The organism is Veillonella sp. VA141, assembly GCF_003992175.1.
GTDB lineage: Bacteria > Bacillota > Negativicutes > Veillonellales > Veillonellaceae > F0422.
Genome location: NZ_RQVM01000004.1, coordinates 57672 through 115342 on the forward strand (window position 1 = coordinate 57672; position 57671 = coordinate 115342).

Annotated in this window: 54 protein-coding genes, 1 tRNA gene and 1 pseudogene (2 of these 56 cut by a window edge); 51 read left to right on the forward strand and 5 right to left on the reverse strand. The window is 39.8% G+C overall.

All coding sequences use genetic code 11. The features are described 5' to 3' along the window. The 5 genes in view from atpH to atpC are tightly spaced (at most 22 nt apart) and all read left to right on the forward strand, a layout consistent with a single transcriptional unit that may run on beyond the window. Positions 1-329 carry the 3' portion of an ATP synthase F1 subunit delta gene (atpH, locus tag EO112_RS05385; protein ID WP_009353260.1) on the forward strand. It extends 238 nt beyond the left edge of the window, so only the last 329 of its 567 coding nucleotides appear in the window; its start codon lies beyond the left edge, outside the window; its stop codon occupies positions 327-329. Positions 330-331: 2 nt separating this feature from the next. Further along, the gene (gene atpA, locus EO112_RS05390) at positions 332-1867 is read left to right on the forward strand and encodes a F0F1 ATP synthase subunit alpha (protein ID WP_009353315.1); all 1536 of its coding nucleotides are present in this window, start codon (positions 332-334) and stop codon (positions 1865-1867) included. Positions 1868-1870: 3 nt separating this feature from the next. Beyond that, positions 1871-2725, forward strand: coding sequence for an ATP synthase F1 subunit gamma (atpG, locus tag EO112_RS05395; RefSeq protein ID WP_009353387.1), 855 nt, complete (start codon positions 1871-1873; stop codon positions 2723-2725). 22 nt (positions 2726-2747) lie between these two features. Then, entirely contained in the window at positions 2748-4166 is a 1419-nt protein-coding gene (gene atpD / locus EO112_RS05400) for a F0F1 ATP synthase subunit beta (RefSeq protein ID WP_009353331.1), read from the forward strand. Between the two features lie 3 nt (positions 4167-4169). Beyond that, positions 4170-4427: an ATP synthase F1 subunit epsilon gene (atpC, locus tag EO112_RS05405; protein ID WP_127163329.1), complete on the forward strand. Its 258-nt coding sequence runs from the start codon at positions 4170-4172 to the stop codon at positions 4425-4427. 71 nt (positions 4428-4498) lie between these two features. Here atpC and EO112_RS05410 read toward each other — a convergent pair whose 3' ends face one another. Further along, positions 4499-5665, reverse strand: coding sequence for a pyridoxal phosphate-dependent aminotransferase (locus EO112_RS05410; protein ID WP_127163425.1), 1167 nt, complete (start codon positions 5663-5665; stop codon positions 4499-4501). 379 nt (positions 5666-6044) lie between these two features. Between EO112_RS05410 and EO112_RS05415 the strand changes: the two genes are divergently transcribed. From EO112_RS05415 to EO112_RS05475, 13 genes are all read left to right on the forward strand, one after another. Then, positions 6045-7157 (forward strand): RuBisCO large subunit C-terminal-like domain-containing protein, encoded by a 1113-nt coding sequence (locus EO112_RS05415; protein ID WP_127163331.1) that lies wholly within the window; start codon positions 6045-6047, stop codon positions 7155-7157. A gap of 5 nt (positions 7158-7162) precedes the next feature. Beyond that, positions 7163-7975 (forward strand): MBL fold metallo-hydrolase, encoded by an 813-nt coding sequence (locus tag EO112_RS05420; RefSeq protein ID WP_127163333.1) that lies wholly within the window; start codon positions 7163-7165, stop codon positions 7973-7975. 47 nt (positions 7976-8022) lie between these two features. Next, positions 8023-8502 carry a 23S rRNA (pseudouridine(1915)-N(3))-methyltransferase RlmH gene (gene rlmH, locus EO112_RS05425; RefSeq protein ID WP_127010969.1) on the forward strand — a complete coding sequence of 160 codons (480 nt, stop codon included), beginning with the start codon at positions 8023-8025 and terminating at the stop codon, positions 8500-8502. A 14-nt stretch (positions 8503-8516) separates the two neighbouring features. Next, the gene (locus tag EO112_RS05430; protein WP_127010968.1) at positions 8517-9416 is read left to right on the forward strand and encodes a hypothetical protein; all 900 of its coding nucleotides are present in this window, start codon (positions 8517-8519) and stop codon (positions 9414-9416) included. Positions 9417-9428: 12 nt separating this feature from the next. Then, on the forward strand, positions 9429-9890 hold the full coding sequence (locus EO112_RS05435) for a CBS domain-containing protein (RefSeq protein ID WP_009353341.1): 462 nt from the start codon (positions 9429-9431) through the stop codon (positions 9888-9890). 99 nt (positions 9891-9989) lie between these two features. Next, positions 9990-11318 carry a trigger factor gene (gene tig, locus EO112_RS05440; RefSeq protein WP_009353430.1) on the forward strand — a complete coding sequence of 443 codons (1329 nt, stop codon included), beginning with the start codon at positions 9990-9992 and terminating at the stop codon, positions 11316-11318. A 40-nt stretch (positions 11319-11358) separates the two neighbouring features. Continuing rightward, the gene (clpP, locus tag EO112_RS05445; protein WP_197413483.1) at positions 11359-11952 is read left to right on the forward strand and encodes an ATP-dependent Clp endopeptidase proteolytic subunit ClpP; all 594 of its coding nucleotides are present in this window, start codon (positions 11359-11361) and stop codon (positions 11950-11952) included. 12 nt (positions 11953-11964) lie between these two features. Then, positions 11965-13188 (forward strand): ATP-dependent Clp protease ATP-binding subunit ClpX, encoded by a 1224-nt coding sequence (clpX, locus tag EO112_RS05450; RefSeq protein WP_127163335.1) that lies wholly within the window; start codon positions 11965-11967, stop codon positions 13186-13188. Between the two features lie 91 nt (positions 13189-13279). Beyond that, the gene (gene lon / locus EO112_RS05455; RefSeq protein WP_127163337.1) at positions 13280-15589 is read left to right on the forward strand and encodes an endopeptidase La; all 2310 of its coding nucleotides are present in this window, start codon (positions 13280-13282) and stop codon (positions 15587-15589) included. After that, positions 15586-16278 carry a ribosome biogenesis GTP-binding protein YihA/YsxC gene (gene yihA / locus EO112_RS05460; protein WP_009353280.1) on the forward strand — a complete coding sequence of 231 codons (693 nt, stop codon included), beginning with the start codon at positions 15586-15588 and terminating at the stop codon, positions 16276-16278. The genes lon and yihA overlap by 4 nt, the downstream gene beginning before the upstream one ends. Further along, positions 16275-17246 carry a polyprenyl synthetase family protein gene (locus EO112_RS05465; RefSeq protein ID WP_127010966.1) on the forward strand — a complete coding sequence of 324 codons (972 nt, stop codon included), beginning with the start codon at positions 16275-16277 and terminating at the stop codon, positions 17244-17246. The genes yihA and EO112_RS05465 overlap by 4 nt, the downstream gene beginning before the upstream one ends. A 1-nt stretch (position 17247) precedes the next feature. Next, positions 17248-18102 (forward strand): twin-arginine translocase subunit TatC, encoded by an 855-nt coding sequence (gene tatC / locus EO112_RS05470; protein ID WP_062401520.1) that lies wholly within the window; start codon positions 17248-17250, stop codon positions 18100-18102. Between the two features lie 77 nt (positions 18103-18179). Then, positions 18180-18827 carry a PepSY domain-containing protein gene (locus EO112_RS05475; protein WP_127010965.1) on the forward strand — a complete coding sequence of 216 codons (648 nt, stop codon included), beginning with the start codon at positions 18180-18182 and terminating at the stop codon, positions 18825-18827. A 45-nt stretch (positions 18828-18872) separates the two neighbouring features. Here EO112_RS05475 and queC read toward each other — a convergent pair whose 3' ends face one another. Next, positions 18873-19556, reverse strand: a complete 684-nt coding sequence (gene queC, locus EO112_RS05480; protein ID WP_127010964.1) for a 7-cyano-7-deazaguanine synthase QueC — start codon at positions 19554-19556, stop codon at positions 18873-18875. A 102-nt stretch (positions 19557-19658) separates the two neighbouring features. On the opposite strand from queC, the gene trmB reads away from it, so the two are divergent. Genes trmB through uraA form a run of 3 tightly spaced genes read left to right on the forward strand, consistent with a single transcriptional unit; the run spans position 19659 to position 23037 of the window. After that, complete coding sequence (gene trmB / locus EO112_RS05485) at positions 19659-20333, forward strand: tRNA (guanosine(46)-N7)-methyltransferase TrmB (RefSeq protein WP_009353360.1); 675 nt, start codon at positions 19659-19661, stop codon at positions 20331-20333. Continuing rightward, a complete protein-coding gene (locus EO112_RS05490; RefSeq protein ID WP_009353268.1) occupies positions 20320-21723 on the forward strand; it encodes an FtsW/RodA/SpoVE family cell cycle protein in 1404 nt (467 codons plus the stop codon). The genes trmB and EO112_RS05490 overlap by 14 nt, the downstream gene beginning before the upstream one ends. Before the next feature lie 36 nt (positions 21724-21759). Then, the gene (gene uraA / locus EO112_RS05495) at positions 21760-23037 is read left to right on the forward strand and encodes a uracil permease (protein ID WP_127010962.1); all 1278 of its coding nucleotides are present in this window, start codon (positions 21760-21762) and stop codon (positions 23035-23037) included. Between the two features lie 437 nt (positions 23038-23474). On the opposite strand, the gene EO112_RS05500 is transcribed toward uraA, so the two are convergent. Continuing rightward, positions 23475-23563: transfer RNA gene (locus tag EO112_RS05500), tRNA-Ser, on the reverse strand. Between the two features lie 289 nt (positions 23564-23852). On the opposite strand from EO112_RS05500, the gene EO112_RS05505 reads away from it, so the two are divergent. The 5 genes from EO112_RS05505 to EO112_RS05525 all read left to right on the forward strand — a co-directional run bounded on the left by EO112_RS05505 (position 23853) and on the right by EO112_RS05525 (position 28172). After that, positions 23853-25061: an MFS transporter gene (locus EO112_RS05505; RefSeq protein WP_062401530.1), complete on the forward strand. Its 1209-nt coding sequence runs from the start codon at positions 23853-23855 to the stop codon at positions 25059-25061. Positions 25062-25291: 230 nt separating this feature from the next. Next, a complete protein-coding gene (locus EO112_RS05510) occupies positions 25292-25738 on the forward strand; it encodes a universal stress protein (protein WP_009353425.1) in 447 nt (148 codons plus the stop codon). 52 nt (positions 25739-25790) lie between these two features. Continuing rightward, entirely contained in the window at positions 25791-27218 is a 1428-nt protein-coding gene (locus tag EO112_RS05515) for a DUF2157 domain-containing protein (protein WP_062401532.1), read from the forward strand. Next, on the forward strand, positions 27215-27841 hold the full coding sequence (locus EO112_RS05520; RefSeq protein WP_062401534.1) for a hypothetical protein: 627 nt from the start codon (positions 27215-27217) through the stop codon (positions 27839-27841). Before EO112_RS05515 ends, EO112_RS05520 begins: the two co-directional genes overlap by 4 nt. A gap of 34 nt (positions 27842-27875) precedes the next feature. Continuing rightward, the gene (locus tag EO112_RS05525; protein ID WP_009353411.1) at positions 27876-28172 is read left to right on the forward strand and encodes a metalloregulator ArsR/SmtB family transcription factor; all 297 of its coding nucleotides are present in this window, start codon (positions 27876-27878) and stop codon (positions 28170-28172) included. A 247-nt stretch (positions 28173-28419) separates the two neighbouring features. Here the strand turns inward: EO112_RS05525 and EO112_RS05530 are convergent, their stop codons facing one another. Further along, positions 28420-29400: an AEC family transporter gene (locus tag EO112_RS05530; RefSeq protein WP_062401536.1), complete on the reverse strand. Its 981-nt coding sequence runs from the start codon at positions 29398-29400 to the stop codon at positions 28420-28422. A gap of 148 nt (positions 29401-29548) precedes the next feature. On the opposite strand from EO112_RS05530, the gene modA reads away from it, so the two are divergent. The 25 genes and pseudogenes from modA to EO112_RS05650 all read left to right on the forward strand — a co-directional run bounded on the left by modA (position 29549) and on the right by EO112_RS05650 (position 57050). Next, a complete protein-coding gene (gene modA / locus EO112_RS05535; protein WP_062401537.1) occupies positions 29549-30340 on the forward strand; it encodes a molybdate ABC transporter substrate-binding protein in 792 nt (263 codons plus the stop codon). Further along, positions 30337-30996 (forward strand): molybdate ABC transporter permease subunit, encoded by a 660-nt coding sequence (gene modB, locus EO112_RS05540; RefSeq protein ID WP_127163340.1) that lies wholly within the window; start codon positions 30337-30339, stop codon positions 30994-30996. The genes modA and modB overlap by 4 nt, the downstream gene beginning before the upstream one ends. Before the next feature lie 9 nt (positions 30997-31005). Next, the gene (locus EO112_RS05545; protein ID WP_127163342.1) at positions 31006-31629 is read left to right on the forward strand and encodes an ATP-binding cassette domain-containing protein; all 624 of its coding nucleotides are present in this window, start codon (positions 31006-31008) and stop codon (positions 31627-31629) included. Positions 31630-32083: 454 nt separating this feature from the next. Beyond that, on the forward strand, positions 32084-33916 hold the full coding sequence (gene glmS / locus EO112_RS05550) for a glutamine--fructose-6-phosphate transaminase (isomerizing) (RefSeq protein WP_126940417.1): 1833 nt from the start codon (positions 32084-32086) through the stop codon (positions 33914-33916). Positions 33917-33924: 8 nt separating this feature from the next. Further along, positions 33925-34911 (forward strand): tryptophan--tRNA ligase, encoded by a 987-nt coding sequence (trpS, locus tag EO112_RS05555; protein WP_127163344.1) that lies wholly within the window; start codon positions 33925-33927, stop codon positions 34909-34911. Between the two features lie 177 nt (positions 34912-35088). Further along, positions 35089-35589, forward strand: coding sequence for a hypothetical protein (locus EO112_RS05560; RefSeq protein ID WP_127163346.1), 501 nt, complete (start codon positions 35089-35091; stop codon positions 35587-35589). 92 nt (positions 35590-35681) lie between these two features. Then, the gene (locus EO112_RS05565) at positions 35682-35975 is read left to right on the forward strand and encodes a hypothetical protein (RefSeq protein WP_127163348.1); all 294 of its coding nucleotides are present in this window, start codon (positions 35682-35684) and stop codon (positions 35973-35975) included. 103 nt (positions 35976-36078) lie between these two features. Beyond that, positions 36079-36378: a hypothetical protein gene (locus tag EO112_RS05570; RefSeq protein WP_127163350.1), complete on the forward strand. Its 300-nt coding sequence runs from the start codon at positions 36079-36081 to the stop codon at positions 36376-36378. 215 nt (positions 36379-36593) lie between these two features. Then, positions 36594-37415, forward strand: coding sequence for an amino acid ABC transporter substrate-binding protein (locus EO112_RS05575; RefSeq protein WP_127163352.1), 822 nt, complete (start codon positions 36594-36596; stop codon positions 37413-37415). A gap of 2 nt (positions 37416-37417) precedes the next feature. Further along, complete coding sequence (locus tag EO112_RS05580; RefSeq protein WP_206168569.1) at positions 37418-38077, forward strand: amino acid ABC transporter permease; 660 nt, start codon at positions 37418-37420, stop codon at positions 38075-38077. Between the two features lie 9 nt (positions 38078-38086). Then, positions 38087-38854 (forward strand): amino acid ABC transporter ATP-binding protein, encoded by a 768-nt coding sequence (locus EO112_RS05585; RefSeq protein ID WP_127163354.1) that lies wholly within the window; start codon positions 38087-38089, stop codon positions 38852-38854. A gap of 504 nt (positions 38855-39358) precedes the next feature. After that, positions 39359-40084: pseudogene (gene rph, locus EO112_RS08365) on the forward strand (ribonuclease PH); the annotation flags it as partial. Beyond that, positions 40076-40696, forward strand: a complete 621-nt coding sequence (locus EO112_RS08370; RefSeq protein ID WP_240629352.1) for an XTP/dITP diphosphatase — start codon at positions 40076-40078, stop codon at positions 40694-40696. The pseudogene rph and the gene EO112_RS08370, both read left to right, overlap by 9 nt. 99 nt (positions 40697-40795) lie before the next feature. Further along, positions 40796-41584 carry an adenosylmethionine decarboxylase gene (gene speD / locus EO112_RS05595; protein ID WP_009353328.1) on the forward strand — a complete coding sequence of 263 codons (789 nt, stop codon included), beginning with the start codon at positions 40796-40798 and terminating at the stop codon, positions 41582-41584. Positions 41585-41595: 11 nt separating this feature from the next. Next, on the forward strand, positions 41596-42783 hold the full coding sequence (locus tag EO112_RS05600) for an NADP-dependent malic enzyme (RefSeq protein ID WP_009353334.1): 1188 nt from the start codon (positions 41596-41598) through the stop codon (positions 42781-42783). Between the two features lie 210 nt (positions 42784-42993). Then, complete coding sequence (locus EO112_RS05605; protein ID WP_126940411.1) at positions 42994-43662, forward strand: helix-turn-helix transcriptional regulator; 669 nt, start codon at positions 42994-42996, stop codon at positions 43660-43662. Continuing rightward, the gene (gene dpaL / locus EO112_RS05610) at positions 43640-44848 is read left to right on the forward strand and encodes a diaminopropionate ammonia-lyase (protein ID WP_009353385.1); all 1209 of its coding nucleotides are present in this window, start codon (positions 43640-43642) and stop codon (positions 44846-44848) included. Before EO112_RS05605 ends, dpaL begins: the two co-directional genes overlap by 23 nt. A gap of 76 nt (positions 44849-44924) precedes the next feature. After that, complete coding sequence (locus EO112_RS05615) at positions 44925-46232, forward strand: YgeY family selenium metabolism-linked hydrolase (RefSeq protein ID WP_062401573.1); 1308 nt, start codon at positions 44925-44927, stop codon at positions 46230-46232. A gap of 46 nt (positions 46233-46278) precedes the next feature. Further along, a complete protein-coding gene (ygeW, locus tag EO112_RS05620) occupies positions 46279-47472 on the forward strand; it encodes a knotted carbamoyltransferase YgeW (protein ID WP_009353272.1) in 1194 nt (397 codons plus the stop codon). Positions 47473-47558: 86 nt separating this feature from the next. Further along, positions 47559-48494, forward strand: coding sequence for a carbamate kinase (gene arcC, locus EO112_RS05625; protein ID WP_009353343.1), 936 nt, complete (start codon positions 47559-47561; stop codon positions 48492-48494). Positions 48495-48541: 47 nt separating this feature from the next. Beyond that, a complete protein-coding gene (gene ssnA, locus EO112_RS05630) occupies positions 48542-49870 on the forward strand; it encodes a putative aminohydrolase SsnA (protein ID WP_127163356.1) in 1329 nt (442 codons plus the stop codon). Between the two features lie 26 nt (positions 49871-49896). Continuing rightward, on the forward strand, positions 49897-51597 hold the full coding sequence (locus EO112_RS05635) for a hypothetical protein (RefSeq protein ID WP_062401580.1): 1701 nt from the start codon (positions 49897-49899) through the stop codon (positions 51595-51597). A 31-nt stretch (positions 51598-51628) separates the two neighbouring features. After that, positions 51629-52930, forward strand: coding sequence for a dihydropyrimidinase (gene hydA / locus EO112_RS05640; protein ID WP_240629350.1), 1302 nt, complete (start codon positions 51629-51631; stop codon positions 52928-52930). Between the two features lie 18 nt (positions 52931-52948). Next, positions 52949-55498: a selenium-dependent xanthine dehydrogenase gene (xdh, locus tag EO112_RS05645; protein WP_126940408.1), complete on the forward strand. Its 2550-nt coding sequence runs from the start codon at positions 52949-52951 to the stop codon at positions 55496-55498. 151 nt (positions 55499-55649) lie between these two features. Continuing rightward, the gene (locus EO112_RS05650) at positions 55650-57050 is read left to right on the forward strand and encodes a nucleobase:cation symporter-2 family protein (RefSeq protein ID WP_009353298.1); all 1401 of its coding nucleotides are present in this window, start codon (positions 55650-55652) and stop codon (positions 57048-57050) included. Positions 57051-57182: 132 nt separating this feature from the next. On the opposite strand, the gene EO112_RS05655 is transcribed toward EO112_RS05650, so the two are convergent. After that, positions 57183-57671, reverse strand: partial view of an aminotransferase class V-fold PLP-dependent enzyme gene (locus tag EO112_RS05655; RefSeq protein ID WP_127163361.1) — the end only. It continues 675 nt past the right edge of the window; only the last 489 of its 1164 coding nucleotides appear in the window; the start codon falls outside the window, past its right edge — the gene reads right to left on this strand; it ends in the stop codon at positions 57183-57185.

Consider the following 57671-nt stretch of genomic DNA (forward strand, 5'->3'; position numbering starts at 1 on the left):
TTATGGTGGACCGCCGTCGCAGTCCCTATATCATGGAAACAGCTCGTGCTTACGTAAAACGCTCCCGTGAAAGTCGCGGTATTTTGGAAGCGAAAGTAACGGTTATAGAACCACTTTCAGAGGCAATGCGGGAAAAAGTATTGCGTAAGTTACAAGAGATTACTGGCAAAGAATGTGTCATCGAAGAACATGTGGATCCATCCATCTTAGGTGGCATGGTCATTCAAGTGGGAGACACTCGGATTGATGGAAGTATGGCTAGACGATTGGAAGAATTAAAAAAATCATTGCTTAATGCAAGTACCAATAAGATTGGGGTGAATGGTTAATTATGAAAATGACGCCTGAAGAAATTACTGCCATTATTAAACAGCAGATTCAGGACTATAATGTTGAATTAAACGTAGATGACGTAGGAACTGTTCTGGAAGTAGGGGACGGTATTGCGCATATCTACGGTCTTGAAAAAGCCATGGCTGGCGAATTGTTAGAGTTACCTCATGGCGTATATGGCATGGTACTCAATTTAGAACAAGATAATGTAGGCGCCGTTCTCCTAGGTAATGACTTCTTAATTAAAGAAGGCGATGAAGTGCGCCGTACAGGCCGCATCATGCAGGTTCCTGTAGGAGATGGCTTAATTGGTCGTGTTGTGAATGCCCTTGGTCAACCTATCGATGGTAAAGGTGAAATTGTGGCAGAAACATATCGTCCTGTAGAATACCCAGCACCTGGTATTGCAGATCGTAAATCTGTATTTGAGCCAATGCAAACTGGTTTGAAAGCCATTGATGCGATGGTACCAATCGGTCGTGGTCAACGGGAGTTGATCATCGGTGACCGTGGTACTGGTAAAACAGCGATTGCTATTGATACGATCTTGAACCAAAAAGGACAAGATGTGATTTGTATCTATGTAGCAATTGGTCAAAAAGAATCTACTGTAGCTCGTGTAGTACAAAAATTAGAAGAAGCAGGGGCTATGGACTATACGATCGTTGTGTCTGCTGGTGCTTCTGAAGGGGCTCCTATGCAGTACTTAGCACCATATTCTGGGGTAGCTATGGGCGAACATTTCATGTACCAAGGTAAACATGTACTTTGCGTATATGATGATTTAACAAAACAAGCTGCTGCCTATCGTGCGATGAGTTTGTTGTTACGTCGTCCTCCAGGACGTGAAGCGTACCCTGGTGACGTGTTCTACTTACACTCTCGTTTATTGGAACGTTCGGCAAAAGTATCTGATGAATTGGGTGGCGGATCTATTACAGCTTTACCAATTATCGAAACACAAGCAGGTGACGTATCTGCCTATATCCCAACGAACGTAATCTCCATCACTGATGGACAAATTTTCTTGGGTACAGATATGTTCTACTCTGGTGTTCGTCCAGCAGTTGACGTAGGCTTATCCGTATCTCGTGTAGGTGGTAGTGCGCAAATTAAAGCGATGAAACAAGTAGCTGGTAAATTGCGCTTGGAATTGGCACAATATCGTGAATTGGCTGCTTTCGCGCAGTTCGGTTCTGATTTGGATGCCTCCACAAAAGCACAATTAGATCGTGGTGAACGCTTAACTGAAATGTTGAAACAACCACAATACTCTCCGTTAAAAGTAGAAGAACAAGTGGTATGTTTATATGCAGGTATTAATGGCTATTTCAAACGATTAGCTGTTCATGATGTACCAGCATTCCAAGATGCCTTATTACACTATGTACATGGTAATTATGCCAATGTATTAGCATCAATTAGAGATACTAAGAAATTAGAAGAAGATACAGAAAAAACATTGCAACAAGCGATTTTAGAATGTATTGATGTCTTTGGTGCTACTCACGAATTATTACCAGAGGAGGCGTAATCTATGAGTAGTGCACAAGACTTACGCAAGCGTATAAAAAGTGTCACTAATACGCAGCAAATTACAAAAGCTATGAAGATGGTAGCATCTGCTCGTCTACGTCGTGCACAACAAAAAGCGAAAGGTACTGAACCTTATACAGAACGTCTCCGCCACATGCTGCATCAAAGCATGTCCTCTCTAGATGGGGGCGCAGATTTACCGCTACTCACAGTTCGTCCTGTGAATAAGGTAGCCTATGTGGTGGTAGGTGCGGATAAAGGTTTGGCTGGTGCTTATACTAGTAATATCATTAAATACGTGCAATCCTTGCTCAAGGATACGCCAACAGATGCCTATGGTTTATTCACAGTGGGTCGTAAGCCAACGGAATATTTCAGAGGCCATGGCTATTCTGTAGTCTCTGAGTTGCAAGGTTTTTCTGATAAACCAGGCTTTCATCATGCTCAAGACATTGTGGAACAAGTGAAAACCATGTTCTTGTCTGGTGAGGTAGATGAAGTGGTATTGGTATACACTAAGTTTGTGAACTCCTTATTGCAAGAAGTGACTCATGAGCGCTTATTACCTCTTTCATTAGAGTCCGATACAGCAGAGGTCGGTGAAAGTTTATTCTATCCGGACCAAGGGTCTGTATTGGAACAATTGTTGCCAGCCTATGTGGAAAGCACTGTATATAATGCATTGCTACATGGGGCGGCTAGTGAATTAGGTGCCCGTATGACGGCCATGACATCCGCTACTGATAATGCAGGCGAATTGATTGGTACCTTGCACTTAGAATACAATAAGTTGCGCCAAGCAGGTATTACTAACGAAATTTCTGAAATCGTAGGCGGTGCAAACGCATTGCAATAATAGATAAAGGAGTATCTCGTATATGAGTACAAATATAGGTAAAGTAGTTCAGGTTATTGGACCGGTGGTAGACGTAGTCTTCCCAAAAGGTGAATTGCCTGCTATTTACAACGCAATTACTATTACAAAAGGCGACGAACAAGCATCTAAGATTGTTGTAGAAGTGATGCAACATTTAGGTGATGACACAGTTCGTTGTGTTGCTATGAGTTCCACTGATGGATTGACTCGTGGTATGGAAGCAGTGGACACAGGAGCCGCTATTTCCGTTCCTGTTGGTGATGGTGTACTAGGTCGTATTTTCAACGTATTAGGCGAAACAGTAGACCACGATCCAGCAGAAGTGAAAGTGAATGAACATTGGCCAATTCACCGTGCGGCTCCAAAATTTGATGAATTAGCACCAGAAACTAATATTTTAGAAACTGGTATTAAAGTCGTAGACTTAATTGCGCCATATGTAAAAGGTGGTAAAATCGGTCTATTTGGCGGTGCCGGTGTAGGTAAAACAGTTCTAATCATGGAATTGATTCATAACATCGCTACAGAACATGGTGGTTACTCCGTATTCGCAGGCGTTGGTGAACGTACCCGTGAAGGGAATGACCTTTGGAATGAAATGAAAGAGTCTGGCGTATTGTCTAAAACAGCGCTTGTGTATGGACAGATGAATGAGCCTCCTGGAGCTCGTATGCGCGTAGCTTTAACTGGTTTGACGATGGCGGAATATTTCCGTGATGTACAACAACAAGACGTGTTGTTATTCGTAGATAACATTTTCCGTTTCATCCAAGCTGGTTCCGAAGTATCTGCCTTGCTAGGTCGTATGCCATCTGCCGTTGGTTACCAACCAACATTGGCCAATGACGTAGGGGCCTTACAAGAACGTATTACATCGACAAAAGAAGGTTCCATTACGTCTGTACAAGCCGTATATGTACCTGCCGATGACTTGACTGACCCAGCGCCAGCAGCGACATTTGCTCACTTGGATGCTACTACAGTATTGTCTCGTTCCATTGCAGAACTTGGTATTTACCCAGCTGTGGATCCATTGGATTCCACTAGCCGTATCTTGGATCCATTAGTATTAGGGGAAGAACATTACTCCGTAGCTCGTGGCGTACAAGAAGTACTTCAAAAATACAAAGATTTACAAGATATCATTGCTATCTTAGGTATGGAAGAATTGTCTGAAGCGGATAAATTGACAGTAGCTCGTGCTCGTAAAATTCAACGTTTCTTGAGTCAACCATTCTTCGTAGCCGAAGTATTTACAGGCAGTCCTGGTAAATATGTGCCATTGAAAGAAACATTGCGTGGTTTCCGTGAAATCCTAGAAGGTAAACATGATGACTTACCGGAAAGTGCTTTCTACATGGTGGGAACTATCGATGAAGCTGTTGCCAAAGGAAGGGACATGTTAGGGAAAGGAGAATAATCTATGAGTACCATGCATGTAACAATTATTACTCCTGATGAAACAGTGTTTTCTGGAGATGCAACTATGGTGGTAGGAAAAGCTCTTGATGGAGAGTTTGGTATCCAACCGCATCATATACCTTTAGTGAGCGCTTTGGCGCCAGGGGCGATTCGCATTGACCATGATGGCAAGCGTGAAGAATTTATACTACTTGGGGGATTCCTAGAAGTGGAAAACAATTCTGTGTATATCACGACGGCCTCTTGTGAACGTGCCTAATTACATATCGAAGAGATAGAAAAAGGGTTGTACCGAACTACCGTAGTAGTGTTGGTACAACCCTTTTATGGTTACTTCTGTAATGTTGTTAAGAAAATTTGTATTCTTCGTAATGCCTCTTGGATGGTTTCCTTAGAGGATGCATAGGAACAGCGAATGCGGTTAGCACCGCAGGTGCCGAAGGCAGAGCCTGGTACAACCGCTACATGTTGTTGCTCTAGCAATTGTTCACAGAAATCTTCATCGGACAGACCAGTTTGAGAGATGTCAGGGAACACATAGAAAGCTCCTTCTGGAACGGCAATCGGTAAGCCCATATCTTGGAATCCTTTTACGATCATGTCACGGCGTTCTAGGTAATCTTGACGCATAGCGATAACGGAGTCATCGCATTCGTTTAGAGCTACGATGGCAGCGTGTTGCACTGGTGTAGCAGGTGCAACGATGCTGTACTGGTGCAATTTAATGCAAGCTGTAATGAACTCAGAAGGTGCACAAAGGAAGCCGATGCGAAGACCTGTCATGGCATAGGACTTAGAGAAACCGTTTAAGATGATAGTGCGCTCTTTCATGCCCGGCAAGGATGCCATAGATACATGGTCCTTGTGGTAGGTGAGTTCCGAGTAAATTTCGTCAGAGATGACGATCAGGTCATGGGCTTTCGCGAACTCCGCAATAGGTAATAGATCTTCGTAGTCCATGATGGCTCCTGTAGGATTGCTTGGATAACACATTAAAATAACTTTTGTCTGTTCTGTCACAAGCTTTTCCAATTCTTCTACACGAAGTTTAAAGCCATCTTCTAAATGTGTGGGTACAGGAACCGCTTTGCCACCACACATGTGAACTTCTGCTTGGTGAGCTACGTAGGATGGATTTGGGATTAACACCTCGTCGCCTTCGTTCAAGAGGGCACGCAAAGACAAATCGATGGCTTCACTAGCACCGATGGTGAGCATCATTTCATCCGTGCCGTAAGATACGTGGTAACGGCGGTTGTACCAATTGCTAATGGCTTCGCGTAATGGCAAGATGCCTGCATTGGGGGAATAATTCGTTTCCCCTCGTTCCACGCTGGCTACCAGTGCATCTAGTACAGGTTGTGGTGGGATGTAATCGGGTTCCCCAACGCAAAGAGAAATCACATCGTCCATAGCCATGGCTTTTTCCCAAAATTTACGAATCCCAGAAGGGGGAAGTGTTTGTGTCATAGTTGAAAGATAATTGTTCCAGTTCATAGATTGTCCTTTCTGATACATGATGCATGTATTTCTATGTCAAATGTCAGGATGTTGTGTCAACTGATATGGATAGATGCTCTTAAGAGTGCATACAGGCGGTTACAACACCTAGTGGAATGATAGAATAAATAATAGTAACAGTGTACCATATTCTTAGAAAAGAACCTAGTCGATTATAGGTTCTTTTTTGTTGCATATAGTGTATAATTGTAGGTATGACATAGTATTTCATAAGAACTTATGTCATACTATAAAGATAGAGAATCAGATAACAGATTCTCAAACACTGTTGCCGTAGCATTTTGGTAACAGACCTTCAGATTGATTATAAAAAGATAAAATAGAGTATATTGTAATGATGGGAAAGGAGTTACCGATGGAAACATTTTCCGTTACCTATGCATTGCATGTTCCAACGTATGAAGAGGCGAAGCAAGTGGCTTGGTCCATACAGGTGGAGCAAACCATTGAATTTCCTTATGAATTATTAGGGGAAAGCGACCCACGTCGTCATATGGTGGGACAATTGCTTTCCTTGGAAGAAAAAGAAGATTGTTTTTTGGCAAAGATTGCCTACCCGGTGGAGACATCAGGATTGGAAGTGACACAGTTTTTAAATGTAGTCTTTGGCAACTCTTCCCTACAACCACACATTTGGGTAGTGGATATTGAGTTTAGTCCTAGTTTGCTAGATGTGTTTACAGGGCCTAAGTTCGGCTTAGCTGGCATTCGAGAATTATGCCAGACCCCAACTCGCCCCATGATTCAAGCCGTAATTAAACCTATGGGGACACCCAATGAAGAGTTGGCTCGCATGTGTCATGCCTATACTATGGGCGGTGCCGATGTGATTAAGGATGACCATGGATTGACGAATCAATCGTTTTCTCCCTTCAAAGATCGTGTGTCACGATGTGCCCATGCAGTACAGGAGGCGAATGCTAAAAGTGGTCATCACACCCTCTATGCAGCCAATGTATCTGGGGATGGAACAGACGTGCTAGAGCGGGCCCATTATGCGAAAGAAGCAGGTGCTACAGCTCTGATGGTAGCCCCTTCCTTAATCGGATTTGGCTGGCTACATCGATTGGCTACCGATGATTCTTTGAACTTGCCGCTCATCGTGCATCCTGCTATGATGGGTGGATTCACATTACCCGGTACATCAGGGATTGCCGCCACGATTTGGATGGGCTTATTGCCACGTATTTTCGGCGGGGATATGAATATTTTTGTGTCTTATGGTGGCCGATTTACGTTTAAACCAGACTTATGTCGCCAAATTTGTGATAGTAATCGTGGACCATTGGCGTCGATTAAATCGTCTTGTCCATCTCCAGGTGGTGGCGTGACTGAGGCACGTTTGCCAGAGTTGGTAAACATTTACGGCAAAGATACCATGTTCCTTGTAGGAGGCGATATGTTCCGCCGAGGGCCAGATTTGACGGATAATATGAAAGCTTTCATAGATGTATTAGAAAGAAGCTAGGAACAATGACGATAAAAAATAAAGAGTTAGAAGTTCATGTCGTAGCTAGCGGTAGTAAAGGGAATTGCACCATTATTCGCAGTTCTCACAGTGCAGTGATTGTTGATGCAGGGATTAGTTGCCGAAGGATTACTAATGCTTTGCAGGATTTAGAGATACCCAAACATATGGTAGAAGGGATTGTTATTACCCATGAACATTCTGACCATATTGTAGGGGTACCACAAATGATTAAGCAAATGGGTTTACCTATTATCACAAGACCTAATACAGCACGGCGTCTTATGGATAAATTTGGCGTATCTGCGGAGTGCTTTCAAACGTTAGGAACGAAAGAAGTAACCATAGGAGATATGGTGTTGCAACCATTTTCTACGAGTCATGATGCGGTAGATCCCATTGGTATCACTTGTTATAAAGGGCAGACAAAAGCAGCTTTATTAACGGATACAGGCATGGTATCAAAGGAGATGCTAGAGCATCTACATGATACAGATTTGTTGGTATTGGAAGCCAACTATGATGAGCATATGTTGTTATATGGACCATACTCACCAGATTTAAAACGTCGAGTGAAGAGTCATGCAGGTCATCTATGTAATATGACGGCTATGAAAGTATTATCAGCCTTGAGACGACCTAAGAATATGGAAGTTATTTTTGCCCATCGTTCAGAGCAGAATAATTCTCTCCACTTAGTAGAACAATTATCAGAGCGTTTGTTAAAGTGGTGTAAAACACAAGGGCAAATGGGATTTACTGCATATCATGGGGATCCCAAAGAGTATACTTCGATTGGTATATCTAATCATACATAAAACGCCTTAGTTTGAAATATAGTAAACATCTTAGGAGATATGATAGTATGAAATTTTCTATCTATTGTATAGGAAAGTTAAAAGAACCTTATTTGCGGGAAGGGGTGGCGGAATTTGTTAAACGATTGCAACCCTATGGGGGTGTGACGATTACAGAACTGCCGGAAAGTAAATTAGGAGATAAACCTAGCCCATCAGATAAGCAAAAAGCACTCTATGATGAAGGGCAACGGTTATTGAAATATTGCAATCCCCAAGCCTTTGTTGTGTTGCTAGATGTGTACGGCAAACAAATGAGCTCAGAGGAATTGGCAAAACGAATTAGTGAATTAGAAGTGCAAGGACATAGCGAGATGGTATTCTGTATTGGTGGAGCCTTTGGTGTGTCTGAAGAATTACGACAGCGGGCACAGTGGAAATTATCCATTAGTCCCATGACTTTCACCCATCAAATGGTGCGTCTCGTACTGGTGGAACAATTATATAGAGCTTGTAAAATTAATCGAAATGAACCATATCATTGGTAAGAAAGGAGATATGCATGGCAAGTGCAATTGAAAAAGGAATTACTTATGTGTCAGCGGATATACAGGAACTACCCTTGGAGGATCCTGAATTTATTGGGCATTATAAAACAGAATTAACCGAAGGGAAGGAAGATATTCTTGCCATTGAAGGTGAAATCCAAAATTTGGTACAAGGATATGAGGCGCTCTTTGTCGAATTAAAAGAAATAGGGCAATCTGAGACATTAGACGAACATCATAGTATGGTTAGGGATAATATACGTGAGTATAAAAATGTGACAGCTACGATTTGTACCGTTTTAGATACCTATATAGATATGGCTAATATGATTCATCAAATGGAAACTTCTGGTGGTAATCCTGCCTATTTATTGCATCGTAAACAAGAATTATTAGAACAGAATGTAGAATTGAATAAAATTTTTGATCGTGTAGATTATTATATTTCTACAGTGGTGGATATGCTTGCAAAGGAAACAGATGTGGTAAAAGCTATGCTAGAGAGCAAGCACACTGTATCTGAAGAGGAGACTGTGCATATTTTATTCCTACATCAGACAGCATTGAGTACTTGTGTAGATATCAATAAATTGTTAGTGGAACGATTACAATTAATGGTACCTCGCCTCGAAGGGTTACGAGAAGATGTGATGAAAGTACAGGTTCATTCTGTAACAAATGATGTAGAAGAACGTAGAAAGCGATTGCAAGAATTACGTCAACAAGCGAAAATAGAAGATGTAACAGATTACGTGGATTTAGAAGGGCAATATCGTCATGCTTATGATGAGGAAGGAAACCACATCGGAACTCAAGAAGGGGGCGATGGTGGTAACCGTAAAAGTTTGACTGCCATTTTGGTTGTAACAGCGATAGTGATTGCTATCTTTGCTGCATATGTATATATGAAATAGGAGGATTTAACCATGACATTACAAGAGATTATGAACAAATATCCAATTACTGTTGGTAAAGATGAACAAATTACAAATGTAGCTAAATTGATGGTAAAACACAATTTAACAGCCATTGCTGTCGTAGATGAAGAGAATAAATTAATCGGTATTGTGTCGGAAGGGGATTTGTTGTATAAAAAAGTTCGTCCTCATGCGCCACATTATATCAATATCTTAGGTGCTAATATTTATTATGGTGGCATCGGTGAATACGATGGACAATTTAAAAAATTAATGGCTACTCATGTTGAAGAAATCATGACTACAGAAGTGATTACTGCCTATGCAGATGCAGAAGTAGAAGTGACTGTAGGAGCTATGGTAGAAAAGCATTTAAAAAACTTACCAGTTGTTGATGATGCATATCATCTAGTTGGTATGGTAAGCCGTCATGATATTATGAAACTTATTGCTGAAGAACAAGGTAAATAGGGAAATAATTGCACTATTGACAACTTTATGATAATATTAAGAATGCAATATTAAAACTTATAATTTGGGTGTACTATACCCTAAGGAGGAAATAGTTTCATGAAAGCAACTGTAACTGCTGTTGATCAGCACAAGGTATCTATTACAATCGAAATTCCAGCGGAAGATGTGAAAAAAGGCTTTGCACAAGCTGTAAAACGCATCGCTGGTCAAGTTAATATTCCAGGCTTCCGTAAAGGTAAAGCACCTCGTAAAATTTTGGAAATGAACTATGGTAAAGAAGCTATCGCTGAAGAAGCGTTTGAATTATTAGCAGGTCGTGCTTATACAGAAGCACTTCGTGAAAATGAAATTATTCCTGTTAGTGAGCCAGAAATCGATCGTGAACAATTCGAAGAAGGTAAAGATTTGATTTTCAAGGCTACAGTAGTTAAACAACCAGAAGTTACATTAGGCGACTACAAAGGCTTAGAAGTAGAAAAACAAGATGCTACTGTTACTGACGAACAAGTAGAAGAACAATTAAATAATATCCGTAGCCAACAAGCTAAAATGGTAGCAGCCCCAGCAGATGCAACTGTACAAAAGGATGATTTTGCAACAATCGATTTTAAAGGTTTCATCGATGGTGAAGCATTTGATGGTGGTGAAGGTAAATCCTACCCATTACAAATCGGATCTGGCAGCTTCATCCCTGGCTTTGAAGATCAATTAATCGGTCACAAAGCTGGTGAGGATGTGACTGTCACTGTTTCTTTCCCAGAAGACTATTTCGTAGCAGAATTAGCTGGTAAAGAAGCAAAATTTGAATGTCATATCCATGATATTAAACGTAAAGAATTGCCTGAAATCACTGATGAATTCGTACGTTCCGTATCTGTAGGTCAAGGTAAAACTGAACCAGCATACAATACAGCAGAAGAATTCAAAGCAGATCTTCGCAAACGTATGGAAGATGATGCTGCACGTCGCGCTATTGACGCATACAATGCAGGTTTAGTGGAACTAGCTGTTAAAAATGCAACAGTAGATATTCCTGAAATCATGATTGAAGACCGTGCTGAGCAAATGGTTCAAGAATTAGCAATGAATCTTGAAGGCCGTGGTTTGAAATTGGAAGACTACTTAAAATTCTCTAACAAAACTATCGAAGCATTACGTGAAGAAAATAAAGCCGCAGCAGCTGAAAACGTTCGCGCTGACTTAGTATTAGATGAAATTGCAAAAGCAGAAAACGTTCAAGTTACTCCAGAAGATATGAACTATGAAATCTTTGCTATGTCCCAACAATTTGGTGCTGACCCTAAAGAAGTATACGATATCATTGTAAAAGAAGGTCGTGTATCTATGTTAGCAAGTTCTGTAGCACGTAAAAAAGCAGCTCGTTTCATCATAGAGAATGCTAAAGGTGCTGAAAAAGCTGAATAATTGCTAATGCAGGTACATGTATAAGAGGTGTTAGATGTCTATGTATGTGCCAATCGTAGTAGAGCAAACTGGTCGTGGTGAGCGATCCTACGATATTTATTCTCGTCTATTGAAAGATCGAATTATTCTATTAAGTGGCCCCATTGATGATACGGTAGCAAATAGTATCGTAGCGCAATTGCTGTTCTTAGAATCTGAAGATCCAGATAAAGATATTCATTTATACATCAATAGCCCAGGTGGTGTGGTAACAGCAGGTATGGCGATTTACGATACTATGCAGTACATTAAACCTGATGTGTCTACAATCTGTGTAGGCTCAGCGGCTAGTATGGGTTCATTGTTGCTCACAGCGGGAGCACCTGGTAAACGCTATGCATTGCCTCACTCTCGTATTATGATTCACCAACCATTGGGCGGTGTCCAAGGGCAAGCTTCTGAAATTGAAATTCATGCTCGTGAGATATTGCGTTTGCGAGAAGAATTGAATGGCGTGTTAGCACATCATACAGGTCAGCCTATTGAGGTGATTGCACAAGATACAGATCGTGATAATTTCATGTCTGCAGAAGATGCAAAACGATATGGCTTAATTGATGAAGTGTTAACTCGTCCATCTTCAACAGAAAAATAAGGAGACAGGGGTTTGAATAAAGACGATAAAGAAAGACGTTGTAATTTTTGTGGTAGAGCAGAAACAGAAGTCGAACGATTAATAGCGGGCCCTAATGTATTCATTTGTAATGAATGCATTGATGTATGCCAACATATTATTGAGGAAGACAAAATTGAAGAACTACCGGAGACGTTTGATTTAAACGATATCCCGACTCCAAAAGAGATTAAAGCTCATCTTGATCAATACGTAATTGGTCAAGATGACGCTAAAGTTTCCTTGGCTGTAGCCGTATATAATCATTACAAACGTTTGCAACATGATAATGTCATCGATGATGTGGAACTACAAAAGTCCAATGTATTATTTATTGGACCTACTGGTAGTGGTAAAACATTATTGGCTCAAACATTAGCAAAAATGTTACAAGTACCATTTGCTATGGCAGATGCTACTAGTTTGACAGAGGCAGGCTATGTAGGGGAAGATGTAGAGAATATTCTTCTTAAACTGATCCAAGCTGCCGACCATGATATAGAGCTAGCTGAACGCGGTATCATCTACATTGATGAAATCGATAAAATTGCTCGCAAATCAGAAAATCCGTCTATTACTCGTGATGTATCTGGTGAAGGGGTACAACAAGCATTACTGAAAATCCTAGAAGGAACAGTAGCCTCTGTGCCACCACAAGGGGGACGGAAACATCCAAATCAAGAGATGTTACACTTAGATACAACAAATATCTTGTTTATTTGCGGTGGTGCTTTCGATGGCATGGAAAAAGTGATCACGAAACGAACTGCGAAAAAAACATTAGGTTTTGGTGCAGACATTCAAAAGAAAGAGGAACAAGATGTAGCCTCTATTTTAAAAGAAGTCGTACCAGAAGATTTACAAAAATTCGGATTAATTCCTGAATTTATCGGACGATTGCCAGTGATGGTTACGCTCAGCCCACTTGATGAAGAGGCATTAATTAAAATTTTGACAGAGCCTAAAAATGCATTGACTAAGCAATACGAAAAAATGCTGTCTTTAGATGATGTAAAATTAGTCTTTGAATCAGATGCACTCCATGAGATTGCGAAAGAAGCCTTAGAACGCAATACGGGAGCACGCGGATTACGGGCCATTATCGAAAAAGTTATGAAACGTGTGATGTATGAAGTACCATCTATGAAAGATGTAAAAGAATGCATCGTAACAGATAAAGCGGTTCGTGGCGAAGAAGAGCCAATACTCAATAAATGAGTCCACGCTGAAGAAATCAGATAGTAAAGGCAAAGAAACTCATTTCATAGGCGGAATGGGTTTCTTTTTATCATATAGTACTGGGGGTTCAATGGAAACTAAACCTATGACATTACCGATGGTTCCCTTACGTGGAATGGTCGTATTTCCCAAAGTAGTAACACAATTAGATATTGGTCGTACTACATCTGTACAAGCTGTAAAGGCAGCTATGGATAAAGATCAATATTTAGTGGTATCTACTCAAAAAGATGAAAGTATCGAAAGTCCTACATTAGAAGAGTTAGGTCGTGTAGGGACAATTGTTAAAATAAATCAAATGCTTCGTTTGCCAGGTGGTGTAGTTCGTATTTTAGTAGAAGGTGTGACACGTGTTAACATTGATACTATTCTAAGTACTGAACCTTTTTACGAAGCCGTTGTAACACCATTAGAGGTTATTCATGAAGACCCAATGGAAGAAGAAGCATATCGTCGCATTTTGCAATCTAAATTTGCTCAATGGGTAGAGGTTATTAAACCAACAACAGATGAAGGATTGGACCAAGTATTAGGCAGTGCTGATGCTAGTGAATGGGCAGATCAGGTAGCCTTTCTTGTACCTATCCAAACAAAGGTGCGTCAAAGCATTTTAGAAGAGTTATCTGTTAGCCGTAGATTGAATATGGTAGTTGGTGTATTAAATACAGAACTGCAAATCAATGATATGGAAAACTCTATCAATAACCAAGTTCGTCAATCTATGGAAAAAGCACAAAAAGAATATTTCTTGCGTGAAAAGATTCGTATTATCCATGATGAATTAGGTGACAAAATGGATCCTGATCAAGAGGCAGAAGAGTTACGAGAAGAGCTAGCGAAACTAGAGTTGCCAGAGGATATCCATAATCGTATCGACAAAGAGATTACGCGATATAGTCGTATGCCACAAATGATGCCAGAATCCAATATTTTGCGTAATTATATTGATTGGTTATTGCAGCTCCCTTGGAATACACTGTCTGATGATCGCTTAGAATTGAAAGAAGCCAGCGAGGTGCTTGATGGTGACCATTATGGTTTAGAAAAAATCAAGAAACGGATTCTAGAATTTTTGGCAGTGCGCAAGTTATCTGGTAAACAAGGCGGTTCTATTTTATGTTTAGTAGGGCCTCCAGGGGTGGGTAAAACATCCTTGGCTAGTTCCATTGCAAAAGCAATGAATCGTAAGTTTATCCGTGCTTCCTTAGGTGGTGTTCGAGATGAAGCTGAAATTCGTGGCCATCGTCGTACCTATGTAGGCGCCTTGCCTGGTCGTATGATTCAAGGACTAAAGAACGCTGGTACTCGAAACCCTGTATTCTTGCTTGATGAAATTGATAAGTTAGCGTCTGATTATAAAGGGGATCCATCCTCTGCCTTATTAGAGGTGTTGGACCCTGAACAAAACAGTACATTCAGTGACCATTACATTGAAATTCCATTTGACTTCTCTGATGTATTTTGGATTACCACTGCTAATGTAGCAGGGAATATTCCTAGACCATTATTGGATCGTATGGAAATCATCGAGCTCAGCAGCTATACAGAGGAAGAAAAACTAGAAATTGCTAAACGCTACTTAGTGCCAAAACAAATTGAAAAACATGGTTTACAAGAGCAAGGAGTGAAACTATCCGATGCCGTGTTAAAACGTGTGATTTCAGAATACACTCGTGAAGCTGGTGTACGGACCCTAGAAAAAACAATTGCTAAAATTTGCCGTAAATTGGCATTTGCTGTGGTTACAGAAGGTGAAAAAGCACCAAAAGTAACGATAAAGAATTTGGAAGATTATTTAGGTACCCCTAAATTTGTAGAAGAGTCTCGTGAAAAACAAGCTCAAGCAGGTCTTGTATATGGTCTTGCTTGGACCTCTGTAGGTGGCGTGGTATTGCCATGTGAAGCGACAACTATGCAAGGCACAGGGAAATTAAATTTAACCGGTAGTTTAGGCAAAGTGATGCAAGAATCTGGTCAAGCGGCTATGTCCTACATTCGTCATCGTCAAAAAGAATTGAAATTGCCAGAAAAATTCCATAAGGAACTGGATATTCATGTGCACTTACCAGAAGGGGCTACGCCTAAAGATGGCCCATCTGCAGGGATTACGATGACCTTGGCTATTGTATCTGCGTTAACCGGTAGAAAAGTACGATCTGATATTGCCATGACAGGTGAAATTACTTTACGTGGTAGAGTCTTGCCAATCGGTGGTTTAAAAGAAAAATTATTAGCTGCACTTCGCTATGGAGTGAAAGAAGTGCTTATTCCTGAAGGTAATAAAAAGGATATTCAAGACTTACCAGATATCGTAAAAGAAGGATTGCTTATTACTCCTGTAAAAACGATGGAACAAGTATTAGAAAAGGCATTACTATGAAGAAAAAACCAGCAGTAAAACGCCATCCAAAACCAGTGTATACTAGAAAAGAGATAACAGGTCCACGCATCATCGCAGCAAAATATATAGCGTCTGCGGTGAAGGCGGATCAATACCCAGAAGGTGATACCATTGAAATCGCCTTCTTGGGACGATCCAATGTGGGAAAATCTTCTTTGATTAACTCTTTATGTAATTATAGAGGATTAGCACTGGTCAGTGGTACGCCGGGTAAAACGAAAACGATCAACTTTTTTAGTATAGAATCAAAAGAAGATTTACCAGATGATATGGAACGTCGTTTTGATTGGTTCTTAGTGGATTTGCCAGGGTATGGATATGCTAAAACAGGTGGCTCCAATACGAATATTTGGTCTTCTTTTATTGCTAATTACATTTTACAAAGCGAACGGATGATGCTACTTTGTTTACTCATTGATGGGCGTCATCCAGAGTTGCCCATTGACCAGGAGGCCTTTGATTGGTTGCAATCACACGGAGTACCTTTACAAATTGTGGTAACAAAAGCGGATAAGTTAAAAATGAATGAGCGACAAAAACAGTTAAAAACTATTGAAGAGCGATACCCAACAGGGTATCCACCAATTTTGTACAGCTCTTTAAAGCATACAGGTCGTGATCGTTTATTAGCACGTATTAATGCAGTCTTATTGGGGGAAGAGGAATGAGTATTCTTACAGATGCACAAATGAAACTGCGCGTATCTAAAGATTTAGAGCGTGTAGAAACATATTTGCAACAATCTCTACAAACTGGTGCAGAAGATTTTAATGCACTCATTCGTCCTCTTTCCGCAGGGGGCGGCAAGCGATTACGGGCGCAATTGTGTTTGTTGATTGCTTTGAGTGGAGATTCTAATCAAGAAGATAGAGTGCGTATGGCGGCAGCTATTGAGATGCTGCACTTGGCTACACTCATTCATGATGATGTGTTAGACCAAGCAGAAGTACGCCGAGGAGTTACGTCTATTCATTGCACAAAAGGCAATAAAGTGGCGATTCTTAGTGGAGACTATTTATTTGCTAAAGCATTTGGTATTGTAGCTGAAATCGGGTCCATTCCATGTTTAACCATTTTTTCTGAAATTATTTCTGCCTTGGTAGAAGGCGAATTTATGCAAATGGAAGATGTGTACCGATTAGATCAAGGTACAGAAAGATACCTACTAAAAACACAAAAGAAAACAGCAGATTTCATTGAAGGTTGCTTAGCATTAGGTGGCATTCTTGGTGGATGGTCAGAGGAGCATATTTCATTATTGCGCACCTATGGTCATGGTTTAGGCATGGCTTTCCAAATTACTGATGACGTAATGGACTATCGTGAGCAAACAGTCACTACAGGTAAGCCAGTCGGTAAAGATGTAAAAGAAGGTATTTTGACCTATCCTTTATTGTCTGTCGTAACTCCTGACAATACAACGCATGTAACGAATATGATTGAAGACATTCGCAATGGAAAAGATACAAAGGAATTGATGGAGTATGTGACGGCTAAAGGTGGTATCGATCAAGCCTTAGCTCTTGAGGCAACATATCGTAAACAAGCGGAGACAGCCCTACAACAACTACCATCTTTCAAAGGAAAAGATATTTTGCAAACTGTTCTTGAGAAATTGTCGAACCGTAAGGTGTAGTATGAAAGAATTTCAAGTAAAAAACTTTGAAATGAGTGCCAAACGTCCATCCTTGAATAGTGTCATAGAACAAAGAAAGCGTCTTGCTCAACAACAGGTAGAGCAAGACGCCTTGTTGCAACAGGATACCTATACAGAAACAGAAGCGAAACTTATGCAAGAGGCGTCCTCCATGTCTGTGGTGGATCACTTAAGTGAACTTCGCACACGTTTAGTAATCGCTATAGTGGCAATTATTATAGGTACCTTGGGGGCGTACTATTATGTGGAAGATATTCTGCAAATTTTAGTGGCACCAGCAGGAAAATTATATTATACAAAACCAACAGAAGCCTTTTTTACATATATGAAGATTTCCTTAGTAGCAGGTTGTATTGTATCTAGTCCTGTATGGTTTTATCAGATTTGGGCTTTCATTGTACCGGCCTTGTCGAAAGGCGAGAAGAAGGTCACTTTTATGGTGGTGCCTACAGCGGTGGTCTTATTTGTGGTAGGTGTACTATTTTCATATTACTTAGTATTGCCTATGGCTATTCAGTTTTTTATTGGCTTTGGTACAGATGAATTACAACCATTATTTTCTATAGGGCAATATATCGATTTTGTGATTGCCTTTATTTTACCCTTCGGAATTACGTTTGAACTGCCGCTTATTTTGATTGCTTTGGGTGTACTGGGTATTCTTTCATCTGATCGATTACGGGAATATAGGAAAATGTTTATTCTCTTGGCTTTTATTATCGGTGCAGCTATTTCTCCGACCCCAGATATGTTATCACAAACTATGATTGCGGGACCTATGATTTTACTCTATGAAATTAGTTATGGTGTATTACGATATATTGTAAAAGTATGAGCATTTGGTTCATATTATGTTCATAATTATAGTGTATACTGATTCAGAGACTAATTAGTGTATATAAAGGATGTAATATGAGACGAAAAATAATCATAGGTATCCTGAGTATTTGTGCTATTATATCTGCTGCAGTAGGCACATGGTATTGGTATAATGCCAAGCAAAATAGTATATCTATGGAGTCCACATCGATGGATGCGGACACTGTTAAGCTAAAAAAGGTGGCTTTACCAGAAACAAAAGTTGTGCCCACAACAGATAAGGTAGAAGCTAATGATGGACCTGACCCTATTATGGTAGATGCCAAAGGGGCAGTTAATCTGTATAAAAAACAATATCCAACGGCGCAAATTAAAGGGATAACCTTTGCAGAACAAGATGGACGCAAAAGCTACGAAGTAGCAGGTGTTTCTTCGGAGGCTGGTCATAGTGTGATGATTGATGCAACCACTGGCCAAGTTCTAAGTGCAGAAGTAGATACAGCACCAGAAAATTTAAAAGAATCTACAGCTATCGACTTAGGAAATGTAATTAATCCTGATGAGGCAAAGCAAGTGGCTATTACTATTTTAGGTAGTAGTGCTCGTCTAATACGATGGGAACTTGAAACAAAAGAATATGTGGCTAGATACCATATGGTATTAGATGTGAACGGTGACATTATGCATGTTGTTATTGATGCTAATTCCAGTCAGGTAATCGAAGTGACTAAAGAAGGATAAAAGCTATTCAATCCAAAAAGGTTGAATAGCTTTTTTGTGTTATTTCTATTGTAATAATGGATCTACCATACCATTATCAGTGAAAGCTTGTTCTCTATCACGGCATGTGCCACATGTATGGCATGGGGTAGAGCCGCCTTCATAACAAGACCAGGTAAGGTGGTAAGGAACCTGTAAACGCAATCCTTCTTGTATGACTTGGGATTTGTTCATATCATTGAGAGGAGCATAGAGGCGCACTTTGTTATAAGAACCGATGTAAATGGCTTCATTCATATGATGGTTGAAGTCAGGTCGACAGTCTGGGTACGCATTGCCTGCAGCATCATCAGCATGGGCGCCGATATAGATGGTCACTTCTTCCTCTGGATATAGACTGAGAGCTAGACTAGCCGCCATGGATAAGATTAAGCCATTTCGGAACGGCACATAGGTGGATACTGAGCCGGTTTGGGCAATTTGTTCACCATAGGTACGGTGATCGATGCTTTCAGTAGAAGAAGATAAGAGGGACGAGTTGGAATAGGACATTACCTGAGTCAGGTCCAGTTCATAATGAGGAATACCATAATAGTTGGCAATGGCTTTGGCGGAATCTAATTCTTTTTTATGCTTTTGCCCATACCAAATGGACAAGGCGCTCACATTGTCTGAGCCAAGGGCGTCGATGGCCATAGCTAAGCAAGTGGTGGAATCTACCCCGCCACTGGATAATACTAATGCTTTCATAGGAAACCTTTCATGGAAATAAAAAAATTATAAGTGAGTACTGACATAGAACAGATGATGTACTATAATAGTAAGGATAAGATTGTTATAAAAGGAGATAGTATGCGTTTACGTAGAAAACCATGGATTGATGAAGCAATCCTAGAATATAATACATATACTGTACTAGAGAATCACGAAGTTTTCAAGGGAAAATGGCGTGAAAGTTTTGCAGATCCATCTAAACCTTTATATATGGAATTAGGGACGGGAAAAGGCAAGTTCATTGCTGGTATGTGTGAAGCCCATCCAGAAGCAAATTTTGTGGGCTTTGAAGTGCAAATTGGAGTGCTATACTATGCCGCTCAAAAGTTATTTGAACAACAAGCTGAGAATGGTAAAGTGAGCTTATTTGATATTGCGGGGATTGAAGAAGTAGTAGCACCAGGAGAGGTAGACCGGTTCTATATTAACTTCTGTGATCCATGGCCAAAAGCTAAGCATGCGAAACGTCGATTGACCTATCACACCTTCCTAGATCGATATGCACGATTGTTGAAGGAAAATGGAGAAATCCACTTTAAAACAGATAATGAAGGCTTGTTTATGTTCTCTTTGGAGGAGTTTACAAACTCTGGTTGGACATTAAAAAATGTAAGTTATGATTTACATAGTACGGATATGCCTAATGTGCGCACAGAATATGAGGAAAAATTTAGTGCCAAAGGGCAGCCAATTTTCCGCTTAGAGGCTATTAAGCCAGCTAAAGGAAGTGATACGACAGATGCAGGAAAATAGTCATACTTCATCTAAGCCATCATCTAGTGTATGGCAAAATATTCGATCTTTTTATCGTAGTATTATTAAGCATGATGGACAAGGTATATTAGTGCCTCTTTTTGGGATTATTTTAATAGGATTTTTTAATGGTTACAGTGCTACCTATACTACGACCCTACAAGGGGGAGATAATTGGAAACCATTTTGGTTCTTATTAGGTAAACAACTAGTCTTTCTAGGGGCTGGTATTCTTGTAGCCTGGAGATTCTATTTGTTTGATTACCGTAAATGGGCAGACTCAAAGGTACAACTAAAGATGTTTTTGTTTTTACTCTTTTTGTTGCTCATTGTATTTTTACCCTTCTTAGGGCATGGCGCTAATGGTGCGCGACGTTGGATTGGATTGCCTTATGGAATGACATTACAGCCATCTGAATTTGCTAAACTAGCAGCTATTATTTGGGCGGCCTATAGTATTGATAGACATGTGAAAAAGCATGGGAGAATGTACTTGTATGAATATTATGATTGGGGTGGGAATACACGGTTACATGGACTTTGGAGTTGGTGGAATCGTGTCATAGGAAAACTAAATGCCCTGTGGAAGGCCCTGCGAGGTACACCGGGGATATTTCACCCTAACTTATTAGTGCCAGCTGTATTTACAGTTCCTTTTGTGTATGCTTTCATTACTATGTTTCAACCAGATATGGGAACAGCTGTATTAATTTTCAGTTTTCCCGTGATCATGACCTTTTGCGTAGGCTATTATAAAGGGCATAGGAAATATCTAGGTATAGCATTTGGTGTTGTACTAGCTATTGCGTATCCCTTAATTGCTTTTGTGTCCTATCGACTGGATCGGGTTCGTGCCTATTATGATCCATGGTCAGATACTACAGCTAATGGATATCAAGTGACACAGAGCATACTGAGTGTGTCGATTGGTGGATTTTGGGGCGAAGGCTTTACAAAGGGAATTTCCAAATATAATTATTTGCCAGAGGCTCATACAGACTTTGCTTTTTCTATTTTCTCACAAGAATTTGGCTTATTAGGTGTGTGCTTGGTTATCTTTTTATTTCTTTGGTTTACAAAATATGGACTTTCCATTGCTCGTCAATCTAGAGATTTATTAGGTCAAGTATTAGCGGTAGGTCTTACATTTTTTATTACAATTCAAGCATTTTTTAATATTGCTATGGTGGTGGGAATGCTACCAGTAACGGGGGTACCTTTACCATTTATCAGTTATGGGGGATCCTCTTTGGTGACAAATTTTGCTGTCATAGGAATATTATTAAATATTGCGCGCCGTAATGAATATGCACGCAAACAAATAGGAACGACACGTCATTTGCCGTCCATTGGCGAAGAAACGCGCCATCGTTTTCAACCTAAGTCTTAATGTTTTAAGTGTGATTCACACAGAAAGAGATGCACCATGAAAGATTTTATTGATGTTCACGAACGCCCGTCTTTCGCTAAGTTATTGCCACTTAGTTTTCAGCATTTATTTGCTATGTTTGGGGCTACTGTATTAGTACCATTCTTATTGAAAGTTGACCCAGCGACGTCCCTGTTCATGAACGGTATTGGAACTATTTTATACGTATTAATTTGTCAAGGAAAGATTCCTTCCTATTTAGGTTCTAGCTTTGCTTTCATTGGACCAGTAGGTGCTGTGGTAGCCTCTGGCATGACCTATGGAGCAGCACAAGGTGGTTTTATTGCCTTTGGTGTGTCTTTTATGCTATTGGCTTTGTTAGTTAAATTCATTGGTATTAAATGGATTGATGTATTATTCCCTCCTGCCGCAATGGGCGCGATTGTTGCGGTTATCGGTTTAGAAGTTGCCCCTGTAGCTATGGGTATGGCAGGTATCATTGGAGATCAATGGCAAAGCTTTGGCATGACTCATGAGCAAGCGTTATTTTTATCCTTATTTTCCTTATCTGTGACAATCTTGGGCACCGTATTATTCCGTGGATTCTTTGCAGTGATTCCAGTATTAATTGGTGTGGTATCTGGCTATGTAGCTGCTGCAATCATGGGAGTAGTAGATTTCGCAAGCGTAGCCAATGCTCCTTGGTTTGCATTCCCTCAATTCTATGAGCCAGAATTTAATATCAATGCTATCCTAATGGTTATGCCAGCTTTATTCGTAGTATTTGCAGAACATGTGGGTCATATTGTAGTAACAAGTAATATCATTGGTCGTGATTTAATGAAAGATCCAGGATTGAGCCGTTCTTTATTTGCAGATGGTTTATCTAATGTGTTATCCGGTTTATTTGGTGCTACACCGAATACAACATATGGAGAAAATATCGGTGTTATGGCGATTACACGTGTATTCAGTACCTTCGTTATCGCTGGTGCAGCAGTACTTGCTATCTTGTTCTCCTTCGTTGGTAAAGTTGCAGCTTTAATCCATGCTATCCCAGTTCCAGTAATGGGTGGTGTAAGTATTTTATTATTCGGTATCATCGCTGCCTCTGGTTTACGTATGTTGGTAGAACGTAAAGTGGATTATACAAAATCTTCTAATCTAATTTTAACCTCTGTAGTACTAGTTATCGGCTTGAGCGGTGCTAAATTAGCAATCGGCCCAGTGGTACTGCAAGGTATGGGATTGGCAACAGTAACAGCCATCTTATTGAGCGTTATCTTTGCTATCTTCCGTAAAACAGGACTTGGAAATGCGGAACTCAAAGACTAATCTTGCTCCCCTATGTAGCCTGTGGCGTTATTAATTGAATATGATAAAAAGGAAGAGCACGGTATACTCCTCACAAACGGTATTTCATAATGTTTGTTCGGAGCACACCGTGCTCTTCTTGTGTTTGTGTCATGTAGATAGTAAGGGTCGCCACGAGGCTACTACGCATAACTGCGATTCTACGGGGGAAAGAGCACGGCACATTCTTTCAGAAACGGTATTTCATAATGTTTCTTCAGGAACATGCCGTGCTCTTTTAGGGCATATGTAATTATGATATAAATGAACGTGACATTATCATAGTTTGTTTACAGCACACCGTGCTCTTCTTGAGTTTATGTAATGTAGATAGTAAGGAGCGCCACAGGGCTACTACGCAGAACTGCGATTCTACGGGGAAATAAAAAAGCTGTTATCATGTTGATAACAGCTTATTGTGGCGGAGAGGGTGGGATTCGAACCCACGGCCCCTTGCGGAGTCACTGGTTTTCAAGACCAGCTCCTTAAACCACTCGGACACCTCTCCAAATATAAAAACTAGGTATAGTCTATCATTGAACTAGACCTTTTGTCAATCAGAATATGATGTATATTTGTAGTGCTTATTTTAGAAGAGTTTTTTCAAATACTCTGAAGAATAGGTGTTATGAGATACGCATGAATTATTGTAGTATGCTGTCATACTAGCTTTACACTATGGAATCAGTCAAAGTATAATTAAAGAATACAGATGTGAGATTAAAGTGCATATGTTATAATTTTATGCAGATTAAATCTGTATAAATAGGTTTGTGGCATTCCATAGGAGGTATTACATGAAGAAAGGGTTTACTCTTACACAAACAGGTATACTACTGACTTTGTGGTTAACGTTTTTGTTAAGTTTTGTGATGCGCTTATCATGGTCATCGTTGATGCCAATCGTAAATGAAGCGTTACATTTTACAGCGCAACAAGGAACGTCGTATTTGACGGCTTTTTATTTTGGTTATGCATTGACTGTATTACCAGGAGGGCTGTTAGCGGATCGATTTGGCTATCGTAAATCTATCTTAGGTAGTTTAGTGGCTATGGCTATTGTAACGGGGCTTATGAGTACTGTGCAAAGTTATGAATATGGCTTAGTGTTGCGCTTCTTATTAGGTATTGTATCAGGCCCTGTACAATCTGCTTGTTTGAAAGCTATTGGAGAGCATTTCAGTGCAGAACAACGTGGTACCGCTGTAGGTATTTTCATGAGTTGTACATCATTTGGGATTACCGTGGTTAACGGATATGCACCATTTGTGGCTGTTCATTACGGATGGCAAATGGCATTTTTAATTACCGCTTTATTGCCATTACTAGTATTCTTTTTAGCTTTGTTTACGGTGAAAGAAGTACAAGCTTTCAGAAAGAACCATACAGTAGAAGTACAAGGAACAGAGCCACGGTGCATGTCATTAGCACAAAGCTTACGTTTTGTAGGAACAAACCGCAACATTTTATTGTTAGCAGTGATGGGATTTTTCGCAACAGGCACTACTTGGGGTGTTACCACTTGGGCTAACTTGTATTTAGTGAAACAATTGCATGTGACACCTATCTTTGCAGGCGCTATTATGAGTATTTACGGTATTGCAGCAGTGATTGCCAAACCGACTATCGGATTCATTTCAGATAGAATTTCTTTACCACGTAACTATTTAGCGGCCATCGTTATGTTTTTGTTCTCTCCAGCTTTGCTAATCTTTGCGAACACAACCAATCCAGATATGTTATACATTACAGCCCCTCTATTAGGTATGGGAGCATTTATGTATAGCCCATTAACCAATGCTATCATTATCCAAGCAGCACCACCAGAACTAAGAGGTACCACAGCAGGGTTCGTAAATCTATTTAACCAAATTGGCGCACTCACAGCACCTATCATTTTGTCCACAGTATTAACAGCTACTGGCAATTACCAAACAGCCTTAATGGCATTGTCCATCTCCCCAATTATTGGAGCTATTTTATTGTCATTAATTCGACTAAAATAAGACTATACGCTTTTATGAGTTATTCCTTATAACTTTGAGGAATATAATGTAAAAGTGGCATGTCCAAAGAACACCATAAAGATATCATCGTGACGCAAGTTTCATTTGCGAAGATTCAGATTTTGTGAGACAATAAGAGTAAAGAAAAGGAATTTTCAAGTCTATGTCGAATTATAGTGATATAGGCAAGTTACATAGTAGCACAGTGACAATATGGAGGAGGTCTTACTATGGTGGAATATAAAAAAATAATTGTTCCTGCAGATGGATCGGAAAATGGTAAAAGAGCGTTAGAACATGCATTGGCAATTGTTAAACGTAATGATGCGGAATTGATTTTAGTGCACGTAGCAAACATTGTATCCGCAATTTCTAATTTTGACCAAACTCCAATCAGTGGTGGTTATGTATCTGAACAAATTGCTGAAGATATGGAAGAAACAGGTAAAAAAATCTTGAGCGAAGTAGCAGAAGAGGTACCAGCTGATATGAAAGTCAAATGCGTCTTTGAAGTAGGGTCTCCTGGACCTGCTGTATTAGCGGTAGCTAAAAAATATGATGCAGATTTAATTGTTATGGGGAGCCGTGGATTGGGACCTTTAAAAGGTTTATTTATGGGTAGTGTAAGTAGTTATGTAACTAGTCATTCCACATGTCCAGTATTGATTGTTAAATAATAGGATATAAGGCTTTGTTCTCTGAGCAAAGTCTTTTTTTATGGAGAGGCATATGAATGTAAAACATATACATTGGTTGCACAAAGAGCTTGACCAATGGAAAGAAGAGGGAATTATTTCAGAAGAACAGAGCCATCAGCTACAAGCAAAGTACGGTTTTATCCCTAAAGAGGGCCCATCTTGGACACGATTAATTACAGTGTTAGCTGGAGCTATACTTATTTTGTTGGGAATTATTTTGCTTTTTGCGGGATACTGGTATGGTTTTTCACCTAATGGACGATTTGATTGGTCCTTGGCAATCTTGTTATTAGCTATTGCTGTGGTCGGTGGTGGTGTATGGAAAGCAAAGCCAGCTAGCATGATAGCAGAAAGCATTACTGTTATTTATATGGGACTGTTGACAGCCACTACTTTGTTGGTAGCAGATACTTTCTATACAGGCGAGCATATGGGGCTATATGTGCTTATCATTCTTTGCTGTGCCTTGCCGATTATTTATGTCTTGGATTCGGCTCTAGGTATGATTTTGTATCTTATTGGTGTATTGGGGTGGAGTTTTTCTAGCCATCCTTTAAATACTTGGGTAGGGCCTGTAGCAGTGGGAGGACTTTTATTAGTAGCAGTACCATACTATATCCGTAGATTTGGTAAGTATCAAGGGTCGAAAGATTCCTTGTTAGTATCTGTATCTTGGGCCTTTATTGGTGCCATTTTTGGTGAAGTATTCTTCATCTTATCCACCTATGAGCCACAAATGAATTTATTTTTTATTAGTGTATTAGGCGCCGTTACCTACGGCTTAGGCACATTAGAAAAGAAAATTGCCCTTTTAGCACTTCCTTGTAAAGGTATAGGTGCTATTGCTCTGTTGTACACCATTGTGGAAGGTACTTACATTAGTACATGGATGCGCATTGGTGAAAGCACTATGGCATGGTGGCTATGGTTTTGCATGGTATTGAGCTTAGGCATAGCAGTTCTTGTATTGCGTCGTTTAGTATTAGCTAAGCGTATTGAAAGCACTATCGGATTGATTCCTTTTGTAATCTTTGGATGCTATGTGGTCACTGTCTCTGGGGCGACACCTATTTTGACGTCCATCCTATTTAATACATATATTTTAGTAGCAGCTTTAGGGACTTTTATTCGTGGCACCTTGGTGAAAAAGGTAAGCTTATTGAATAGTAGTATTTTGACGCTAATTGCTATGTTTGGTGCTCGATTCTTTGATCCTAGCTTTACTTTTGTGGAGCGAGGTGTATCGTTCTTAGTGTTAGGGGGCATTGTATTAGGTATCAATGCCTTATATTTATGGCGTAAACGACTACAAAGGGTTAAGGTAAATCAGCGTGTTCGACAAGCTCGTCGTCAGTCAACAGATCCAACAGTGGAGGAATTCACGTTAGGAGAGCAAGTTATATCAAAGGACGTGAAAGTAGTAGACTCTGAGGGTGTAGTGAAGGAGGAAGAACGATGAGATATCAAAAATGGATTGTCTTTGCTCTGGCTGCTATCGTTGCCTTGCTGAGCCAGTTCTACATTCAACAACGTTATACAACTTTGCTACAAGGTGGTACAGAATATCAATGGCCTGTGAAAGTAAGTCGTCACATCGGTTGGGTACCTTCGGACTATTTAGAAGTGGAATTTTTAGGAGCTTATGCCAATTGGGAAGGTAAAGAGACCCCAGAAGTAGGTCATGAGGTATATGTCATTGTCACACCTAAACAGTCTGGTGTATTACAAGTTGTATCAGCCACAGATGAAACACCGAAAGATCAAGAATATATTCGGGCTAATGTAAAGCGATTTGACCATGGAGTGGTGGAGTTTTCCATTCCTTTCAATCGTGTCAAAGTAGACCTTAGTAAAGTGGATAAAAAATTCTATACGAATTATCGTGGGACATTGATTGGTACTATGAAATTACGTGATGGATATGGGGTAGTTACTGGTGTCTATGCCAAAGGTGTACCCTTAGAATTAGCCACCCCAGAGAGCGTAGTGGATCAAGAAAAAGATTCTCGTGTTCTTTTGGAAAAAATTGGTGATACAGAACAGGAAAAAAATGATATAATAGTAATACCAAACTCTAATTAGAGAGAATGGATTACTATATGATAGCGAGGTTAAGATGGAAACAAATCAACAAGAGTTGGAAACACAATTGTTAGCTGAACTATTCAAGGTCCTAGGGGATCCAACGCGGTTGCGTATTGTTAGACATCTGCTTCAGAAAGAAATGTGTGTAACTGAAATTGCAGATTCTATGGATATGGGCCAGTCAGCTATATCTCATCAGTTACGTGTGTTGCGTCAAGCAAGACTTGTAACATTTAGAAAAGAAGGAAAAACAGCTTGGTATCGATTGAATGATGACCATGTTATCGTGTTAATTCGTCAAGGATTAGAGCACGTAGGGCATCAATAAGTACAGAGCATGTAGGAGGGTTGCGAAAGCAGCCCTTTTTGCATGTAAAAAACTATCTAGCAATGTATTGTTAGATAGTTTTTTAGAGTTTTATGCTTTTATGGCAGAGTAGGGTATCGCATTGTTTTTGTGTAGTGGTACTGATTTAGACTATTGACTGCTATACAGTTACATAGCAGACATAGACTGTACCTGTATACGTTAATTTGTTTACTATATCAAGTGAATTGACGCACCAAAGTGTTAGCTATAAGGGGAATACATAGTATGCCAATAATATAGCTAGAGGCATAGTAAAAGAGGAAAGAACTGTAGTGGCTAGTACAATTTGTGTAGCTAGTTCTGGATTGTTGTTCATTTCCACAGCCATAAGAGCGGTATTTACAGCTGATGGGACTGCGTAAGCGATGATAATACTTTGCGCTGCAATAGCACTTAATGGTGTGTAGTACATAGTTACAGGAAGTACTACGATGAGGGCCAACAGAGGACCTGCAATTAACCGTAGAAAAGAAGTAATCATCACATCTTTCTTGATGAAGTTCCAAGGTGTACGGTTCAACTGTACTCCTAGGGTGAGCATAGCTGCGCCTACAAAGCAACGACCGAAAATATCTAAGGGCCCCCATATAATGGTTTGCGTGAAGTCGATAGGGATATAATAATGGGCGATAATCGAGATAGGCACACAATACATAATAGGAATATGTAAGATGGTACGCAAAGATTCTGCGGTGGTTAATTTCCCTTTGCCAGCTTGATAGAATCCTAAAGAATTACAGAACACAGTTTGGATAATAAAAGTAGCGATAATGGCGATAACCCCATCATGTAAATAGGGGGTAGATCCATCGATGATGTATGGATCATTGGCAAAGACGAAAGTCCCTAAGGCTACTCCTAAGTTACCAATGTTGGAAAACATCACTGCATTGCGAACAATTTCTGTTTTTCCTAAGTCATAGCCTTGCCATTTTGCTACGATGCCAGCTAGGGCGGAGTTGGCAAATAAGATAATGAAAGCACAGGCGAATATTTCAAAACTTTCATGGGTTAAATTGGTGACATAAAAAGATTTTAGAATATAGGCTGGTAAAAATAAATAAAAATTTAGTTTGCTTAGCGTTCGTAAATCGAGGTGAAACCATCGGTCTAAGAGAACCCCCATTAGTGTGAGTAATAGGATGGGGACGATACTAGTGAGAATGATGTGAAAAAATAATTCCATAATGCATAGCCTCCTTATGTAGTATAGTTGTCACATCTATTGTACCACATGTGACTAAAATTATTTGGCGCAGTGTTGTTTTTCTAGTATAATGAGAATATGTAGTAAGCTTCTAAGTGTATATATTTTAATTAGGGAGGATATCATTATGAAGCGTAATTGGTTAATGGGTTTAGTTATGGCAGGTATGTTAGCCTTAGCTGGCTGCGGTGGACAACAAGGAACAACGACGTCTACAGCACCATCCACGAATGAAACCATCACTGTATCTGCAGCAGCTAGTATGCAAGGAGCATTGGAAGAGTTAAAAGCAGACTATGTGAAAAAACATAACTTAAAACCTGAACAAGTGAATATTGTCTATGCAGGTTCTGGCACTTTACGTCAACAAATTGAAGAGGGTGCGCCATCCAGTATCTTTATTTCTGCGAACAAAAAGAATATGGATCAATTAAATGAAAAAGGTTTAATGGATAATATCCGCCCATTCGTAGCAAACACATTGGTAATGATCGTACCAAAAGGTAAAGAGGCTGTGACATTAGACAATATTGCGAATGCAAAACGCGTAGCTATCGGTACAGTAGAAACAGTGCCAGCTGGTAAATATGCAAAAGAATCTTTAACAAAAGCTAATTTGTGGGATGCAGTAGAACCGAATATTGTATTTGCGAAAGACGTAAAAGCAGTCGGTGCGTATATTGCTGAAGGCGCAGCTGATGTAGGATTTGTATATAAAACTGATGCATTGGCATTGAAAGATAAAGTAGATATTTCTGCAACAGTAGATGCTAAATTACATGCACCAATTGAGTATCCTATCGGTGTGGTGAAAAAGAACCAAAATAAATTAACAGAAGATTTCTATGCGTTCCTAACAAGTAAAGAAGCTAGCGAAGTATTGGCTAAATGGGGATTCGCTGAGCCTACTAAAAAATGATAGCTTTACAGTTATCCATAGAAGTCGCATTCATAGCACTTATAATTAACGCTATTTTCGGGCTAAGTTTGAACTATGTGATGAAACACTATACCTTTCCAGGGAAATCTTTAATTGATTCCTTTTTTACACTGCCTTTGGTATTACCACCGGTGGTATTAGGCTTTGTGCTACTCATCATATTCACGCCAGGTAATGCCTTTGGCGCTTGGTTAGAATCTCACGGAATTCGTGTGGTATTCTCTAAGATAGGCGCTATTATTGCATCTGCAGTGGTGAGCTTTCCATTATTTTATCAATCAGTGCGAACAGCCTTAGCTGCCATTGATAGCGATATGGAAGATGTAGCTCGCACCTTGGGAGCCTCCGAGTTTCGCGTGTTCTGGTCGATTTCCTTGCCATTGGCGTGGAAAGGAATCCTCAGCGGTTCCATTCTGTGTTTTGCGCGTGGACTTGGTGAATTCGGGGCTACTATTTTGATCGCTGGAAATATTCCAGGTGTGACGAGAACTATGCCATTAGCCATTTATTCTCTCGTAGAATTTGGCGATTATAACGGTGCATTTGAATTAGTGATTTATATTTGTATTTTAACATTGGGGCTTGTGTGGGCCATTCAAGGTCTAACCAAAGGTTCCCTCTTCTCAAATCGGTAAGGAGGTACTATGATTTCCTTTGATATCGTCATAGAACGAGGTACTTTTGTTGTGAAAGCCCAAGGTACATTACAAGAAGGTATTACTACATTGATGGGCCCTTCTGGAAGTGGAAAATCTACATTTTTGAAAGCTTTGTGTGGATTGTTGACGCCAAAAGAAGGTAGGATTACAGCCAATAATGAGGTATGGTTCGAAAAGGGAAGGGGCGTACCTACCCAAGAACGACACATTGGCTATATGCCGCAAGGCAATATTGTATTTCCTCATATGACTGTAGAGGAGAATATTCGGTACAGTAAACAAGGTTCTCCAGAGCTATTCGATCATATTGTGGAGCGTTTGCGATTGACACCACATCTTAAGAAGAAAGCCAAAGGCTTATCTGGTGGGGAGCAACAACGGGTGGCCTTAGGACGAGCACTGTACTCAAAACCAGTGTTACTTATCCTAGACGAACCGCTTACGGCGTTAGATGTGAACTTACGTGCTCAGTTGCAACAAGATTTAGTTGCTATTATTTCTGAATGGGCTATCCCCTGCTTGTGGGTTACTCATAGTGAAGAAGAGGCTGCTGCGGTAGGGAATCATCGACTGTTGTGTCGTGATGGGATGATTGCAGAAGAGGCGTAAATAGCATGATAGCATAATAGAGGAATGTTGATACACTTAGGTCAGCGTTCCTCTATATTACTTTTCCCCTATTTAGGAGGATATGCTAGTATCATTGTGCTGTGATACGAACATGTGTCCTTCAATGTTTTGGGGGCATATGTGTTTATTTCTTTACAGTTGTTGCTCATATGAAGTATAATACTACTGATTATGACTATTTTTAAAGACTTAGGCATAGTCAACAGAACTGTCGAAACACATGCAAAGGAGGAACCAAATTCGTAAAGGCGAATAGCGCAAGCGCTGGAAAGAGACAGCTTTCACAGTGGACGAGGTAGAGGAGTATCGAAATTCAGCGGATGCCTCTCGGCTAGCTTCAGTCGTAGAAGTAGAGCAAAACACCAAGGTAACTAGGTGCACAAAGGCTACTTTCAGAAGCAATAGTAATGAATTAATCAAGGAGGTACATACCATGTGTGGTATCGTAGGATATATTGGATTTGAAAATGCAGCAGATTTTATGCTGGAAGGTTTAGAGAAATTAGAATACCGCGGATATGATTCTGCAGGGATTGCCGTAGTGGGCGAAAATAATGTGATTAAAGTACAAAAGAAAATGGGACGCTTGGCGAATTTGGAAGCTGTGGTGAAAGCAGATCCTAACCAAGGTCATATTGGTATCGGTCATACTCGTTGGGCAACTCATGGTCGTCCAAGCGATATGAATGCGCACCCACATACAAGTACAGATGGCAAATTTGCCGTAGTGCACAATGGTATCATTGAAAACTACATGCCATTGAAAGAAGAATTATTGGCTAAAGGTGTTGAATTTACGTCTGAAACAGATACAGAAGTAGTAGCTCACTTATTGAGCGATATGTACGATGGCAATTTTGAAAGTACAGTTCGTCGCATGTTAGAACGCATCGAAGGCTCGTACTCTTTGGTGATGATCTGTGCCGATGAACCAAATAAAATCATTGCTACAAAAAAAGATAATCCATTGGTAGTGGGCTTAGGAAAAGGGGAAAACTTCATCGCTTCCGATATCCCAGCTATTATTCAACGCACTCGTGAAACATATATCATCAACGACAATGAAGTTGTTATTGTGACACCAGATAGCGTGACAATCACTGACCGAGCTGGTCAACCAGTGCAAAAAGACATTTACCATGTCACATGGAATGCAGAAGCGGCTGAAAAAGGTGGCTATGAGCACTTCATGTTAAAAGAAATTTACGAACAACCAAAAGCGATTCGTGATACGTTGAGCGGTCGTATTAATAAAGATGCTACAGAAGTAGTGTATGATGAATTAAACTGGACACCAGATACAGTGAAAGGCATCAAGCGCATCTTGATTACAGCGTGTGGTACGGCGTACCATGCAGGGTTAGTAGCGAAATACTACATTGAGCAATTAGCTCGTATTCCAGTAGAAGTAGATATCGCTTCTGAATACCGTTACCGTACACCATTAACGGATGAAGATACCTTATGCATCGTCATCAGCCAATCTGGTGAAACCAGCGATACATTGTCTGCCTTGAAAGAAGCAAAACGCTTAGGTGCTAAATCTTTAGGTATCACCAACGTAGTGGGTTCCGCTGTATCCCGTGAAGCGGATCAAGTAATCTACACTTGGGCAGGTCCTGAAATCGCTGTAGCATCCACAAAAGCGTACACTACACAATTAGTAGCTTTATTGTTATTAGCAGTGTACTTAGGTCAATTAAATGGTCGCATCGATGAAGCAGTAAAACACGAAATTTTGACAAATTTACAAGAATTGCCTACATTAACTCATGAAATCTTTGAAAACGTAGACGAAATTAAAGCCTTTGCCAACCATTATGGTTACAAAGAGGATGCATTCTTCTTAGGACGTTTAATCGACTATGCCGTAGCTATGGAAGGGTCTTTGAAATTGAAAGAAATTTCTTACATCCATGCAGAAGCCTATGCAGGTGGTGAGTTGAAACATGGTACTTTGGCATTGATTGAAGAAGGTATTCCTGTGATCGCCTTGGCAACACAAGAGTCTGTACGTGAAAAAATGATGAGCAACATCAAAGAAGTAAAAGCTCGTGATGCCATCGTTATCGGCGTAGGTATGAAAGGTGACGAAGAGTTGGCGAAATACGTGGATCATACCATCTTCGTACCAAAAACTGATGCTTTCACAGTACCTATTTTAGCCGTTGTACCATTGCAATTGTTGTCATATTATGCAGCTATCACACGCGGTGCTGACGTAGATAAACCAAGAAACTTGGCGAAATCCGTAACCGTAGAATAGGAGATACTATGTCCGTTATATTTTCCGGAATCCAACCGAGCGGTGAGTTGACCATTGGGAATTACCTGGGAGCTCTTCGCAATTTCTTGACATTCCAAGACGACCATGAATGCTTTTACTGTATCGTGAATCAACATGCGATTACAGTACCACAAGATCCAAAGGACTTAATCCACAATACTCGAAGCTTGGCTGCCTTATATTTGGCAGTAGGCTTGGACCCTAATAAAGTAACTTTATTTGTGCAATCCGAAGTGCCTGCCCATGCGCAGTTGGGTTGGATTTTAACAACTTTGAGCTCCATCGGCGAGTTAGAGCGTATGACGCAGTACAAAGATAAATCGGCGAAACAAGGGGAAACTATCCCAGCTGGTTTGTTGACGTATCCACCATTGATGGCGGCCGATATTTTGTTATACCAAACAAACTATGTGCCGGTAGGGGATGACCAACGTCAACATATCGAGCTTACACGTGATTTAGCACAACGGTTCAATTTCAAATATGGCGAAGTTTTTGCTATGCCAGAAATTAAAACGACAGTCGGTGGTGCTCGTGTGATGTCCTTGCAAGATCCGACAAAGAAAATGAGTAAGTCCGATGATAATAACTGGGCGACCATCCGTTTGTTGGATACACCAGATGTAGTGGTGAAGAAGATTAAAAAGGCGGCCACTGATTCTGAAGGGGTCGTGCGCTACGACAAAGAAAAACAGCCAGGTATTTCTAACTTGATGGGTATTTATAATGCCTTAACAGGAGATTCCTTTGAGGCTATTGAAAATATGTATGCTGGCAAAAATTATGGAACTTTCAAAGGTGACATTGCAGACCTATTAGTAGGAGCATTGACACCAATCCATGAACGGTATGCAGAATTAATTAACAGCCCAGAACTAGATACGATTTTGACAGAAGGCGCGGAAAAAGCGGCCTCTGTGGCTAATGTAACATTAGCTCGTGTAGAAGAAGCTATGGGTCTACGACGTAAGTAATGATGAAGATGTAATGAGATGTTTACACAGCATTTCATTACATCTTTTTAATCATGTATACTATGACGCGGTGAGGATATCTAGCAGGATAGGTATGTAGCAGACGAATATATGGTATCTACAGAGGTGTTGAGTAGGAACACCATAGAGGTTGGAGTGCTGTTTGGGAGAGGAACTATGAAACGTGAAGAATTAGAAAATATGTTTCCTTGTGGAGCGATTCAAGAAGAATTACATAATTCCTCTATTATGATATGGGGGTTTCAACTAGTGTATGCAGCTATCGCCGCTTGGGGGCTGTATCGTGGAGTACTTCTATATCGAGAACTGGGTCATAGCTTCAATATGTGGATGCTTCTTCTTATGGTGGTATCGTCCTACGCATTATTGCGCATGTACCAGCAAGACGATGTGGAGATTTATATCGCTACAGAAGGAATTATTTTAAAACGAACACCTATATTGGTGAAAGAAAGGATAGAGCGATTCTTTGCGCCAGATCTGTATTTAACCTTTGTGCATTATCAAGGCATTATGGGTTTTGGAGAAGACTGGAAAACTTTGTATGTGCAAACAGAAACGGGCGGTATATATATCGTGCCTATTAGCTTACAGTTTTTGAGTCATCGAGATAAAATGAAAGTCTTAGAGGCACTGAATCGATATAAAAATACTTGAATAGGACTAGAAAACATGTTACCCTCTTATCAAGGAGTAATATCTGTTCGTTATCCGGCAGGCTCTATTTTCACACAAGGGGGAAAATCTACATGTTTGGTCTCTTTCTGATTCATGCTGCCTATGCAGTCTTGATGTATATCTTTAGTTTTAGAATCATGGTGATTCCTCACGCTATTGTAATAGCAGTTTCAGGTATTTATATGATTTTTGAAAAAGGACTTATCATTGCCCCTATCCTATCGTTTATCTATTCATTCTTTGCAATTTGTTTAGCACTTGATGATACAGTAGAATGGGAAGATGGTACAGGAAATGAGCTCATTTGGTGGTGGGTATTGCTTTGTACCATGTTAACATTTGTTATCTTTGAGTTCCTCTACTAACCTATCATATATAGATATAATTTAAAGATCAGCTTGAGGTGTAATCTATAGATTCTAACTTTTTGTTCTGACATAGTTTCTTTATAATGATATTTCAAAGCCGTTGCAACGGTTCTTAGATTATGTGGACGGTCATGCTGCATCGGATGAGTTACTACGAGAAATTGAAAGTGCCGTAGATGAAGCAAAACATTGTGAGGCTTGGAGGGAGGAATATTCAATGCTATCAATGGATCATTATACATATTGGAAAGAAGGCGTGGCTGAAGGTCGGGCAGAAGGTAAAGTTGAGGTTGTCATTCAGATGTTGCGTAAGCATTTGTCCTTAGAAATGATTGCAGAAGTCACTAACTTTACTGTAGAAGAAGTAAAGGCTATTGCGAAAGAGCATGCATTGATATAAAACATATAGGTAAAGAGAAAATCAGCGATATGGTGAGTATATAACTTACTATATCGCTTTTGTTTTGATAGTTAGCTGTTGGGGGATGTCAGTATAAATTACTTTCATAATACATGATAAAATTTTTGTAATTTATCTCTTTACAACTTTAATTAACTAAAGTATAATGTAATCATGAAATAGAGATTACATAACTGTAGAGAGGAGAAAGTATTATGAATTGGTTACAAAAATGTTCTAAAACAGTAGTAGCAGCAGCTAGTGCATTGGTAATTGTGGGGTTAGTGGCAGGTTGTGGGGCGTCTACAAAACAGGCGAACACAGAGGTGCCGAAAAAAATTGTCATCGGTTTAGATGATAACTTTCCTCCTATGGGATTTAAAGATGAAAAAGGTGAACTCGTAGGTTTTGATATCGATCTTGCGAAAGAAGTGGCAAAGCGTATTGGTTCTGAAGTGGAATTTAAATCTATCGATTGGGATAGTAAAGAAGCAGAACTAAAATCTAAACGTATTGATGTGTTGTGGAATGGTTTAACCATTACGAAGGAACGGGAGCGCAACATCTTGTTCTCTAAACCATATCTTCGTGGGGACCAAATTATTGCCGTAAAATCTGATGCTGATATTGCTGACAAATCCCAACTTGATGGCAAACGTGTAGGCGTTCAATCAGGCTCTACTGGTTTAGAAGCGGTAAAAAATGATCCACAATCTAAGAACTTTAAAGAAATCAAAGAATATGGTGATTATGTAAACGCTTTCATGGATCTAGAATTAGGCCGTATTGATGCGGTCGTGGTGGATGAAATGGTAGGCCGTTATTTAATCGGCAAAAAAGGTAACAATGTATTCACTGTAGCCACAGGCTCCTTCGCTAGTGAAAAAGTAGGTGTAGGTATGCGTAAGGAAGATGCAGCGTTGAAAGCAAAAGTTGACGCTGCGTTACAAGAAGTGATGAATGATGGTACGGCTGACAAATTGGCACAAAAATGGTTTGGCGATACATCTATCTTGACGAAAGAGGAGTATAAATAAACATGGACGTATTGGAATATATTTTACAGATAGTTCCGGCCATTGCCGGCGGATTCCAAGTGACCTTGTCCTTGTTCTTCATCGTCATCATCTTGTCAGTGCCAGGAGGATTGCTCTTGGCGTTGCTCCGATTAAGTACAAACCGTGTGGTGACGACTATCGTGGATGCTTATGTATACGTGATGCGTGGCACACCGTTAATGTTACAAATTTTGCTCATCTATTATGGTTTGCCATTTATGATTGATGGCTTTGAACTCACAGATATGACGGCGGCAGTGCTGTCCTTCGTGTTGAATTATATTGCCTACTTATGTGAAATTTTCCGCAGTGGTATTCAATCGATTCCAAAAGGACAATATGAAGGTGCGAAGGTCTTAGGTTTTACTTATGTGCAGACAATGTACAAAATTATTTTGCCACAGGTCATCAAACGCGTGTTGCCACCATTGGCAAATGAAACGATTACACTGCTGAAAGATACATCCTTGGTGTATGTCTTAGCTATGAATGATATCTTGCGCATTACAAGGAGCATTGTACAACGTGATTTTGACATTACAGCTTTCATCGTAGCTGGTATATTCTACTTGGCTATGACATTTGTGTTGACGAAACTGTATCAATATTTAGAACGCCGCATGGCGATTTACGAAGATTAGGAGGAAACCATGGCTTTCATAGACATGTTACATATTGAAAAGAGCTTTGGCTCGGTGGCGGTTTTGCAAGACGTGTCACTATCCATGGAACGTGGCGAAGTGGTGTCCATTATCGGTCCCTCTGGATCGGGCAAATCCACCTTTCTTCGTTGCTTAGGACAACTAGAAACCATACAAAAAGGGACTATCAGAGTCGATGGGGCGACCTTGGTGGACACGCCGGCGAACACGGGTGCAGCGGTCTATGCTGAGAAAGAAGAACAGCAACAAATCTTGCTGAAAATGGGGATGGTATTCCAATCCTTTAATCTATTTCCACACATGACCGTCTTAGAAAATATTATGGTCGCACCTCGTATGGTGAAAGGAATGAAAGAGGCAGATATATTACCTATGGCTCAGTCCTTGCTAGAAAAAGTAGGTCTTTGGGATAAACGAGACGTATACCCTAGCACTTTGTCAGGGGGACAAAAACAACGGGTTGCTATTGCCAGAGCCTTGGCAATGAAACCAGAAATTATGCTCTTCGATGAACCTACCTCCGCCTTGGATCCAGAGTTTACCAGTGAAGTATTACGGACTATCAAGGAACTAGCCGAAGAAGATATGACCATGATCATCGTCACCCATGAAATGGCATTCGCTCGTGAAGTAGCAGACAGAGTCATCTTCATGGCAGACGGTAAAATACAAGAAGAAGGAACCCCAGAACAGGTCTTCGGGAACCCACAAAACCCAAGAACACAAGCGTTCCTAAACTCCATGCTGCGAGTATAAAAACAATATATCGAACTTAAATTACCGTACGGAGCACCAGTTACAAATAATACTGTATGATATTTGTAGCGAGGTGCGCCGTATTTTTGTGTACAACTATACTTTATATCCTATACGTATTTCTTCGGAGATAAGCACAATTTGTTTCCTTGAGGATCTCCCTCACATACTGATGATCATACACAATTTTATAGGCAGACCCAAAGGAGATGATTGCCTTTGACTAATGGAGGTATGAGGTCTGGAGAGATAAGTAAGTAGGCTAGTTTTTGCTATATAAGATAAAGGTTGAAAAGAATGCGGTATGCTCCACAGCAAACATTACGAAGTGCCGTTTGTGAGGAAGCATACCGCATTCTGACTGAGAAGTAAAGGAAACCATAGCCTACTTACTCAGGATAAAGTGCCCTCGTCAAAGGCGAACATAAATTGCCAATCCGCCATGAGATTGTGTATAATAAGAGGTATGTATAATCCGATTGTAATGGGAAATGAGGAATGACGATGCGAATTGATGGTCGTAGTTTAAAAGAAATACGCCCTGTGAAAATTACTAGGCATTACACTGCCTATGCAGAGGGATCTGTACTAATTGAATGTGGCAATACAAAAGTCCTTTGTACGGCTAGCGTTGAGGATCGCGTTCCCCGCTTTTTGAAAGGAACTGGCACAGGCTGGGTGACAGCAGAATATTCCTTGTTACCACGAGCTACACATACTCGTGTACCTAGAGAGGCAGCAAAAGGTAAACAGACAGGTCGCACCGTGGAAATCCAACGTTTGATTGGTCGTGCCTTGCGAGCTGTTGTAGACTTAGAAGCTTTAGGTGAAGTATCGATTACGGTAGACTGTGATGTACTACAAGCTGATGGTGGCACTCGCACAGCTTCTATTACAGGGGCTTTTGTGGCTTTAGTAGATGCTATCTATTCTATGTACGATGGATATGGTAAGTTTCCTGTAACGGACTATTTAGCAGCTATTTCTATGGGAATCGGTGAAGATGGTCCTATGCTAGACTTGTGCTATGAAGAAGATAGTGCAGCCATTGTGGATATGAATGTGGTTTGTACCGGTAAAGGCCAATTAGTAGAAGTGCAAGGAACAGGTGAACATGGGACTTTCACAAGAGATGAGTTGAATAGCCTATTAGATTTAGGTGAAGCTGGTACACAACAACTAATGGCAGTACAACGTGAAGCATTAGGTGAAATTGGACATATGGTGGGTCATAAAAATGCACCGAAAGCAGTGGTATTAGCCACACGGAATAAAGGAAAAATTCGAGAGTTTACCGCAGCCTTTGAAGAATTAGGCTTTGAAGTGCGTACGATAGATGACGTTGTAGATATTGATGAACCAGAAGAAATTGGCACTACCTTTATGGAAAATGCAGAACTGAAGGCTTTATACTATGCAGAGGCTTGTGGTTTGCCTTGTGTGGCAGATGATTCTGGCTTAGAAGTAGATGCTTTAGGCGGTGCACCAGGTGTATATTCTGCGCGCTATGCAGGACTGCATCGCAGTGATGAAGATAATAATCGACGATTAGTAGCGGAATTGGTGGATGTTACTCCAAGTGATAGAACAGCACGTTATCAATGTGCTCTTGTATGGGCTACACCGGATGGACAATGTGTTCGAGCTACAGGCACTTGTGAAGGACTTATTCAGTTAAGCCCAATGGGAAAAGGTGGATTCGGTTACGATCCATACTTTTACATTCCAAAATTAAAAACGACGATGGCCAATATTTCTATGGAACAAAAGCAAGCTATTAGCCATCGAGGTAAGGCGCTACGGGCATTGGTGGAGCAATTGCGACACACTATAATTAAGTAATTAATAAAAAAATGAAAATTTTATATCGAAAGTCTTGAATATATTTATTTAATTCGATATAATAATGGTAGGTATTATAAGGAAGGCAGATATTAAGTTATGGATACATCTGTAAAATCAAATAAAATGAAACTCTATGGGTTTAACAATTTAACGAAAACCTTGAGTTTTAATATTTATGATATTTGTTATACGCGTACAGAAGAAGAAAAACGCCAATATATTGAATACATTGACGAAGTTTACAATGCACAGCGCCTGACTGATATTTTAACAGAGGTTTCACATATTATCGGAGCCAATGTGTTGAATGTGGCAAAGCAAGATTATGATCCACAAGGAGCAAGTGTAACTATCCTGATTTCGGAAGAACCTGTTGATAAAGTAGATAAAGATGATGTGGTAATGCATCTCGATAAATCTCATTTGACGGTTCATACCTACCCTGAAAGTCATCCAGACAATGGAGTCAGTACATTCCGTGCAGATATCGACGTGTCCACATGTGGTCAAATCTCTCCGCTCAACGCATTAAACTATCTTATCGATAGTTTTGATTCTGATATCATCAGCTTAGATTATAGAGTGCGTGGATTCACTCGTGATATTCATGGTAAAAAATTATTCATGGATCATCGCATGAACTCCATTCAAAATTACATTAACTCTAAAACACGTAATCTCTACAATATGATCGATGTGAATGTGTATCAAGAAAATATTTTCCATACCAAAATGATGCTGAAAGAGTACGACATTAATAATTATTTGTTTGGTATTACCGAAGAAGATTTGACGCTAAAAGAGCGCAAACAAATTAACCAACAACTCAAACAAGAGATGGCGGAAATATTCTACGGTAGAAACTTACCATCATTGAAAATCTAGGAGGTTTTCCCATGGACGTAAAACAAGAGGCAATTGAAAAACGCTTGGAACTAAAAGGTTTCTTGCAAACAGGAACAAAATACGAATTAAAAGATGCTCATGACTTAACGGTAGCATACACTCCAGGTGTAGCAGAACCATGCCTTCATATCAAAGAAGATGAAGACAAATCCTTCGACTTAACATGTCGTTCTAATATGGTAGCCGTTGTATCTGACGGTACTCGCGTATTGGGTTTAGGTGATATCGGAGCAGCTGCTGCAATTCCAGTTATGGAAGGTAAATCCCTATTGTTTAAACGCTTTGGTAATGTAGATTGCATTCCTTTGGTGATTGATACAAAAGATCCAGACGTGTTAATTAATACTGTAAAATTAGTGCAAAAAAACTTTGCTGGCATTAACTTAGAAGATATTTCTTCTCCTAAATGCTACGAAATCGAAAATCGCTTGAAAAAAGAGTTAGAAATCCCTGTATTCCATGATGATCAACATGGTACAGCTATTGCTTGCTTAGCAGGTGTAAAAGCAGCCCTTCGCTTTGTGAAAAAAGATTTATCCAAAGTTAAAATCGTTGTAAACGGCGCTGGTGCAGCGGGTGCTAATATTGCTCGTCTATTATACTTAGCAGGCGCTCGTAACATTACATTAATGGTAAGCTCCGGCGTATTGAACAAAGACTACAAACGTCTTGATTCTTTACAAGCTGAGTTGATCAAAACATTAGGTCAAGAAACAAAAACTGGCAACTTAGCAGAGATCGCAAAAGGTGCTGATGTATTGTTAGGTGTATCTGCTGCTGGTGCTTTCACAAAAGAAATTTTGGAAAGCTTAGCGGATGATGCTATTGTGTTTGCTATGGCTAACCCAGTTCCAGAAGTTATGTACGAAGAAGCGAAAGCAGCTGGCGTACGTGTTATGGGTACAGGTCGTAGTGATGCGCCTAACCAAATCAATAATGTGAATGTATTCCCTGGTATCTTCCGTGGAGCCATTGATGTACAAGCACGTGAAATTAATGATGAAATGAAATTGGCAGCCGCTGAGGCGCTAGCAGCTCTTGTAACAGATGAAGAATTAGCAGAAGACTACGTAGTAGCGAATGCATTCGACAAACGTGTTCCATTAGCAGTAGCAAAAGCAGTAGCTGAAACAGCAATCAAAACGGGTGTAGCTCGTAAAACAGAAGTTCCTTACTAAGAATAGGAATTGATATATAGTATAGAGGTAGGTTGAGTGTAGACTCAATCTACCTCTATCTTTTTTTATTTTGTTTATAGATGACATCTAACAAAAAATTAGAAAACCTAAAAAATATTTAGAAAAAGTATTGAATTATGAATATGACGGTGCTATAATAAGGGCATACCTAATAAATTGTTAGATAGCCTAAAAAATAGTTAGGAGACAATTATGAAACTAGAACAATTAAAGGTAATTGCGCATGGTATTGCGACACAATTTGGAGCTTCATGTGAAGTGTTGATTCACGACGTGCAAATAGAGACATTAGAGAGTTCTATTGTGTATATTGAGCATGGAGATATTTCTAACCGAGATGTAGGTGATGGCGCCTCGCATGCAGTACTAGATGCGATACGAAATGACGATGGTCAGTGTCAGGGTAAACAAGCTTATCTTACACGAACCAAAGATGGAAGAGTTCTTCGATCGACGACGATGTATATACGTGATGATAATGATAAATTACAGTATTTATTGTGTATCAATTATGATATTACTGATTTTATTACATTGCAAAACTCTTTAGATCGGATTATTACATCCAGTAATCATGCGTGGGAAACAAAAGGTGAACGAATTGTTACATCTGTTAGCGATTTGTTGAGCGATATGTTATCTCAAGCTGAAAAGGTAGTAGGGCGACCAGCACATTTAATGAATAAGAATGAGCGCTTGGAAGCAATACGATATTTATATTGCCAGGGCGCTTTTTTGATTTCAAAGGCATCTGATAAAATATCGGAATATTTCAACGTTTCTAAATTTACTTTATATAATGATTTGAACCAAGTAAAAGAGGAGGAAGAGTTACATGGAACGAATTCAATGGGTTAAGAACACTATGCCCGCTTCAGAGGATTTGAACACCTGTGCAATGAATGTAAAAGAAAGTGAAGGTGTGCGCGAGTTTCATAAGAGTTTCCCGCAATATCAGGAAACACCACTTACTGAGTTACCACGCATGGCAGAACACTTAGGATTAGGCCGTTTATTCATTAAAGATGAATCCTATCGTTTCGGTTTAAATGCATTCAAAGTGTTAGGCGGTTCTTATGCAATTGCGAAATTCATTGCTAAAGAAACAGGTAAACAAGTATCTGATTTGCCATATGACATCTTGACATCAAAAGAATTGCGTGATGAATTTGGACAAGCTACATTCTTCACAGCTACTGATGGAAACCATGGTCGTGGTGTTGCTTGGGCAGCAAATAAACTAGGTCAAAAATCAGTGGTATTTATGCCAAAAGGTTCCACAGAAACTCGTAAACAAAATATTGCAGCAGAAGGTGCTACAGTAACTATCGAAGAAATGAACTATGATGACTGTGTACGCTTAGCTACAGCAGAATCCAAAAAAGTAGATCATGGTGTTGTTATCCAAGATACAGCTTGGGATGGCTATGAAGAAATTCCTACATGGATCATGCAAGGCTACGGTACAATGGCTCTAGAAGCTACTGAACAATTAGAAAAAGCTGGCGTAGATGTACCTACACACGTAATTGTACAAGCAGGAGTTGGTTCCTTAGCTGGTGCTGTTACTGGTTATGTGGTAAATCGTTATAAAAATGCACCTGTGAAACCTAAAATTGTAGTAGTAGAAGCATCTGCAGCGGATTGCTTGTACAAAGGCGCTAAAGCAGGCGATGGAGATTTACGTATCGTAGGTGGCGACTTACAAACAATCATGGCAGGACTCGCTTGTGGAGAACCAAATACGATTTCTTGGGATATTTTGAAAAACCATGTGGATGTATTTGTATCTGCACCAGATTGGGTAGCATCCTTAGGTATGAGAATGTCTGCAGCACCAATCAAAGGTGATGCAAGCATTATCTCTGGAGAATCTGGAGCTGTTCCATTTGGTTTAGTAGCAGCTGCTATGACTATGGAAGAATATAAAGATTTGAAAGAAGAATTAGGACTTACTAAAGATTCTAAAGTACTTTGCTTCTCCACAGAAGGAGACACTGACCCAACACGTTATCAAGAAATTGTGTGGCAAGGAAAATTTTAATCTAACTATTTAAGTCATATACAGTTAATTTTAACTTTAACGTATACGTATATGTGTGTTTAAGGAGGAAATGGTAATGGATTTACAAGCAGTAAAAAAAGCAGCAGAAGCTTATGGACCAGCGATGACAAAATTTTTAAGAGAAATCGTCGCATTCCCTGGTGAAAGTGCGGAAGAAGAACAACACGTTCGCCGCATTGAAAAAGAAATGAAAGACTTAGGATTCGATGAAGTAGAAGTGGATCCTATGGGTAACATTCTTGGCTATATGGGCACTGGTAAAACATTGATTGCTTTTGACGGACATATTGATACAGTAGGTATTGGTAACCGTGATAACTGGAACTTTGATCCATATGAGGGGTTTGAAAGCGACACTGAAATCGGTGGTCGTGGTGTATCTGACCAATTAGGTGGTATCGTATCCGCAGTATACGGTGCGAAAATCATGAAAGACTTAGGTTTATTGAATGATAAATACCGTGTATTAGTAGTTGGTACAGTACAAGAAGAAGATTGCGACGGATTGTGCTGGGAATACATTATTAAAGAACGTGGCATTCGTCCAGAATTCGTAGTATCCACAGAACCAACTGATGGCGGTATCTATCGCGGTCAACGTGGTCGTATGGAAATCCGTATCGATGTAGAAGGCGTATCTTGCCATGGTTCTGCACCAGATCGCGGTGATAATGCAATCTATAAAATGGCTGACATTTTACAAGATGTTCGTGCATTAAATGCAAACAATTCTACAGAGACTACTCGTGTTCGTGGCTTAGAAAAAATGTTGGATCCAAAATTCAACCCTGACCATTATGAAGAAGCTCGTTTCTTGGGCCGTGGCACAGTAACAACTTCCCAAATTTTCTACACATCCCCAAGCCGTTGTGCAGTAGCAGACTCTTGCGCAGTATCTCTTGACCGTCGTATGACAGCAGGTGAAACATGGCAAAGTTGCTTAAAAGAAATCGAAGATTTACCAGCTGTACAAAAATACGGTGCAAAAGTATCCATGTACGAATATGCTCGTCCATCCTGGACTGGTTTAACATATCCAATCGAATGCTACTTCCCAACATGGGTAATTCCTAAAGATCATAAAGTAACAAAAGCATTGGAAGAATCTTACATCTCCTTATACGGTACAGAACGTATTGGTGCAGAAGTTACATTGGCAGAACGTAAAGCTCGCCCATTAACTGATAAATGGACATTCTCTACAAATGGCGTATCCATCATGGGACGTAATGGTATTCCTTGTATCGGTTTCGGTCCTGGCGCAGAAGCACAAGCACATGCTCCTAACGAAATCACATGGAAACAAGACCTTGTAACATGTGCAGCAGTATATGCAATCTTACCTACAAACTATTGCAAATAATAGTTTACATTTTATAAAGCTATAAATTATTAATGAGGTGCAAAAAATGGCAGATTTCAAAAAATGTGTAGACGCATTAGCTAAGTTAGACACAAAAAACATGTACAACAATGACTTCTTCTTGACTTGGGAAAAAACAGACGACGAATTACAAGCTGTTTGGGCTGTAGCTGATGCATTACGTGCATTGCGTGAGCGCAATATCTCTACAAAAGTATTCGACAGTGGTTTAGGTATCTCCTTATTCCGTGATAACTCCACTCGTACTCGTTTCTCCTTCGCATCTGCTTGTAACTTATTAGGTTTAGAAGTACAAGACTTAGATGAAGGAAAATCTCAAATCGCTCATGGCGAAACTGTACGTGAAACAGCTAACATGATCTCCTTCATGGCTGACATCATCGGTATCCGTGATGATATGTATATCGGTAAAGGTAATGCATACATGCATGCAGTAGCTGATGCAGTAGAAGAAGGCCATAGAGACGGTGTATTAGAACAACGTCCTACATTGGTAAACTTACAATGTGATATTGACCATCCAACACAATTGATGGCTGATACAGCTCACCTTATCAATGAATTTGGTGGACTTGAAAACTTAAAAGGTAAAAAAGTGGCTATGACTTGGGCATACTCCCCATCCTATGGTAAACCGCTTTCCGTACCACAAGGTGCTATCGGTTTATTCACTCGTTTAGGTATGGAAGTTGTATTAGCGCATCCAGAAGGATACGAAGTAATGCCAGAAGTTGAAGAAGTTGCTAAAAAACAAGCACAAGCTAGTGGCGGATCTTTCAAACGTACAAACGACATGAAAGAAGCTTTCAAAGATGCTGATATCGTATATCCTAAATCCTGGGCACCTTTCGCAGCAATGGAAGAAAGAACTGACTTATATGGCAAAGGCGATACAGCAGGCATTAAAGAATTAGAAGGTCGTTTATTAGAACAAAATGCACAACATAAAGATTGGGCTTGCACAGAAGATATGATGAGTCTTACAAAAGACGGTAAAGCATTATACTTACATTGCTTACCAGCTGATATCACTGGCTTAAGCTGTGAAGAAGGTGAAGTTGACGCATCCGTATTTGATCGTTATCGTGTACCTCTTTACAAAGAAGCAAGCTATAAACCATATGTAATTGCTGCTATGATTTTATTAAGCAAATTTGAAAATCCAGTAGAATTATTAAAAGAGCTAGAAGAAAAGGGAACAGAAAGAGTTCTCCGCTAAGAGCAAAGGGGCTGTCTGTTCAGACAGTCCCTTATTTTAATCCCTACAAAGTAGTTAGGAATATATACACCATAGAGAGGTACCCTATGAAAAAACGTGTTGTTATCGCTTTAGGGGGCAATGCCCTAGGCAATACATTACCAGAACAAATGATTGCGGTGAAAGAAACATCGAAAGCAATCGTAGATTTAATTGAAGCAGATTGTGATGTGATCGTTACTCATGGTAATGGCCCTCAAATCGGTATGATCAATAATGCTATGGCTGCATTAACTAGAGAAGTAGAAGGTCAACCTAATACTCCGTTGTCTGTATGCGTAGCCATGAGCCAAGCGTATATCGGATATGATTTACAAAACGCATTGCGTGAAGAGTTGTTGAACAGAGGTATTACAGATTTACCTGTGACAACAATGGTTACACAAGTTCGTGTAGATGCAGATGATCCAGCATTCTTAGATCCAACAAAACCAATTGGTCACTTTATGACAAAAGAAGAAGCTGTACATGCAGTGAACCAATATGATTATGTGGTAAAAGAAGATGCAGGTCGTGGCTATCGCCGTGTAGTAGCATCTCCAGCGCCAAAAGAAATCATTGAATTACAAGCTATCAAAGGCTTAATCGGTCATGAATTAGTAATCGCTTGCGGTGGTGGCGGTATCCCTGTAGTTCGTGAAGGCAATCATTTAACAGGTGCATCTGCAGTTATTGATAAAGACTGGACTAGTAGCTTACTAGCACAAGAAGTTGATGCAGATGTATTGATTATCTTAACAGCTATTGAAAAAGCAGCGATTAATTATGGTAAAGAAAACCAACAATGGTTAGAACATATTACAGTAGAAGAAGCACAAAAACATATCGACAATGGTGAATTTGCAGCAGGCTCTATGAAACCAAAAATGGAAGCAGCTGTAGCTTTTGCTAAATCTAAAGCAGGTAGAAAAGCAATTATCACACAACTAGAAAAATCTAGAGAAGGTATTGAAGGAAAAACAGGCACTCACATCGAATTATAATAGTAGTATTTCATTGAATACTGTTTTTCATAGAAAGGAGCCTATCTATGATTTTATTAGGAAAAGGAACTGTCGTTACACGCAATCCATTACAACCGATTATTGAAGACGGTGGCGTATTAATGGATGGCACTAAAATTGTGGCAGTAGACTCATACGAAACATTGCGCAAACAATATCCAAAAGCATATCGAGTAAATGCTCATGGGCGCTTGATTATGCCTGGTTTTGTCAATGCTCATCACCATATTTATTCTGCCTTAGCCCGCGGATTATATATCCCTGGTAATAACCCAACAAATTTTAAAGAAATTTTAGATGGATTGTGGTTCTACCTAGATAAACGTCTTGCTAAAGAAGACGTCTGGGCAAGTGCTATTGTGACCTATATGGCATGTATCGAAAATGGTGTGACTTCCATATTTGACCATCATGCAAGTTATGGGGAAACAGAAGGTAGCTTATCTGTTATTAGCGAAGTTGCTCAAGACTTCGGCGTTCGTTCTTGCTTGTGCTATGAAGTAAGTGATCGGAATGGACAAGAGGAAATGGAGAAAGCTGTAGCAGAAAACGTACGCTTTGGTAAAGAAGCAAAAGAAAATCCTGAAACAATCGCAGCTATGATGGGGTTACATGCATCTTTCACATTGAGTAAAGATACATTGGCTTATGTTCGTGAACAAAACGTAGACAATTTGGGATATCACATCCATGTAGCAGAAGGTACTACAGATCAAGAAGATAGCCAAGAGAAATATGGTATGCGCGCAGTGCATCGCTTGCATGAAGATGGCATCCTAGGACCAAAAACGATTGCTGGACATTGTATCCATGTAGATGATAGTGAAGTAAAGGTATTAGCTGAAACTGGCACCATGGTGGCTCATAATCCAGAAAGTAATATGGGTAATGCGGTAGGAGCACCTAATGTATTAAAACTTATGGAAGCAGGTATTCCAGTGGGTCTTGGTACAGATGGATATACTAGCGATATGTTAGAATCCTACAAAGTAGCAAATTGCTTAGTGAAACATAACATGCAACATCCAAATGTTGGTTGGACTGAAATTCCACATATGTTATTCAACACTAACCCAGCAATGATTGAAAAATTCTTCTCTGTAAAAGTTGGTACCTTGACACCGGGGGCAGAAGCAGATGTAATTGTTTTAGATTATATTCCTAGAACAGATTTACATGCTGATAATATTAATGGTCATTTACTATTTGGCCTAAATGGTCTTAATGTAATTACAACTATTTCTGGTGGTAAGGTACGTATGCTAGATCGTCAATTATGTGGCATGAATAAAGAAGAATTGCTACGAGAAGTACGACAAATTTCCCATCGTTTATGGAAACGATTAGTCCCATAATACACTTTCAGTAAGGAGTGAATACTATGAGCGATATCATGTATCCGGTAAGTTTCGGACATTTAATGAACCATATTCTAACAGAATATGCTACCCACAATCGAGTATATAATGTGGAGCGCATGCACACAACAGGTACGGATCAACGGTTATCCTTATTTGGTCGTAACCTGGAAAATCCATTAGGCCCTGCAGCAGGTCCACATACTCAATTAGCTCAAAACTTAGTAGCAGCCTATGTTGGGGGTTCCCGATTCTTAGAATTAAAAACAGTACAAATTATGTTCGGTGAAGAATTGGGTATCCCAAGACCATGTATTTATTCAAAAGATGAAGCATACAATGTGGAATGGTCCTCTGAGTACCATTGCCATGCAGCTGCTGATGAATACATTAAAGCATGGTTTGCTATTAAATTAATTAGTAAAGAATGGGGCATCGGCGATCCAGATGGATTCATCTTTATTATGAGTGTTGGCTACAACTTAGCGGGCATTAAAAGTGAAGATGTAGATTCCTATATGGAATGTTTACGTGCAGCACGTACTAAACCAGTTTGGAAAGAATGCGAAGAATGGGCATTAGCTAATGTACATCAATTTAAAAATGTAACAGAAGAGTACATTCGAAATATTGATGACAACATTTGCCAAGGTATTACATTATCCACAATGCACGGCTGTCCTGCAGGCGAAATTGAATCGATTTGTACATACCTAATGAAAGAAAAACATCTAAATTTATATCTAAAATGTAATCCAACATTATTAGGCTATGATCGTGTAAGAGAATTATTAGATCAAGCAGAATTTGGATATATTGATTTTGATGCACATCAATTTGAAGTAGACTTATCTTTTAAAGAAGCAGTGCCAATGATTGAACGATTGTTGACGATTGCAGAAGAAGAAGGTTTAGTGTTCGGTGTGAAACTGACAAATACATTCCCTGTTTCGATTCACGAAAAAGAATTACCAGGTGAGCAAATGTATATGTCTGGTAAATCCTTATTACCATTATCTATCGGTGTAGCTCAATTATTGAGTGAAACATTTGGCGAACGCTTACCAATGTCTTATAGCGGTGGTGCAGATGCGAAAAATATTGCAGCTTTATTCCGCACAGGTATTTGGCCAATCACAGTATGTACAACCTTATTACAAGGTTTAGGTTATAACCAATTGGATAACTTGGCTAAATTAGTAGAAGCAGAAGATTACGATACTGCTAAGGTAATTAAACCAACAGAAATCAAATCTTTTGCGGAGGCAATGGGAACAGCTCCAACATACAAAAAATCTGCAGCTGCTAAGAAAAAACGCGAAGAGCAACCAGGTTTCCCAACAGCTCATGACAAAAATCATGAATGCCGTGTTGTATGTGGTACTTGCGTACGTGTATGTCCAAATAGAACGAATGAATGTATTACTGTAGATGGTAAAAAATTAATTATTCATATTGATGAGTCTTGTAATGAATGTGGTAACTGTGCTTGTCATTGCGTACAACCATGTTTCCCATATAAAGATAAATTGACATATTTTATTGATGAAGAACGCTTATTAGCAAGCGATAATGACGGCTTTTATATTCAAGGTAAGGAATGCGGATATCGTTTCCAAGGCGCTACGGGTCGCACAGCGATTGATGCCTTACCAGAGGTGTTGAAAGGAGTTGTGGAAGCGTTCATTAAAGAACTTCCATATTATATCTATGATACTCATTGAACAAGGATATCTTGTACTCCCAACGGGAGTCATGCAAGGGACGATAGCAATTGAAAACGATACAATTGTAGAGGTAGCTCCTCATATTGAGGCAAAACCAGGAGATGTACGAATCGATGCAAAAGGGCGCTATGTGTTGCCTGGAGGAATCGATACACATACCCATTTTGAAATGACCAACGCTTTTGCCACCACGGCAGACGATTTTGAAAGTGGTACAAAAGCAGCCATTATGGGGGGGACCACGACGATTATTAATTTTGCATCGCCTTTTGAAGAATCTTTGTTAGAAGGTTTGCGACGCGATAAGAAACGGGCGGAAGGACGTTGCTCTTGTGACTATAAATTTCATATGGAATTATTAGATATGAATGAGCAAGTAGCAGCGGAAATTCCTAAGGTCGTTGAAGAAGGCGTCGCATCCTTCAAAGTATATATGGCCTACAGCTTTAGTATTGACGATCGGTCAATTTATGAAGCAATCAAAGCAATCGCCCCAACCGGTGCGTTGGTGGCAGCCCACTGTGAGAATGGAGCGATGATTGCAGCTAAGGTACAGGAAATGAGAGAGGAAGGAGATACAGAAGCAAAGTATCATCCGCTTTCAAAACCAGATACCATAGAAGCAGAAGCAATGCATCGTTTCATTCGACTAGGGGAATTAGCAGATTATCCAGTACATATTGTACATGTGAGCTCTGCAGCAGGATTAGATGTGATTGAGGAACGCAGAAAGAATGGGGCAAAAGTGACCTGTGAAACCTGTCCTCAATACTTATTACTGACAGATGAATTGTATAATCAGCCGGATGGAAAAGGATTGAGATATATCTTAAGTCCACCTCTTAGAAAACAAAGAGATGTGGAGATTTTGCAAGCAGCGGTAGAACGTGGAGTTTTCCAAACTTTATGTACGGATCACTGCAATTATACATTAGCGCAAAAAGCGCAGGGTCTTGGTGACTTTACGAAAACACCAGGTGGTTTGCCAGGTGTAGAAGAGCGGATGATTCTAATGTGGGATATGTTTGTTCATAGTGGACGAATCGACCCGGTAGAATATATGAAATTAACTAGCGAAGCACCAGCTAAGTTATATGGATTATATCCAAAAAAAGGAACGTTACAGGTAGGAAGTGATGCGGATATTGTGATACTTTCACCAGATGTAACAGAATGTATGACTTCGGATAAAACTCATAGTCGGTCAGATTATACACCTTATGAAGGAATGACTGTACATGGTCGAATAGATGATGTATTTTTACGTGGGCACCATGTGGTGCAAGATAGAAAATTAGTGGAAGCCTATAAAGGGGAATTCCAACAATAATTGGAGGGAGGTCTCTGTATGTACCGATTTCAAGTTAACGGTATTTGGCGTGAGGTGGAAGAAGATAAACGACTAATGGATTATCTTCGTGATGACCTACGCTTAACCGGAACAAAGGACGGTTGTAGTGCAGGTGCTTGTGGAGCTTGTACAATTCTCATTGATGGGAAAAAGGTAAAAGCTTGTATAGGTAAAGTTTCGCAAATGGAAGGCAAATCAATTATTACCATTGAAGGCCTTACAGAACGTGAAAAAGAAGTGTATGTATATGCTTTTGCGGAATGTGGAGCTGTACAATGTGGTTTCTGTATTCCAGGCATGATTATCAGTGCTAAAGCATTATTGGACACTACATTAGAACCTACAAGGGCAGATGTTCAAAAAGCTTTATTAGGAAATATTTGTCGTTGTACAGGATATGTAAAAATTGAAGATGCTATTTTATTAGCTGCTCGTTTATTTAAAGAGAACGCACCAGTTCCTAAAAATGATGCAGATGGTACTGTAGGATCTCGCTTACATCGTATAGATGCAGCTGAAAAAGCATTGGGTACAGGATTATATGCAGATGACATGGTGGTAGATGGCATGATTTATGCCAAAGCGATTCGTTCTAAATATCCACGTGCTCGTGTTGATGCAATCCATATTGAAGAAGCTTTGGCACATCCTCAATGTGTGACTGTATTAACGGCGAAAGATGTACCTTTCAATAAAACAGGTCATATTGTTCCTGACTGGGATGTTATGATTGCAGAAGGAGATATTACTCGCTATGTAGGTGATGCTATTGCTGTAGTAGCAGTAAAAGAGAAAAAATATTTGCAAGAAGTATGTAATTTGGTAACGGTAGATTATACAGAATTAAAACCTGTATTAACTCCAGAAGAAGCTTTGGCAGAAGATGCACCATTATTACATCCAAATGGAAATATCCTATCTCATCAAGCGTTAAATCGTGGGAATGCTGATGAAGTCATTGCCAATGCGGCTCATGTGGTAACAAGACATTACTCTACACCACAAACAGATCATGCATTTATGGAACCTGAGTGTGCAATTGCTGTGAAAACAGAAGATGGCATACAATTATACACAGGTGGACAAAGTATCTATGATGAGCAACATGAAGTATCTCGTATGTTAGGCTTGGAAGAATCTCAAGTTAAGGTACATAGTATGTTAGTAGGTGGCGGTTTCGGTGGTAAAGAGGATATGAGTGTGCAACATCATGCAGCACTTGTAGCTTGGAAAACTGGACTTCCAACGAAAGTACAATTAACTCGTCAAGAAAGTTTAGATGTACATCCGAAACGTCATGCTATGGAAATGGATATTACTACGGCATGTGATGAAAATGGTAAATTGTTAGCTACAAAAGTTAAAATTGTATCCGACTGTGGTGCTTATGCATCTTTAGGTGGCCCAGTATTACAACGGGCAGGTACACACTCTAGTGGACCATATAATTTTGAACATTTCTCTATGGATGGTATTTGTGTGTATACGAATACTGTACCAGGTGGTGCATTCCGTGGTTTTGGTGTAACACAAACTATATTTGGACAAGAGATCAATATTGACTTACTAGCTAAAGAGGTAGGCATGGATCCTTGGGAATTCCGTTATAAAAATGCGGTTCGCCCTGGTGATTACTTGCCGAATGGACAATTATGTACACCGGATACTGGTATAGCTGAATGCTTAGAAGCAGTAAAAGATGCATACTATGCGAGTGATCGAACAGGCCTTGCGATTTGCTTGAAAAATAGTGGGGTTGGTGTAGGATTGCCAGATACTGGTCGAGTTATTTTAGAAGTCCGTGATGGTAAAGTACGCATCCGTACATCTGCTGCATGTATTGGTCAAGGTGTAGGCACAGTGGCATCTCAGATTGTATGTGAAGCCACAAAATTGTCTCCAGATCAAATTATAGTAGAAGCACCAGATACGGAACGTACACCAAACTCTGGAACTACAACAGCATCACGACAAACGGTATTTACAGGGGAAGCAACACGTAGAGCGGCTATAAAATTAGCAGAATTGTTAGCCACTAAAACGTTAGCTGAACTTGAAGGAATAGAAGTTTATGAAGAGTTCCTTGGCGTTACGGATCCATTTGATTCGGACAAAGATCATCCTAAGAGCCATGTGGCTTATGGATATGGAGCTTGCGTAGCTACGATTGGAGATGATAACAAAGTAAGTGAACTTCATGTGGCCTATGATGTAGGACGAGTTGTAAACCCACAATCTTGTGAAGGGCAAGTAGAGGGTGGAGCTATCATGGGTATGGGCTATGGTGTAACAGAAGACTTCAAGTACAATGAAGGTAAGGTAGTTACAAAATATGGCACATTAGGCTTGTTAAGAGCTACACAACGTCCAGAAATTAAATGTACATTCATAGAAAAAGGTACACCAGACCAATATGCATATGGTGCTAAAGGTATTGGGGAAATCAGTAGTATCCCAATTGCTCCAGCTATTGCCAATGCATATAATCGTTTGGACGGTATGGAACGTCGTTCTTTACCACTTGAGAAAACTGGATATCGAAAATAATCAGTAAGGGAGAGAGTGTGCTCAGTCTATGAAGTTCGATGTTGTAGCAAGTATGGGAGTGCTTGCTACTTCATCAGATGATGTCTAAAATTCAAAACATGATATAAGCATAAGACTAGTATATTCTATTAAGTAATATGAGGTGATTCATATGGCACATCAAATTCAGGGAGTTAATCATGTAGACGGAATGTTACCAATTCCTAAATTGTTTGCTTACGGTTTACAACACGTATTGGCAATGTATGCAGGAGCAGTAGCGGTTCCAATTATCATAGCACAAGCTATGGGGTTATCAGAGGCGCAGTTGATTCAATTAATTAACGCAGATTTATTTACTTGTGGTATTGCCACTTTGATCCAAACGTTAGGATTTTGGAAAATCGGCGCAAAAATTCCTTTGATTCAAGGGATTACATTTGCTGCGGTATCTCCAATGATTTTAATTGGTCAAGAGCATGGTATGACAAGTATTTACGGGGCCGTTATCGTAGCCGGGATAGTCACATTCTTGATTTCTCATCTATTTAGTCGTTTAATCCGCTTTTTTCCACCTGTAGTTACAGGTACTATTATTACAATTATCGGTATTACATTAATGCCTGTATCCGTTCGTTGGGTAGGGGGAGGTAACCCTAGTTCACCTGAATTTGCGAGTCCAATTAACTTGCTACTGGCTACCTTAACATTGGCAATCGTAGTAGCAGTGTATCGATTTGGTAAAGGATTCTGGAGTAATGTAGCAGTTTTAGTAGGTTTAGTAGTTGGAACATTAGCGTCAATGGCACTGGGTGTAGCTAACTTAGGGGCCGTTGGTCAAGCAGAATGGTTTGCAGTCGTAACACCATTAGCGTTCGGATGGCCAACATTTGAATTTTCCTCTATTATTTCTATGGTCATTGTTATGCTTGTTGTTATGACAGAAACGACTGGTGACTGTATTGCAATTGGTGAAATCGTTGAGAAACCAATTGGTAAAAAAGAATTGGCTGATTGCTTACGTGCAGATGGTTTTGCAACTATGATTGGTGGATTCTTAAATAGTTTCCCACATACAGCATTTGCGCAAAACGTAGGTTTAGTAGCTGTAACAAACGTAAAAAGCCGTTTCGTAGTAGCTGCTTCTGGTGTTATTTTAGTAGCATTAGGATTATTCCCTAAAATGGCAGCGGTTGTAGCAAGTATTCCTAACCCTGTATTAGGTGGCGCTGGTATTGCTATGTTTGGTATGATTATTGCGAGTGGTATTCGCTCTTTATCTAAAGTACAATTTGATGGTACTTACAATCTTATGATTGTAGCCATCAGTATTGGTGTGAGTATGATTCCGTTAGCAGTACCAAGTTTCTATAATCATTTCCCTGAATGGTTAAAAATTGTTCTTCATAGTGGTATTACATTCGGTAGCTTAATGGCAGTCATTCTTAATGTATTGTTAAATGGCTATGGCAATGAAACGCATGTGGTCCAAAAAACTCGTCGTGAAAAAGCGATTGCTCGTTTGGATAAATGGAAAGCAGAACGTAAAGTTCGTAGAAATCAATCTATTTAATCAAAATACTGTATATGGTTAGACTTAGGTTACATATATAAGTGCTTTCTTTATACAGAAAGTAGCACGAAAATAGGTAAGCACCAATTATATGTATAATTGGTGCTTACTTTATTTTTAATATGTAATATTCTAGCTATAAGGGTGTTTGTGTTGTAATAGATCTAAGCTATTTAATATAGTATCTACTTCATCAGCTGTGTTGTGGTAGCCAAAGGAAAAGCGAACTGTTCCTCTAGGATAGGTACCTAGTACTTGATGAGCAGTAGGAGCGCAGTGCAACCCAACTCTAGTGATAATATGATAATCTTGTTCCAGTTTGTGAGCCAGTTCTGCTGGATCACAATGAGTAGGAGAAATAGAAATCACGGCTATCCGATTTTGAATGTCGGGAATTCCGTGAATAGTATATTTCGATAATTCTTGCAAACCACATATGAATTGCTTGGTCAAAGACAATTCATGTTGGTAAATACTCTCGATACCTATTGTATTGAGATAGGATAGACTAGCATGGAGGCCGAGGATTCCAGGAATATTGGGCGTACCTGGTTCAAAGCGATCGGGAAAGGTAGTGGGAATCTCTAAGGTATGAGAAAAACTGCCTGTGCCACCACTTAG

Coding starts and splice junctions, on each gene's coding strand:
- EO112_RS05510 (WP_009353425.1), top strand. CDS start 25,292: ATGGTGGAATATAAAAAAATAATTGTTCCTGCAGATGGATCGGAAAAT.
- yihA (WP_009353280.1), top strand. CDS start 15,586: ATGAAGAAAAAACCAGCAGTAAAACGCCATCCAAAACCAGTGTATACT.
- atpD (WP_009353331.1), top strand. CDS start 2,748: ATGAGTACAAATATAGGTAAAGTAGTTCAGGTTATTGGACCGGTGGTA.
- modB (WP_127163340.1), top strand. CDS start 30,337: ATGATAGCTTTACAGTTATCCATAGAAGTCGCATTCATAGCACTTATA.
- uraA (WP_127010962.1), top strand. CDS start 21,760: ATGAAAGATTTTATTGATGTTCACGAACGCCCGTCTTTCGCTAAGTTA.
- EO112_RS05515 (WP_062401532.1), top strand. CDS start 25,791: ATGAATGTAAAACATATACATTGGTTGCACAAAGAGCTTGACCAATGG.
- tatC (WP_062401520.1), top strand. CDS start 17,248: ATGAAAGAATTTCAAGTAAAAAACTTTGAAATGAGTGCCAAACGTCCA.
- EO112_RS05430 (WP_127010968.1), top strand. CDS start 8,517: ATGGCAAGTGCAATTGAAAAAGGAATTACTTATGTGTCAGCGGATATA.
- xdh (WP_126940408.1), top strand. CDS start 52,949: ATGTACCGATTTCAAGTTAACGGTATTTGGCGTGAGGTGGAAGAAGAT.
- queC (WP_127010964.1), bottom strand. CDS start 19,556: ATGAAAGCATTAGTATTATCCAGTGGCGGGGTAGATTCCACCACTTGC.
- EO112_RS05545 (WP_127163342.1), top strand. CDS start 31,006: ATGATTTCCTTTGATATCGTCATAGAACGAGGTACTTTTGTTGTGAAA.
- atpG (WP_009353387.1), top strand. CDS start 1,871: ATGAGTAGTGCACAAGACTTACGCAAGCGTATAAAAAGTGTCACTAAT.
- EO112_RS05410 (WP_127163425.1), bottom strand. CDS start 5,665: ATGAACTGGAACAATTATCTTTCAACTATGACACAAACACTTCCCCCT.
- EO112_RS05505 (WP_062401530.1), top strand. CDS start 23,853: ATGAAGAAAGGGTTTACTCTTACACAAACAGGTATACTACTGACTTTG.
- EO112_RS05615 (WP_062401573.1), top strand. CDS start 44,925: ATGGATTTACAAGCAGTAAAAAAAGCAGCAGAAGCTTATGGACCAGCG.
- lon (WP_127163337.1), top strand. CDS start 13,280: ATGGAAACTAAACCTATGACATTACCGATGGTTCCCTTACGTGGAATG.
- EO112_RS05560 (WP_127163346.1), top strand. CDS start 35,089: ATGAAACGTGAAGAATTAGAAAATATGTTTCCTTGTGGAGCGATTCAA.
- ygeW (WP_009353272.1), top strand. CDS start 46,279: ATGGCAGATTTCAAAAAATGTGTAGACGCATTAGCTAAGTTAGACACA.
- glmS (WP_126940417.1), top strand. CDS start 32,084: ATGTGTGGTATCGTAGGATATATTGGATTTGAAAATGCAGCAGATTTT.
- EO112_RS05465 (WP_127010966.1), top strand. CDS start 16,275: ATGAGTATTCTTACAGATGCACAAATGAAACTGCGCGTATCTAAAGAT.
- rlmH (WP_127010969.1), top strand. CDS start 8,023: ATGAAATTTTCTATCTATTGTATAGGAAAGTTAAAAGAACCTTATTTG.
- EO112_RS05635 (WP_062401580.1), top strand. CDS start 49,897: ATGAGCGATATCATGTATCCGGTAAGTTTCGGACATTTAATGAACCAT.
- EO112_RS05565 (WP_127163348.1), top strand. CDS start 35,682: ATGTTTGGTCTCTTTCTGATTCATGCTGCCTATGCAGTCTTGATGTAT.
- arcC (WP_009353343.1), top strand. CDS start 47,559: ATGAAAAAACGTGTTGTTATCGCTTTAGGGGGCAATGCCCTAGGCAAT.
- dpaL (WP_009353385.1), top strand. CDS start 43,640: ATGGAACGAATTCAATGGGTTAAGAACACTATGCCCGCTTCAGAGGAT.
- EO112_RS05415 (WP_127163331.1), top strand. CDS start 6,045: ATGGAAACATTTTCCGTTACCTATGCATTGCATGTTCCAACGTATGAA.
- clpP (WP_197413483.1), top strand. CDS start 11,359: ATGTATGTGCCAATCGTAGTAGAGCAAACTGGTCGTGGTGAGCGATCC.
- modA (WP_062401537.1), top strand. CDS start 29,549: ATGAAGCGTAATTGGTTAATGGGTTTAGTTATGGCAGGTATGTTAGCC.
- EO112_RS08370 (WP_240629352.1), top strand. CDS start 40,076: ATGGTGGGTCATAAAAATGCACCGAAAGCAGTGGTATTAGCCACACGG.
- EO112_RS05580 (WP_206168569.1), top strand. CDS start 37,418: ATGGACGTATTGGAATATATTTTACAGATAGTTCCGGCCATTGCCGGC.
- EO112_RS05650 (WP_009353298.1), top strand. CDS start 55,650: ATGGCACATCAAATTCAGGGAGTTAATCATGTAGACGGAATGTTACCA.
- EO112_RS05435 (WP_009353341.1), top strand. CDS start 9,429: ATGACATTACAAGAGATTATGAACAAATATCCAATTACTGTTGGTAAA.
- tig (WP_009353430.1), top strand. CDS start 9,990: ATGAAAGCAACTGTAACTGCTGTTGATCAGCACAAGGTATCTATTACA.
- EO112_RS05490 (WP_009353268.1), top strand. CDS start 20,320: ATGCAGGAAAATAGTCATACTTCATCTAAGCCATCATCTAGTGTATGG.
- EO112_RS05575 (WP_127163352.1), top strand. CDS start 36,594: ATGAATTGGTTACAAAAATGTTCTAAAACAGTAGTAGCAGCAGCTAGT.
- EO112_RS05530 (WP_062401536.1), bottom strand. CDS start 29,400: ATGGAATTATTTTTTCACATCATTCTCACTAGTATCGTCCCCATCCTA.
- EO112_RS05520 (WP_062401534.1), top strand. CDS start 27,215: ATGAGATATCAAAAATGGATTGTCTTTGCTCTGGCTGCTATCGTTGCC.
- atpC (WP_127163329.1), top strand. CDS start 4,170: ATGAGTACCATGCATGTAACAATTATTACTCCTGATGAAACAGTGTTT.
- trmB (WP_009353360.1), top strand. CDS start 19,659: ATGCGTTTACGTAGAAAACCATGGATTGATGAAGCAATCCTAGAATAT.
- trpS (WP_127163344.1), top strand. CDS start 33,925: ATGTCCGTTATATTTTCCGGAATCCAACCGAGCGGTGAGTTGACCATT.
- hydA (WP_240629350.1), top strand. CDS start 51,629: ATGCAAGGGACGATAGCAATTGAAAACGATACAATTGTAGAGGTAGCT.
- EO112_RS05420 (WP_127163333.1), top strand. CDS start 7,163: ATGACGATAAAAAATAAAGAGTTAGAAGTTCATGTCGTAGCTAGCGGT.
- EO112_RS05525 (WP_009353411.1), top strand. CDS start 27,876: ATGGAAACAAATCAACAAGAGTTGGAAACACAATTGTTAGCTGAACTA.
- EO112_RS05585 (WP_127163354.1), top strand. CDS start 38,087: ATGGCTTTCATAGACATGTTACATATTGAAAAGAGCTTTGGCTCGGTG.
- atpA (WP_009353315.1), top strand. CDS start 332: ATGAAAATGACGCCTGAAGAAATTACTGCCATTATTAAACAGCAGATT.
- ssnA (WP_127163356.1), top strand. CDS start 48,542: ATGATTTTATTAGGAAAAGGAACTGTCGTTACACGCAATCCATTACAA.
- EO112_RS05600 (WP_009353334.1), top strand. CDS start 41,596: ATGGACGTAAAACAAGAGGCAATTGAAAAACGCTTGGAACTAAAAGGT.
- speD (WP_009353328.1), top strand. CDS start 40,796: ATGGATACATCTGTAAAATCAAATAAAATGAAACTCTATGGGTTTAAC.
- EO112_RS05475 (WP_127010965.1), top strand. CDS start 18,180: ATGAGACGAAAAATAATCATAGGTATCCTGAGTATTTGTGCTATTATA.